At 66.6% G+C, this 57140-nt stretch carries 48 protein-coding genes (2 of these 48 only partly in view); 25 read left to right on the top strand and 23 right to left on the bottom strand.

All coding sequences use genetic code 11. From position 1 onward, the window contains the following. The 5 genes in view from HAV22_RS15280 to HAV22_RS15260 are tightly spaced (at most 45 nt apart) and all read left to right on the top strand, a layout consistent with a single transcriptional unit that may run on beyond the window. Positions 1-931 carry the 3' portion of a CheR family methyltransferase gene (locus HAV22_RS15280; RefSeq protein WP_166859953.1) on the top strand. The gene continues 251 nt to the left of window position 1, outside the view, so 931 of the gene's 1182 nt are visible here — the last part of the coding sequence; the start codon falls outside the window, past its left edge; the stop codon is at positions 929-931. Continuing rightward, positions 928-1608, top strand: coding sequence for a chemotaxis protein CheW (locus HAV22_RS15275; RefSeq protein ID WP_166859951.1), 681 nt, complete (start codon positions 928-930; stop codon positions 1606-1608). Before HAV22_RS15280 ends, HAV22_RS15275 begins: the two co-directional genes overlap by 4 nt. Beyond that, entirely contained in the window at positions 1605-3908 is a 2304-nt protein-coding gene (locus tag HAV22_RS15270; protein ID WP_166859949.1) for a hybrid sensor histidine kinase/response regulator, read from the top strand. The genes HAV22_RS15275 and HAV22_RS15270 overlap by 4 nt, the downstream gene beginning before the upstream one ends. Continuing rightward, positions 3905-4894 (top strand): chemotaxis-specific protein-glutamate methyltransferase CheB, encoded by a 990-nt coding sequence (cheB, locus tag HAV22_RS15265; RefSeq protein WP_166859947.1) that lies wholly within the window; start codon positions 3905-3907, stop codon positions 4892-4894. The genes HAV22_RS15270 and cheB overlap by 4 nt, the downstream gene beginning before the upstream one ends. 45 nt (positions 4895-4939) lie before the next feature. After that, the gene (locus HAV22_RS15260; protein WP_208296204.1) at positions 4940-5947 is read left to right on the top strand and encodes a GGDEF domain-containing response regulator; all 1008 of its coding nucleotides are present in this window, start codon (positions 4940-4942) and stop codon (positions 5945-5947) included. 1 nt (position 5948) lies between these two features. On the opposite strand, the gene murB is transcribed toward HAV22_RS15260, so the two are convergent. Beyond that, positions 5949-6980, bottom strand: a complete 1032-nt coding sequence (gene murB / locus HAV22_RS15255; RefSeq protein WP_166859944.1) for a UDP-N-acetylmuramate dehydrogenase — start codon at positions 6978-6980, stop codon at positions 5949-5951. Positions 6981-7202: 222 nt separating this feature from the next. On the opposite strand from murB, the gene HAV22_RS15250 reads away from it, so the two are divergent. From HAV22_RS15250 to HAV22_RS15240, 3 genes are all read left to right on the top strand, one after another. Beyond that, on the top strand, positions 7203-7688 hold the full coding sequence (locus HAV22_RS15250) for a YajQ family cyclic di-GMP-binding protein (protein WP_166859942.1): 486 nt from the start codon (positions 7203-7205) through the stop codon (positions 7686-7688). A 172-nt stretch (positions 7689-7860) separates the two neighbouring features. Next, positions 7861-9126 (top strand): nitronate monooxygenase, encoded by a 1266-nt coding sequence (locus HAV22_RS15245; protein WP_166859940.1) that lies wholly within the window; start codon positions 7861-7863, stop codon positions 9124-9126. Between the two features lie 138 nt (positions 9127-9264). After that, positions 9265-11658, top strand: a complete 2394-nt coding sequence (locus HAV22_RS15240) for a sensor domain-containing protein (RefSeq protein WP_166859939.1) — start codon at positions 9265-9267, stop codon at positions 11656-11658. A gap of 1 nt (position 11659) precedes the next feature. Here HAV22_RS15240 and HAV22_RS15235 read toward each other — a convergent pair whose 3' ends face one another. After that, positions 11660-12613, bottom strand: a complete 954-nt coding sequence (locus tag HAV22_RS15235) for an exopolyphosphatase (protein ID WP_166859937.1) — start codon at positions 12611-12613, stop codon at positions 11660-11662. Between the two features lie 262 nt (positions 12614-12875). Here HAV22_RS15235 and HAV22_RS15230 point away from each other — a divergent pair, with 262 nt between their 5' ends. The 4 genes from HAV22_RS15230 to HAV22_RS15215 all read left to right on the top strand — a co-directional run bounded on the left by HAV22_RS15230 (position 12876) and on the right by HAV22_RS15215 (position 17512). Next, a complete protein-coding gene (locus tag HAV22_RS15230; RefSeq protein WP_166859935.1) occupies positions 12876-14288 on the top strand; it encodes a sensor histidine kinase in 1413 nt (470 codons plus the stop codon). Positions 14289-14358: 70 nt separating this feature from the next. After that, on the top strand, positions 14359-15138 hold the full coding sequence (locus HAV22_RS15225; RefSeq protein ID WP_166859933.1) for a LytR/AlgR family response regulator transcription factor: 780 nt from the start codon (positions 14359-14361) through the stop codon (positions 15136-15138). 145 nt (positions 15139-15283) lie between these two features. Beyond that, the gene (locus HAV22_RS15220) at positions 15284-16336 is read left to right on the top strand and encodes a PAS domain-containing sensor histidine kinase (RefSeq protein WP_371869658.1); all 1053 of its coding nucleotides are present in this window, start codon (positions 15284-15286) and stop codon (positions 16334-16336) included. 153 nt (positions 16337-16489) lie between these two features. Further along, the gene (locus tag HAV22_RS15215; protein WP_166859931.1) at positions 16490-17512 is read left to right on the top strand and encodes a porin; all 1023 of its coding nucleotides are present in this window, start codon (positions 16490-16492) and stop codon (positions 17510-17512) included. A gap of 467 nt (positions 17513-17979) precedes the next feature. Here HAV22_RS15215 and HAV22_RS15210 read toward each other — a convergent pair whose 3' ends face one another. Continuing rightward, positions 17980-18636: a class I SAM-dependent methyltransferase gene (locus HAV22_RS15210; RefSeq protein ID WP_166859925.1), complete on the bottom strand. Its 657-nt coding sequence runs from the start codon at positions 18634-18636 to the stop codon at positions 17980-17982. Position 18637: 1 nt separating this feature from the next. After that, on the bottom strand, positions 18638-19579 hold the full coding sequence (locus HAV22_RS15205) for a CysB family HTH-type transcriptional regulator (RefSeq protein WP_166859923.1): 942 nt from the start codon (positions 19577-19579) through the stop codon (positions 18638-18640). A gap of 160 nt (positions 19580-19739) precedes the next feature. Here HAV22_RS15205 and HAV22_RS15200 point away from each other — a divergent pair, with 160 nt between their 5' ends. The 6 genes from HAV22_RS15200 to cobA are packed head-to-tail and all read left to right on the top strand — an operon-like array spanning position 19740 to position 25804. Next, complete coding sequence (locus HAV22_RS15200; RefSeq protein ID WP_166859920.1) at positions 19740-21428, top strand: nitrite/sulfite reductase; 1689 nt, start codon at positions 19740-19742, stop codon at positions 21426-21428. Beyond that, a complete protein-coding gene (locus tag HAV22_RS15195; RefSeq protein WP_166859918.1) occupies positions 21421-21999 on the top strand; it encodes a DUF934 domain-containing protein in 579 nt (192 codons plus the stop codon). Before HAV22_RS15200 ends, HAV22_RS15195 begins: the two co-directional genes overlap by 8 nt. Before the next feature lie 19 nt (positions 22000-22018). Next, positions 22019-22738 carry a phosphoadenylyl-sulfate reductase gene (locus HAV22_RS15190; RefSeq protein ID WP_229421249.1) on the top strand — a complete coding sequence of 240 codons (720 nt, stop codon included), beginning with the start codon at positions 22019-22021 and terminating at the stop codon, positions 22736-22738. Positions 22739-22784: 46 nt separating this feature from the next. After that, the gene (cysD, locus tag HAV22_RS15185) at positions 22785-23723 is read left to right on the top strand and encodes a sulfate adenylyltransferase subunit CysD (RefSeq protein WP_166859914.1); all 939 of its coding nucleotides are present in this window, start codon (positions 22785-22787) and stop codon (positions 23721-23723) included. After that, positions 23723-25063 (top strand): sulfate adenylyltransferase subunit 1, encoded by a 1341-nt coding sequence (locus HAV22_RS15180; protein WP_166859913.1) that lies wholly within the window; start codon positions 23723-23725, stop codon positions 25061-25063. Before cysD ends, HAV22_RS15180 begins: the two co-directional genes overlap by 1 nt. A 21-nt stretch (positions 25064-25084) precedes the next feature. Continuing rightward, on the top strand, positions 25085-25804 hold the full coding sequence (cobA, locus tag HAV22_RS15175) for a uroporphyrinogen-III C-methyltransferase (RefSeq protein ID WP_166859912.1): 720 nt from the start codon (positions 25085-25087) through the stop codon (positions 25802-25804). 76 nt (positions 25805-25880) lie between these two features. On the opposite strand, the gene HAV22_RS15170 is transcribed toward cobA, so the two are convergent. The 4 genes from HAV22_RS15170 to lptF all read right to left on the bottom strand — a co-directional run bounded on the left by HAV22_RS15170 (position 25881) and on the right by lptF (position 29093). Further along, positions 25881-26300: a hypothetical protein gene (locus tag HAV22_RS15170; protein ID WP_166859911.1), complete on the bottom strand. Its 420-nt coding sequence runs from the start codon at positions 26298-26300 to the stop codon at positions 25881-25883. Positions 26301-26389: 89 nt separating this feature from the next. Next, on the bottom strand, positions 26390-26752 hold the full coding sequence (locus HAV22_RS15165) for a sirohydrochlorin chelatase (RefSeq protein WP_166859910.1): 363 nt from the start codon (positions 26750-26752) through the stop codon (positions 26390-26392). Then, entirely contained in the window at positions 26752-27936 is a 1185-nt protein-coding gene (gene lptG, locus HAV22_RS15160; protein ID WP_166859909.1) for an LPS export ABC transporter permease LptG, read from the bottom strand. The genes HAV22_RS15165 and lptG overlap by 1 nt, the downstream gene beginning before the upstream one ends. After that, positions 27933-29093: an LPS export ABC transporter permease LptF gene (lptF, locus tag HAV22_RS15155; protein WP_166859908.1), complete on the bottom strand. Its 1161-nt coding sequence runs from the start codon at positions 29091-29093 to the stop codon at positions 27933-27935. The genes lptG and lptF overlap by 4 nt, the downstream gene beginning before the upstream one ends. A 112-nt stretch (positions 29094-29205) precedes the next feature. Here lptF and HAV22_RS15150 point away from each other — a divergent pair, with 112 nt between their 5' ends. Further along, a complete protein-coding gene (locus HAV22_RS15150; protein ID WP_166859907.1) occupies positions 29206-30702 on the top strand; it encodes a leucyl aminopeptidase in 1497 nt (498 codons plus the stop codon). A 134-nt stretch (positions 30703-30836) separates the two neighbouring features. Here HAV22_RS15150 and HAV22_RS15145 read toward each other — a convergent pair whose 3' ends face one another. The 3 genes from HAV22_RS15145 to HAV22_RS15135 form a co-directional block, all read right to left on the bottom strand. Continuing rightward, on the bottom strand, positions 30837-31310 hold the full coding sequence (locus tag HAV22_RS15145; RefSeq protein WP_166859906.1) for a hypothetical protein: 474 nt from the start codon (positions 31308-31310) through the stop codon (positions 30837-30839). A 61-nt stretch (positions 31311-31371) separates the two neighbouring features. Further along, positions 31372-31575, bottom strand: a complete 204-nt coding sequence (locus HAV22_RS15140; RefSeq protein ID WP_166859905.1) for a DUF1653 domain-containing protein — start codon at positions 31573-31575, stop codon at positions 31372-31374. After that, positions 31575-31925, bottom strand: coding sequence for a phiTE_015 family protein (locus tag HAV22_RS15135; protein ID WP_166859904.1), 351 nt, complete (start codon positions 31923-31925; stop codon positions 31575-31577). The genes HAV22_RS15140 and HAV22_RS15135 overlap by 1 nt, the downstream gene beginning before the upstream one ends. 430 nt (positions 31926-32355) lie before the next feature. Here HAV22_RS15135 and xth point away from each other — a divergent pair, with 430 nt between their 5' ends. Continuing rightward, positions 32356-33120, top strand: coding sequence for an exodeoxyribonuclease III (gene xth / locus HAV22_RS15130; RefSeq protein ID WP_166859903.1), 765 nt, complete (start codon positions 32356-32358; stop codon positions 33118-33120). Here xth and HAV22_RS15125 read toward each other — a convergent pair. The 6 genes from HAV22_RS15125 to prpB all read right to left on the bottom strand — a co-directional run bounded on the left by HAV22_RS15125 (position 33117) and on the right by prpB (position 42630). After that, a complete protein-coding gene (locus HAV22_RS15125) occupies positions 33117-35981 on the bottom strand; it encodes an EAL domain-containing protein (RefSeq protein ID WP_166859902.1) in 2865 nt (954 codons plus the stop codon). The two genes, xth and HAV22_RS15125, sit on opposite strands and share 4 nt — an antisense overlap. Positions 35982-36106: 125 nt before the next feature. Then, entirely contained in the window at positions 36107-37297 is a 1191-nt protein-coding gene (gene prpF, locus HAV22_RS15120) for a 2-methylaconitate cis-trans isomerase PrpF (RefSeq protein WP_166859901.1), read from the bottom strand. A 139-nt stretch (positions 37298-37436) separates the two neighbouring features. Continuing rightward, positions 37437-40037 carry a Fe/S-dependent 2-methylisocitrate dehydratase AcnD gene (acnD, locus tag HAV22_RS15115; protein WP_166859900.1) on the bottom strand — a complete coding sequence of 867 codons (2601 nt, stop codon included), beginning with the start codon at positions 40035-40037 and terminating at the stop codon, positions 37437-37439. Beyond that, positions 40034-40570, bottom strand: coding sequence for a GNAT family N-acetyltransferase (locus tag HAV22_RS15110; protein ID WP_166859899.1), 537 nt, complete (start codon positions 40568-40570; stop codon positions 40034-40036). The genes acnD and HAV22_RS15110 overlap by 4 nt, the downstream gene beginning before the upstream one ends. Next, positions 40567-41727, bottom strand: a complete 1161-nt coding sequence (gene prpC / locus HAV22_RS15105) for a bifunctional 2-methylcitrate synthase/citrate synthase (RefSeq protein ID WP_166859898.1) — start codon at positions 41725-41727, stop codon at positions 40567-40569. Before prpC ends, HAV22_RS15110 begins: the two co-directional genes overlap by 4 nt. 12 nt (positions 41728-41739) lie before the next feature. Further along, positions 41740-42630 (bottom strand): methylisocitrate lyase, encoded by an 891-nt coding sequence (gene prpB / locus HAV22_RS15100; protein ID WP_166859897.1) that lies wholly within the window; start codon positions 42628-42630, stop codon positions 41740-41742. Positions 42631-42880: 250 nt separating this feature from the next. Between prpB and HAV22_RS15095 the strand changes: the two genes are divergently transcribed. After that, a complete protein-coding gene (locus tag HAV22_RS15095) occupies positions 42881-43999 on the top strand; it encodes an alpha/beta hydrolase (RefSeq protein WP_166859896.1) in 1119 nt (372 codons plus the stop codon). Between the two features lie 87 nt (positions 44000-44086). Here HAV22_RS15095 and HAV22_RS15090 read toward each other — a convergent pair whose 3' ends face one another. Together HAV22_RS15090 and HAV22_RS15085 are read right to left on the bottom strand one after the other, a co-directional pair. Beyond that, positions 44087-45754 carry a cation acetate symporter gene (locus tag HAV22_RS15090; RefSeq protein ID WP_371869657.1) on the bottom strand — a complete coding sequence of 556 codons (1668 nt, stop codon included), beginning with the start codon at positions 45752-45754 and terminating at the stop codon, positions 44087-44089. Then, positions 45751-46092: a DUF485 domain-containing protein gene (locus HAV22_RS15085; protein WP_208296203.1), complete on the bottom strand. Its 342-nt coding sequence runs from the start codon at positions 46090-46092 to the stop codon at positions 45751-45753. Before HAV22_RS15085 ends, HAV22_RS15090 begins: the two co-directional genes overlap by 4 nt. A 152-nt stretch (positions 46093-46244) precedes the next feature. On the opposite strand from HAV22_RS15085, the gene prpR reads away from it, so the two are divergent. The 3 genes from prpR (at position 46245) to HAV22_RS15070 (ending at position 50697) form a co-directional block, all read left to right on the top strand. After that, the gene (gene prpR / locus HAV22_RS15080; protein ID WP_166859895.1) at positions 46245-47873 is read left to right on the top strand and encodes a propionate catabolism operon regulatory protein PrpR; all 1629 of its coding nucleotides are present in this window, start codon (positions 46245-46247) and stop codon (positions 47871-47873) included. 266 nt (positions 47874-48139) lie between these two features. Beyond that, the gene (locus HAV22_RS15075) at positions 48140-49516 is read left to right on the top strand and encodes a pyridoxal-phosphate dependent enzyme (protein ID WP_166859894.1); all 1377 of its coding nucleotides are present in this window, start codon (positions 48140-48142) and stop codon (positions 49514-49516) included. Further along, entirely contained in the window at positions 49513-50697 is a 1185-nt protein-coding gene (locus HAV22_RS15070) for a trans-sulfuration enzyme family protein (protein WP_166859893.1), read from the top strand. The genes HAV22_RS15075 and HAV22_RS15070 overlap by 4 nt, the downstream gene beginning before the upstream one ends. A gap of 287 nt (positions 50698-50984) precedes the next feature. Here the strand turns inward: HAV22_RS15070 and HAV22_RS15065 are convergent, their stop codons facing one another. From HAV22_RS15065 to clpS, 3 genes are all read right to left on the bottom strand, one after another. Beyond that, positions 50985-52610 (bottom strand): methyl-accepting chemotaxis protein, encoded by a 1626-nt coding sequence (locus tag HAV22_RS15065; RefSeq protein ID WP_166859892.1) that lies wholly within the window; start codon positions 52608-52610, stop codon positions 50985-50987. A 158-nt stretch (positions 52611-52768) separates the two neighbouring features. Further along, a complete protein-coding gene (gene clpA, locus HAV22_RS15060; protein ID WP_166859891.1) occupies positions 52769-55069 on the bottom strand; it encodes an ATP-dependent Clp protease ATP-binding subunit ClpA in 2301 nt (766 codons plus the stop codon). Further along, positions 55066-55368: an ATP-dependent Clp protease adapter ClpS gene (clpS, locus tag HAV22_RS15055; RefSeq protein WP_027864722.1), complete on the bottom strand. Its 303-nt coding sequence runs from the start codon at positions 55366-55368 to the stop codon at positions 55066-55068. Before clpS ends, clpA begins: the two co-directional genes overlap by 4 nt. A gap of 325 nt (positions 55369-55693) precedes the next feature. On the opposite strand from clpS, the gene cspE reads away from it, so the two are divergent. After that, positions 55694-55897, top strand: a complete 204-nt coding sequence (cspE, locus tag HAV22_RS15050) for a transcription antiterminator/RNA stability regulator CspE (RefSeq protein WP_036165387.1) — start codon at positions 55694-55696, stop codon at positions 55895-55897. A gap of 307 nt (positions 55898-56204) precedes the next feature. Here the strand turns inward: cspE and icd are convergent, their stop codons facing one another. After that, positions 56205-57140 carry the 3' portion of an NADP-dependent isocitrate dehydrogenase gene (icd, locus tag HAV22_RS15045; protein ID WP_166859890.1) on the bottom strand. It continues 318 nt past the right edge of the window, so 936 of the gene's 1254 nt are visible here — the last part of the coding sequence; the start codon falls outside the window, past its right edge; it ends in the stop codon at positions 56205-56207.

Below are 57140 nucleotides of genomic sequence, written 5' to 3'. Positions count from 1 at the left end.
GCTGTCGCTGCCCTGCGCGGGCGGCGAGGAACCGTACACGCTGGCGATGCTGCTCGCGCGCGCCGGCATCGGGCCGGACGCGTGCCGCATCGACGCGTTCGACCTGTCGCACGACGCCATCGCGCGCGCCCGCGCCGGACGCTACACGCGCAACGCGTTCCGCGGCGACGACCGCGGCCTGCGCGAACGCTTCTTCACGGACGACGGCGACGGCTGCGTGATCGGCGCCGAGCCGCGCGCCTACGTCGCGTTCGGGCAAGCGAACCTGTTCGACCTCGACCCGCGCCAGGCGGGCCCCTACGACCTCGTATTCTGCCGCAACCTGCTGATCTATTTCGACGCGGCCCGGCAGGCGCGCGCGGCCGCATGCCTGTTCGCGCTGCTGGCCGACGACGGCCTGCTGCTCGCGGGCCATGCCGAGGCGCCCGCGCTGTGCCGCCACGGGTTCGGCCCCGCGACGCCGCGCGCCACGTCGGTGCTGCGCAAGCAGGGCCGGCGCCGCGCGCGCATCTTACCCGCTGCGGAGCCCGCGGCCGTGCACGCCCGGCCCGCCACGCCGCGCCCTGCTGCAGCGCCACCCGTTGCGAAGCCGACGGCCGCCCCGCCACCGCGCGACCTGCTGGCCGACGCGCGGCGCCACGCGAACGCGGGCCGCCTGGCCGAGGCGGAGCAAAGCTGCCGCGCCGCGCTGGCGCTGCGCGGGGACGATGCCGAGGCGTGGTTCCTGCTGGGGCTCACGGCCGAATGCGCGGGCCGGCCGCAAGAGGCCGACCGCAACTGGCGGCGCTGCGTATACCTCGATCCGGACCACTACGAAGCCTTGTGCGCCCTGGCCCTGCTGCTCGAGCAGCGGGGCGACGCGGACGCCGGCGCCGTCTTCAAGCGGCGCGCGGCGCGCGTACACGCGCGGCGCGGGAGCACGACGGCATGAAGCATCTGCCCGTGCGCCCATGGAAGGACGACGCCTGCTGGCGCCGCATCGGCGTGGCCGGCGACCGCAGTTGCCCCGAGCTCGCGCAATACGTCCATTGCCGCAACTGCCCCGTGTACGCGGGCGCCGCGCAGCACAACCTGCAGCGGCCCGTCGAAGCCGACTACCGCGACGCCTGGGCCCGCGAGCTGGCCCGTCCCCTGCCCCCGCCCGCGCGCACGGATGCCGCCGCGATGGCGTTCCGCGTCGGCACCGAATGGCTGGCCGTGCCGCTGGCGCTCGCGGCCGAAGTGGCGCCGCTGGCGCCCGTGCACCGCCTGCCGCACCGCGACGGCGGCGCACTGCTGGGCATCGTCAACGTGGGCGGCCGCCTGCTGCCCGCCGTGTCGCTTGCGCGCCTGATGGGCGTCGACACGGACGCGGCCCCGCCGCCAGCCGGCCGCCACGCGTTCGCGCGCCTGCTCGTGCTGGCCCCCGGCGGCCAGCGCATCGCGCTTCCGGTGGACGAGGTCCACGGGGTGCTGCGCCACGCGCACGACGCCCTGCGGCCGCCCGCCGCCAACGTGGGACGCGCGCCGTCGCCCCTCATCGCGGGCATGATCGCCGACGGCGCGCTGGAAGCGGCGCTGCTCGACACGGCACGGCTGGCTGCGCAACTGGAGGGCGTGCTGCGATGAGCATGGACGACGAGGACCTGAGCGGCTATTCGATGCTGGACCTGTTCCGCATGGAGACGCGCGAACAGATGCGCGTGCTGACGGACGGCCTGCTGCAGCTCGAACAGGGCGCGGCCGACGCCGCGATGCTCGAGGCGATGATGCGGGCGGCCCATTCCGTCAAGGGCGCGGCCGTGATCGTCGGGCTCGACCCGGCGGTGCGCCTCGCGCACGCGATGGAGGACGTGCTCGTCGCCGCGCAAGATGGCCGGGCGCGGCTGGACGCGGACGGGGTCGACGTGCTGCTCGGCGCCGTCGACCTGCTGCAGGAACTGGCGCTGACGTCCGAGCCAGGCAAGCGCACGCCGCACGCGAACCGCCTGGCGCGGATGCTGACGATGCTGCGGGCGCTGCTCGAACAGGACGCGGCGGCGCCCGAAGGGGCGCCCACGGCGGAACCTGCCCTCGCACCGGAACCCGAGCCTGTACCGGAACCCGCCCCTGCGCCCGAACCCGCACCGGCACCAGCACCGCTGACGCCTGCCCCGGCAGCGCCCGCGCCGGCACCGGCCCCCGCGGCACCCGACTCCGGCGGCGACCTGCTGACCCTGGCCGGCCAGGCACGCCTGCAAGCGGGCCAGCTGCGGCCATGGATCGCGGGGCTGCAACGCTACAAGCGCTACCAGCACGGCGTGTTCGACGCGCTGGAGCGGCTGCAGGACGCCATCCGCGCGACGGGCGATCCGCACCTTGCCGAACTGGTGCAGCGCGTCGCGGACCGGGCCACCCCGCTGCGCGACACCCTGCTGCAGACGATCGAGGGCGCCGAGCACTACGAGCGCCGGGCACTGGCCGTGTCCGCGCGCCTCGCGGACGAAGTGCTGGCGCTGTCGATGTGCCGCTTCGCCGACGGCGTGCGCGGCCTGCCCCGAATGGTGCGCGACCTGGCACGCGGCCTCGGCAAGGACGTGCGCGTGGAAATCGACGGGGACGCCACGCTCGTCGACCGCGCCGTGCTGGCGCGCATGGACGCGCCGCTGAACCAGCTGCTGCGCAACGCCGTCGACCACGGCATCGAGATGCCTGCCGAGCGCACGGCCGCCGGCAAGCCCCCGCACGGCACGATCAGGCTGGAAGCGCGCCACCGCGGCGGCATGCTGTCGCTCGTCGTGGAAGACGACGGGCGCGGCGTCGATCCGGAGCGCATCCGCGCGGCCGCCGTGCGGCGCCAGATAGCGGCGCCCGCGTTCGCGCCCGCGCTGTCGCAGGCGGAGCTGATGGAATTCCTGTTCCTGCCCGGCTTTTCGCTGAAGGACAGCGCCACCGAATTGTCCGGCCGTGGCGTCGGCCTGGACGTCGTGCACGACACGGTGCGCGCGATGAACGGCACGGTACGCGCGGAGTCGGCGCCGGGCGCAGGCTTCCGCACCGTGATCACGCTGCCGCTCACGCAATCGATCGTGCGCGCCCTGGTCGTGGACGTGGCCGGCGAAGCGTATGCGCTGCCGATCGCGCGCGTGGAACGGGTGCTGCGGGTGCCGGCGACGGCCGTGCTCACGCTGCAGGGCCGGCAGTACGTCAAGACGGGCGCGGATGGCGAGAATGCCGAGGAACTGGGCGTCGTCGCCGCCAGCCAGGTGCTGGGCCTGGGCGAAGCCGTCGCCGGCATCGACCTGGCCCTCGTCGCGATCGGCACGGGACGCGAGCGCTACGGCCTTGCCGTCGACGCCGTGCACGGCGAACAAAGCCTGACGGTGCAGCCGCTCGAGCCCACGTTCGGCAAGCTGCGCGACGTGGCCGCCGGGGCGCTGCTCGACGACGGCACGCCGGTGCTGATCCTGGACGTGCCCGACCTGCTGCAGTCCATCGCGCGCCTGCTCGGCACGGGGGCCGCGTTGCGCCTGGCGCCCGGTGCGCCGGCGGCCGCGAGCGCGCGCCGCGTGCTCGTCGTCGACGACTCGCTCACCGTGCGCGAGATGCAGCGCAAGCTGCTGGCGGGGCGCGGCTACCGCGTCGACGTGGCGCTCGACGGCGAGGACGGCTGGAACCAGTTGCGCGCGGCCGACTACGACCTCGTGATCACGGACATCGACATGCCGCGGCTGGACGGCATCGGCCTGCTGGAACGCATCCGGCACGACCCGCGCCTGCACCGGCTCCCGGTGATGATCGTGTCGTACAAGGACCGTCCGGAAGACCGCGCGCGCGGCCTGGAAGCGGGTGCCGACTACTATCTCGCCAAGGGCGCCTTCCACGACGCCACGCTGCTCGACGCCGTGCGCGACCTGGTCGGCGCGGCCCATGGGGAAGGCGCGCCATGAGAATCGGCATCGCCAACGACAGTCCGACCGCCTCCGAGGCGCTGCGGCGCGCGCTGGCCGGCAGCGAGCACCAGGTCGCGTGGACGGCGCGCACGGGCGCCGACGCCGTGCGCCTGTGCCGCGACCTGCCGCCCGACCTCGTGCTGATGGACCTCGCCATGCCCGTGATGGACGGCGTCGAGGCCACGCGCCGCATCATGCGCGAGGCGCCGTGCGCAATCCTCGTCGTCACCGCGGCGCCGCAGGACAACGTCGGGCAGGTGTTCCGCGCGCTCGGCGCCGGCGCCCTCGACGTGACGGCGACGCCCGTGCTGCTCGGGCAACCGGGTGGCGAGGCCGCGCTGCTCGACAAGATCCGCACGATCGCCAAGCTGATCGCGGCGACACCCGCCGCCCCCGCCGCCGCGCCGGGTGCGCCGGCCGGCAACGGGTCCGGCGTCGCGCGCCTCGTCGCGATCGGCGCGTCCACCGGCGGTCCCAACGCGCTGGCGCGGCTGTTCGCGCGCTGGCGGCCGCCGCCCGACACGGCGGCCGTCGTCGTCCAGCACATCGACCCCGCGTTCGCCGTCCAGCTGGCGCGCTGGCTGAACGAACAGGCCGGCGTGCCCGTGCGGACGATCGCCAGCGGCGACGCGGTCGAGGGCGGCATCGTGCAGGTGGCCGCCAGCGACGACCACCTGCGCCTCACCCCGCGCCACCGGCTCGTCTACGATGCGCATCCCCGCGACGAGGTGTACCGGCCGTCGATCGACATATTCTTCCACTCGGTGGCCCGGCACTGGGAACGCGCCGCCACCGGCATCCTCCTGACGGGCATGGGCCGCGACGGCGCGGCCGGGCTGCTCGCCATGCGCGGCGCGGGGCACGCCACGATCGCCCAGGACGAGGCCAGCAGCGCCGTGTACGGCATGCCGCGCGCGGCGGCGGAACTGGGCGCGGCCGAGAAGATTTTACCCATTGATAATATCGCGGACGCCTTGCGGTAGAATGACGACCTTCATCGCCATGCCTTCCGCCAACGCTCCAATCCGATGTCCGCAGCCAGCCAGATCCCCGCCGTCGCACGGGACGCCGACGACACGATGCGCGTCCTGCTGGTCGACGACCAGCTCATCATCGTCGAAGCCGTCCGCCGCATGCTGGCCGGCTATCCCGACATCGAATTCCACTACGTCACCGACCCGCGTGCCGCGCGCGCGGCCGCCCTGCGCCTGCGGCCGACGGTGATCCTGCAGGACCTCGTCATGCAGGGCGGCGACGGCTTCGGCCTGATCCGTTCCTACATGGAAGACGAGGTCTTGCGCGACGTGCCCGTGATCGTCTTGTCGACCAAGGAAGAAGCGAAGCTGAAGGCGCATGCGTTCGCCATCGGCGCGCACGACTACCTCGTCAAGCTGCCGGACGAACTGGAACTGGTGGCGCGCATCCGCCATCAGTCGGACGCCTACATCAGCCGCCTGCAGCGCGATGCCGCCTGGCGCGAGCTGCGCGCGAGCCAGGACGAACTGGCGCGGGCCAACGAGGAATTGCGCCGGCTGGCCGCGCTGGACGGGCTGACGGGCATCGCCAACCGCCGCCGCTTCGACGAAGCGCTGCAGGCGGAATGGCAGCGGGGCCGGCGCAACGGGTCGCCGCTCGCGCTGCTGCTGTGCGACGTCGACCATTTCAAGCTGTACAACGACGGTCTCGGCCACCCGGCCGGCGACCTGTGCCTCAAGAAGACAGCCGCCGTGCTGACGGGCCAGCTGAAGCGCCCGGCCGACCTCGCGGCCCGCTACGGCGGCGAGGAATTCGCGCTGCTGTTGCCGGACACCGACCTCGCGGGCGCCGTGCGCGTGGCCGAAGCGTGCCGCGCCGGCCTCGCGCAGCTGGCGCTGCCGCATCCGGGGGCGCAGTCCGGCATTGTCACGATGTCGCTGGGCGTGGCCTGCATGGTGCCGGGCGGAGACGCCCCCGGCGACGTGCTCGTCGCCCGCGCCGACGCCGCGCTGTACGCGGCCAAGCGTGGCGGCCGCGACCGCGTCAGCCCGGACACCTGAGTCACACCAGCACGGGTTCCGGCTCCAGCCGCACGCCGAAGCGAGCCTCGACGTCGTCCTGGATGGCGCGCGCCAGCGCCAGGATCTCGGCGCCGGTCGCGCCGCCGTTGTTGACCAGCACGAGCGCCTGCTTCGGATACACACCGGCGCGGCCGAGGTGCCTTCCTTTCCAGCCGCAGCGGTCGATCAGCCAGCCGGCCGCGAGCTTTTCGCTGCCGTCCGGCTGGGCGTGGTGCACGAGGTCGGGCCACGTTTCCAGCAGGCGCACGCACTGTTCGCGCGGCACGACGGGATTCTTGAAGAAGCTGCCCGCGTTGCCGATCTCGGCGGGATCGGGCAGCTTGCGCCGGCGGATCGCGATCACGGCGTCCGCCACCTGGCGCGGGGTCGGCGTGGCGCTGCCCTGCGCCGCGAGCGCCTGCGCCAGTTCCGCGTAGCGCAGGTTCGGCGTCCACGCACGCGGCAGCGCGAACGTCACGTCCAGCACGACGAGCGAAGCGCCCTCCGCGTGCTTGAACACGCTGTCGCGGTAGCCGAAACGGCAGGCGCCTGCATCCATCGTGCGCGTGGTGCCGTCGGCGAAATCGAATACGGTCAGCGAATGAAAACGATCCTTCACCTCGGCCCCGTACGCGCCGATGTTCTGGATCGGCGACGCGCCCACCGTGCCCGGGATCAGCGCCATGCTCTCCAGGCCGCCGAGGCCTTGCGCCAGGGTCCATTCGACGAACGCATGCCAGTTCTCGCCCGCGCGTGCGCGCACGAGGACGGCGTCGTCCGTCGTGCCGACGATCTCCTTGCCGGCCAGCGCCATGTGCAGCACGAGCGCTTCCACGTCGTCGTGCGCGATCAGGAGGTTGCTGCCGCCGCCCAGCACGAGCCGCGGCAGCGGCGCCAGCGCGGGGTCGGTCGCGACGGCGGCCAGGTGGCCCGGTTCCGTCACGCGCACGTAGCGCCGCGCGCGCGCGGGAATGCGGAACGTGTTGAAAGTATCGAGGGGAACGTCGTGTGAAAGAGGCAGGTCGGCGGGCATGGCTGGGACGGGTAGTGTTTGGCGCATTATAGTGGGCGGCGCGTTGTTGGGGGGCATCTCGAAAAACCGTCGCGAGCGGCCGCAATGCAGTTCGAGAAGCGCAACTGTACGAGACGTACAGTGAGCATCGCAGGACTGCAGTGCAACGCGCAGCAGGTTTTTCGACGTGCCCTCCGTTACAATATCGGCATTCACTACCGTGCAAGACAAAGGAAAAAGAAAATGCCATCGTTTGATGTGGTCTGCGAAGCAGACATGGTCGAAGTCAAGAACGCCGTCGAGCAATCCAACAAGGAAATCGGCACCCGCTTCGACTTCAAGGGCAGCTCGGCCAAGGTCGAGCAGAAGGAACGCGAGATCACCGTCTTCGGCGATTCCGACTTCCAGCTCGGCCAGGTGCGTGACGTGCTGTTGAACAAGATGACCAAGCGTAAGGTCGACGTGCGCTTCCTCGACGAGGGCAAGATCGAGAAGATCGGCGGCGACAAGGTCAAGCAGGTGCTCAAGGTGCGCAACGGCATCGAGACGGAAGACGCGAAGAAGATCACCAAGCTCATCAAGGAAAGCAAGATGAAGGTGCAGGCGTCGATCCAGGGCGAAACCGTGCGCGTGACCGGCAAGGACCGCGACACCCTGCAGGAAGCCATCGCGCTGCTGCGCAAGGACGTCAAGGACCTGCCGCTGGAATTCAACAACTTCCGCGACTGAGCCCGCGGCCACTGTCGCGTTGCCGCACGACCGTGCGGCAAATGGTGCTCTCGGTGCGTCCCCGCCTGCGGTAAAATGCGGGGGCGCAGACACGCCGGCCAACCGGCGGGGTCGCACGACAGAGAGAGAACAAGATCGTCCAGGGGCGTGCCCCCGGTAGTTAAGGATAACAATGAAACGTGTTGATGATTTCCGCTTGCGTTTGGGTCACAAGGAATACGTGCCCATCATGATCGGCGGAATGGGTGTGGACATTTCCACGTCGGAACTGGCACTGGAAGCGGCCCGGCTGGGCGGCATCGGGCACATTTCCGACGCGATGGTGCCGGACGTGTCGGACCGCAAGTTCGACACCAGCTTCGTCAAGGAAAAGACCAAGCTCTACAAGTTCAACATCAACAACATGGACAAGTCCGTCGTCCAGTTCGACCTCGAGCGGCTGGCCGAGGCGACGCGCCTGCACGTGGGCGCGACGATGGCGGCGAAGAAAGGCGATGGCCTGATCTTCGTGAACTGCATGGAAAAGCTGACGATGAATGCGCCGAAGGAAACGCTGCGCACCCGTCTGTCGGCGGCGCTGGACGCGGGCATCGACGGCATCACGATGTCGGCCGGCCTGCACCTGGGCTCGTTCGAACTCATCAAGGACCATCCCCGCTTCCGTGAGGCCAAGCTGGGCATCATCGTGTCGTCCGTGCGCGCGCTGCAACTGTTCCTGCGCAAGGTTTCGCGCCTGAACCGCAACCCCGACTACGTGATCGTCGAAGGCCCGCTGGCCGGCGGCCACCTGGGCTTCGGCATGGAAGACTGGAAGGACTACGACCTGCACACGATCATGGACGAGATCCATGCGTACCTGAAGGCCGAGCAGCTCGACATCCCGCTGATCGCCGCGGGCGGCATCTTCACGGGCAGCGATGCCGTGGGCTTCCTGGAAAAAGGCGCGGGCGGCGTGCAGGTGGCGACCCGCTTCACGGTGACGCACGAATGTGGCCTGCCGGATGCCGTCAAGCAGGAATACTTCCGCGCCAGCGAAGAGGACATCATCGTCAACGGCGTGTCGCCGACGGGCTATCCGATGCGGATGCTGAAGCAGACGCCCGCGATCGGCTCCGGCATCCGTCCCGGCTGCGAATCGTACGGCTACCTGCTGGACGCGACGGGCAACTGCGCCTACATCAACTCGTACAACCGCGAGGTGCAGGCGAACCCGGGCCAGAAGAACATTCAAGTATTCGACAAGACGTGTCTGTGCACGCACATGCGCAATTTCAATTGCTGGACGTGCGGCTCGACGACGTACCGCCTGAAGGACACGACGCACAAGCTGTCCGACGGGACTTACCAGATCCTGTCCGCCGAACATGTGTTCAAGGATTACCAGTTCAGCGTGAACAACCAGGTCGCACTCCCGCCGCGCCAGGAGGCGGCGGCCTGACGGGCCAACGGCTTCGTCTCCATACGGCGTGCTTCGGCGCGCCGTTTTCGTTTCGCGCTGTCGTTTCGGTATGACATGCGGAACGGAAGCCACGCTCGCCGGTCCAATACGTGTCGACCGCGAAAGCAGGAGCGCAGCATGTCCGATTCCGAACCGCCGAGCCGCTGCATTTTTCTCACGGACGAGACCGGCACCGTCCGGGCCTGGAACGAGCCTTGCGCGGCCCTGTTCGCCATGTCGGCGGAACAGATCCTTGGCCGTCCCGTCACGACCTTGTTCACGCCGGCCGGACGCGACGTCTGGGGCGCCGGCTGGGGTGCCCTCACCTGCCGACCCGACGGGGCCGAGCTGCACGTCGACCTCCATTGCGCGGGCGGGCGCGTGCGCGAAGGCACGCTGACCCTCGCGCCCCTGCTCGACGCCGACGGCACGCAACACGGCTGCGCCGTCGCCGTCGCCACCGGGCGCGACCGCGGCGGGACGGAAGCCGAGCGCGTGGCGCGCACGCCGCTGGCGGCGATCGTCGACATGCTGCCCGGCACGTTCTACGCGATCAACCGCGACGGGCGGTTCGTGCTGTGGAACCGCAACCTGGAGCGGGTCACGGAACTGACGCCCGACGAGCTGGGCGCCACCCGCGCGCTCGACCTGATTGAGCTGGACGCGCGCCCGGCCGTCGCCGCGGCGATGGACGACATCTTCTCGCGCGGCCAGGAAACGCGGCTCGAAGTGGACTACGTCTCGCGCAGCGGGCGCGAGATCCCCATGCTGTTGTGCGGCACGCGGCTGCGCTGCGACGGCGGCGAGTACCTGTTCGGCATGGGCGTCGACATCAGCGACCGGCGCGACAGCGAGCAGCGGCTGCGCCTGCGCGAGCGCGCGCTGCACGCCGCAAGCAACGGCATCGTCATCGCCCGGCTGGAGCTCGAGCACAGCGTCATCGAATACGTGAATCCGGCCTTCGAGCGCATCACGGGCTATGCGGAAGAAGAAGTGCTCGGCAAGGAACCGGGCTTCATGGCCGCACCCGGCATGGACCTCGTCGAACGGGCGCAGCTGCGGGAAGCGGTCGCCGCGCGCATGGGCTGCAGTGTCGTGCTGCGCAACCTGCGCAAGAACGGCGAACTGTTCTGGAACGACCTCGCCATCACACCCGTGCAGGACGAGCACGGCAACGTCACGCACTACATCGGCGTCATCACCGACGTCACGGCCACCAAGCTGCGCACGGCGCACCTGGAACACGAGGTCAACCACGACCCGCTGACGGGCCTGGCCAACCGCAATCTCCTGTGGGACCGGCTCGAGCAGGCGCTGCACCTCGCGCAGCGCCACAAGGCCCTCGTGGCCACCGTGCTCATCGACCTCGACAACTTCAAGACCATCAACGACACCTTCGGCCACGAAGCGGGCGACGTCGTGCTGAAGGTCGTCGCGCGCCGCCTGCAGGCATCCGTGCGCGACAGCGACACGGTGGCGCGCATGTCCGGCGACGAATTCGTGCTCGTCCTGGCCAACCAGCCGTCGCTGCGCTTCACGTTGCGCATGGTGGAGCGCCTGCGCGAGAGCTTCGCGATTCCCGTCGCGTTCAACAGCCGCGAAATTCCCGTCGGCGCCAGCGTCGGCGTGTCGCTGTATCCGCACGACGGCGCCACGGCGGCGGAGCTCGTGCGCGCGGCCGATCTCGCGATGTACCACGGCAAGGGCAGCGGCCGCAACGACGTGCACTTCTTCTCGGCCGACATGAAGTCGACGACGGAAGCCAAGCACCGCATCGAACTGGCGCTGCGCGACGCGCTCGACCGGGACGAATTGTTCCTGCTGTACCAGCCCCGCGTCACGTTCCGCGACAACCGCGTCGCCGGCTTCGAGGCCCTGTTGCGCTGGCGTCATCCCGAACAGGGCGTGCTGGTCCCGGCCCGCTTCCTCGCGGAGGCCGAGGAAAGCGGCGTGATCGTCCCGATCGGCCAGCGCGTGCTCGACCATGCTTGCGCGTTCGCCGCCCAGTTGCGCGCGGCGGGCTTCGGCAACGTGCCTGTCACCGTCAACGTATCGCACCGCGAATACACCCAGCCAGGCTTCCTCGCCTGCCTGGCCGACCGCCTCACGCGCTACCGGCTGCCGCCGCGCAGCCTCCAGCTCGACCTGCGCATCGACGGCCTGATCCGCAATCCATCGCTCGGGCAGGAATTGGCCGGCCAGCTACGCACGCTGGGCGTCGACCTGTCCGTCGACGACTTCGGCGCCGGCCTGTGCGACCTCGGCTTCCTGCAGCAGCTGGCAGCGAGCCAGGTCAAGCTGGCGTCCGGGACCGTGCGGGCGCTGGACGACGGCGGCCAGGGCGTGGCCAAGAGCCTGATCGACATCGGTCACAACCTGAACATGGCCGTGGTGGCCGAGGCCGTCGAGACGCAGCCCCAGCTGGACTTCCTCGCATCGAACGGTTGCGACCAGTTCCAGGGGGCGTGGTTCAGCGAGCCGCTGGCCGCGGAGGCGGCGCAGCGTATGCTGGAAGAACAATTACCGGCGTGACTCAGCCCTCGCTCGTGATGCGCTTGATGAGCGCGCCCAGCACGTCCTCCGCCATGTCGTTGGACACCTGGCAGGTGCCCGCATTCTCATGCCCGCCCCCGCCGTATTCCAGCATCAGTGCGCCGATATTCGTGTTCGACGTGCGGTTGAGGATCGACTTGCCCGTCGCGAACACCGTGTTCTGGTTCTTGAGGCCCCACAGCACGTGGATCGAGATGTTCGTCTCGGGGAACAGCGCGTAGATGATGAAGCGGTTGCCCGCATAGATCACGGGTTCGTCGCGCAGGTCGAGGACGACGAGGTTGCCGTGCTTCTGCGCGCAGCGCCGGATCTGCGCCTTGCACAACTCGCTGTGCTCGAAGTACAGCCGGGTGCGTTCCTGCACGTCGGGCAGCGCCATGATCTGGTCGATGGAGTGGTTCCGGCAGTAATCGATCAAGTCCATCATGAGCTGGTAGTTCGAAATGCGGAAATCGTGGAAGCGCCCCAGCCCTGTGCGCGCATCCATCAGGAAATTCAGCAGGTTCCACCCGGTCGGATCGAGCACTTCCTCGCGCGTAAAGCGGGCCGCGTCACCCTTGTCGACGGCGTCCATCATGTCGCGCCACGCGGCCGGGAACGAGCGGGTCACGCCAGACCGGGTCGCGCCGTAGTGCTCGTACACGACGCGCGCGGCGGACGGTGCCTTCGCGTCGATGACGTGGTTGTCGCGCTGCCCGGTATTGCGGATCGTTTCCGACGAGTGATGGTCGAACGCGAGGTGCGCGCCGGCGACGTACGGCAGGTTCGTCGTGATGTCGCGCGCGGTGATGGCGATCTTGCCATCCTGCATATCCTTCGGGTGGACGAACAGGATCTCGTCGATCAAGTCCAGGTGCTTCAGCAGGACAGCGCAGACGAGGCCGTCGAAATCGCTGCGGGTGACGAGGCGGTAACGCTTGGGAACGGCAGACATCGGCAAACCCCTTTCATATCGCGAAGGATGGGCTGGCGCAGCCAGGACGGCATTCATCATACCGCGCAATATTGCCGATTAACAGTTTTTCTACATGTCATTATGGCGTCATCAACCTGTGCATTCCAGGGCGGGAATCCTGCAGGCTGTCGCAAAACGATGGCGGCGCGCGCCTGGGGAAACTAAGCTTTCATCATTCCAACAGTGGCCGGCCACTGTGCCAGCGGTTACACTCGCCGCATCTTTGATAAAGACGAGTTTCATGCAAACACGGCGTTCTACCCATCAAGCTTTTTCGACCACCCTGTCGTCGCTGCATCGCGGCTTCGACGCCGTCGCGACGTGGGTGACGCATTTGTCGTGGTGGAAGTTTTTCCTGTTCGCCGCGTTGATGCTCGTCGCCGGCCAGATTTTGCAGGACGAATTGTTTTCCGGCGGCGAGGAAGAGATCGCGCGCACGGAACACAAGCCGCGCAAGCCCGAGCCCACCGTCACGATCGACGACAGCGGCATCCACATCAATCCGGGCAAGAACAGCCGCCACGGCGCGATCACGATCAATCCCGAGGTCGAGGCCGCCAAGGCCGAGGCGGCGGCGAACGCGGCGGCCGGCAAGGTCGACGCCGCACGAGCGAAGGCCGACGCCGCGGCGGCCGCGGCCGACGAAGCGGCGGCCGCCGGAGCGGAAAAATCGGCCGACGCCGACGATGCCCCCGTCGCGCCGCCGGCACCGCCTGCCCCGCCCGCGCCGGCGGCCGGCAAAGGCGCCCATCCCGTCACGAAGACGATCCGCGGCGCGAACGGCGAGGAAGTCCACATCGACCTGCCGCCGCAAATCGGCGAGGAATTGTCCAACGCCATCGAAGCGGCCGTCGACGACGCGGCCGAAGCGAAGGCGCGCAGCTACCACAAGCAGGCGTCGACGTGGTTCACGAGCTTCGTCTGGCTGTTGATCCTCGCGCTGTTCGGCACGAAGGCCCTCGTGGGCGGCAAGAAGCGCGCCGAAGCCGAGATGCAATCGGCCACGGCCGCCGCGGAACGCGAGTCGATGCAGCGCCAGCTGTCCGAAGCGAAGATGCAGGCCATGCAGGCGCAAGTCGAGCCGCACTTCCTGTTCAACACGCTCGCTTCCGTCGAACATTTGATCGAGACGAATCCCCCGCGCGCCTCGGCGATGCAGCGCACCTTGATCCAGTACCTGCGCGCCGTGCTGCCGCAAATGCGCGACAACAACCTCGTCACGAACCTGGGGCGCGAGGTCGACATGGTCAAGTCCTACCTCGACCTGCTCAAGATGCGCATGGAAGAACGGCTGACCGTCGATCTGCACGTGCCGGAAGGCCTGCGCAGCGCCGCGTTTCCCCCGATGATGCTGCAGTCGATGGTCGAGAACGCGATCAAGCACGGCCTCGAATGCAAGCCGGAGGGCGGCCACCTGGCCGTCACGGCGGAAGTGGTCGACAGCAAGCTGCGGGTGACCGTCGCGGACGACGGCGTCGGCTTCGGCGTCATGCCCAGCAAGGGGACGGGGCTCGGCCTGTCGAACATCCGCGAACGGCTGAAACTGCTGCACGGCGACGCGGGCCAGTTGCACATCGCGGCCAACAGCCCTTGCGGTGTCATCGCTACCATCGAAGTACCTTATCAGCTCGCCCCGCAGCTCGCGCCAAAGTAGGCATGCCGGGTATTGCTTGTCCCGACAATTCGTTGAATAATCGACATTCCTTGACTGCCCCGACCCGACCATGCCAACCGCTATCATTGCCGATGACGAAAGACTGATGCGCGACCTGCTGCGCACCCGATTGTCCCAGGTGTGGCCGGACCTCACGATTGTCGGCGAGGCGAAGAATGGCGACGAGGCCGTGCAACTGGTCGACGAACTGAAGCCCGACCTCACGTTCCTCGACATCCGCATGCCGGGCAAGACGGGCATGGAAGCGGCGCGCGACATCGGCGACGCGACCCAGGTCGTGTTCGTCACCGCGTACGACCAGTACGCCGTGGAAGCGTTCGAGCGCGGCGCCATCGACTACGTGCTGAAACCGCCCGAGCCGGAGCGCCTGAAGATCACCGTCGAGCGCCTGAAGGAACGCCTGGCGACGCCGGCGCAGGCGGCCACCGCGGCCGTCAACGTCAGCGACACGGTCACGGCGATGCTGTCGCAGCTCGCCGAGAAGATCGCTGCGCCGAAGCCGAAGTACCTGCAATGGATCCAGGCCAGCATCGGCCAGGACCTGCGCATGATCCCCGTCGAGGAAATCCTGTTCTTCCGGTCGGACGAAAAATACACGTGCGTCCAGACCGAGAAGTTCGAAGCGCTGATCCGCAAGCCCGTGCGCGACCTCGCGGATGAACTCGATCCGTCGCTGTTCTGGCAGATCCACCGCGCCACGCTCGTCAACGTCAACGCCATCGAAGGCGTGACGCGCGACATCCGCGGCCGTCACCTCGTCCTGATCAAGGGCCGTCCGGAAAAACTCGAAGTCAGCCGCAGCTTCCTGCACCTCTTCAAGCAGATGTAAGTCAAGCCGGCGGTTTGCATGGCGGGTAAGGTAGGCGAAACGACCGCGCCGCCCCCGCGTTTCCGGCCGGGCCGCAGCCTGCTTCCTGGCCGGGCTTGCGGTCGGCCATAGTCTGGGCAGGCGCACATCAGGGGAGCCCGATACCGTGCCGGCCAGCCGCCAGATCGTCAACCACGTCAGCGAAGCCATCATCTCCGCCGACCGCGCAAACACCATCGTCATGGCCAATCCCGCGGCGGCGGCACTGTTCGGCACGAGTGTCGAGCAGATGGTCGGGAGTCCGCTGGGCCGCTACCTCGAGGAACCGGCCGGCCGGGCCGACCGCGCGGGCGAGCCCGTCGATTATTTCCGGCCCGGCAGCGGGCGCGCGGGCCGCCGCGCGACCGATTACACGGTCGTCGGCTTGCGCAACGACGGCGAGCGCTTCCCCATCGAAGGCTCGATCTCGCGCGCGAACGCGGGCGCCCCCTTCTATACGGTGGTCATGCGCGACGTCAGCGAACGCCGCCACGTGCAGGAAAAACTGACCCGCTCGCACGACCAGCTGCGCCAGCTGTCCGCCGCCCTGCAGACCATCCGCGAGGAAGAGCGCACGCACATCGCGCGCGAACTGCACGACGACCTCGGCCAGCTGCTCGCATCGCTGCGCATGGACCTTACCCTGCTGCAGCAGGCCGACGGCACGCCATCCGACAGCCTGCGCCTGATGCGCGGCATGGAAGACAACCTGCTGACCGCGATCACGTCGCTGCGCCGCATCGCCACCAACCTGCGCCCGCGCGCGCTCGACGAAGGCGGCCTGTATTTCGCGCTGCAGGGCCTGCGCGACGATTTCGTGGAACGCTACGGCATCCCCACCACCCTCCTCGCCGACGAAGCGGAGCTGCGGCTGGACGACGCGGCCAGCACGGCCATCTTCCGCATCGTGCAGGAAGCGCTGACCAACATCGCCCGTCATGCGCAAGCGACGCGCGTCATGATGAATCTGTTCCGGCTGGATGGCGAACTGCTCGTCACGATCCGCGACGATGGCCGCGGTATCCGGCCGGAAGACATGGAAAAGGCGGAATCGCTGGGCCTCATCGGCATGCGCGAACGGGTCTGGGCCATGAAAGGCGACATCACGATCGGCGCGGACGAGCCACAAGGCACGCGCATCGACATCGTGCTGCCGCTGGGCGGCCACGTCGTGTCATGACGGCGTCACGCATTGATGGCCGCGCGTTGTGGCAACTGTGCAACATTGCGCTCTGTCATCAAATCGACATATCGCTTCGATAAGATTCGTGCCGATCAAGCAAGTGATTACGACATCGCTTGAGTCGAACGATATCTTATTGGAGAAACCTGAATGCAAGTCAAACGCCTGGCCGCCGCCCTGGTGGCGTCCGCCCCGCTGTTCGCCGTAGCCCAGACCAACGTGACGCTGTACGGTGTCGTCGATGCCGCCATCGAGTCCGCCGACGCCGGCGGTCCGGACGGCCGCCACACCAACGTCCAGTCGGGCGACCAGTCGGGCAGCCGCTTCGGCTTCCGTGGTTCGGAAGACCTGGGCAACGGCCTGAAGGCCATCTTCAACCTGGAAGCCGGCGTCGCCGTCGACACGGGCGTGCAGGATTCCGCCGGCCTGTTCCAGCGTCGCGCCGTCGTGGGCCTGGAAGGTGAATTCGGCACCGTGACCCTGGGTCGCGAATATTCGCCGATCGCCACCGTGGCCGGCGCCACCGACGAATTCGGCCAGGGCTTCTACGGCAGCAACCTGTCGGCATTCGGTTCGGGCAAGGTGACCCGCCGCCTGGCCAACTCGATCAACTACAAGAGCGCGTCGTTTGGCGGCTTCGACCTGCTGGCCGCCTACTCGGCCGGCGAGAAGACGACGGGCCCGTCGGGCGACCTGAAGGGCATCGGCGCCGAATACAAGCTGGGTGGCCTGTACCTGGGCGCCGCCTACCACACGTTCAAGCGCGTCTCGACGGGCAACGACAAGGAATACGGCATCGGCGCCGCCTACACGTTCGCGGACGTCGGCGGCCTGGAGATCAAGGCCAACTACCTGTCGGCTGATCCGGATGGCGCGAACAACAAGTTCAAGCAGTACAACCTGGGTGCCGGCTATCCGTTCGGCCAGGGCAAGTTCTACGCCAACGTGCAGCAGAACAAGCTCGAGAACGGCGCCAAGGGCAATGCCTGGGCACTGGCCTACAGCTACTCGCTGTCGAAGCGCACGAACCTGTACGCGTCGTACGCCAGCCTGAACAACAACGGCCTGGCCACGTTCGGCCTGAACTCCGGTTCGAACAACATCACGCCGGCAGCGACGGCGCTGGGTGGCGACCCGTCGGCGTTCACCCTCGGCATTCGTCACACGTTCTAATTACCCGGTGACGAACCGTCGGCACTCACCCCCGGCATCCGTCACACGTTCTTATTACTCGGACATCCGCGTGGGCACGGGGTGCCCACCCTACATGCTTGATTTACCGTTGGATCGGTGGGCACGGGGTGCCCACGCTACATGCCTGATTCACCGTTGGATCGGTGGGCACGGGTTGCCCACCCTACATGCTTGATTTACCGTTGGATCGGTGGGCACGGGGTGCCCACCCTACATGCCTGATTCACCATTGGATCGGTGGGCACGTGGTGCCCACCCTACATGCCTGATTCACCGTTGGATCGGTGGGCACGGGGTGCCCACCCTACATGCCTGATTCACCGTTGGATCGGTGGGCACGGGGTGCCCACCCTACATGCCTGATTCACCGTTGGATCGGTGGGCACGGGGTGCCCACCCTACGCCAGCATCAATTCGTAGGGTGGGCTCCCCGAGCCCACCATGCGTTATTTGAGGCGACAGGTGAGCATCCAGTAATAGGTCAACCGCTCGATCCTGATCTCGCGCACGTCCCCACCCAGCCGCTTGCGCAATGCACTGTCGGCCGGATAATTTTTCGGCAGCTCGAACCGCTCCCCATCCGGCGTCGCGACGATTTCATACGTATTGCCCTGCGCGTCCGTGCGCGCGATCGTCGTGCTGCTGCCCTCGACATAGGCGTCGTCCAGCAGGATCAGCGTGACGTCGTGGCCGAGCCGCGCCCGCAGCAGGGCCAGCAGCGCATCCTGCTCGTCGCGCTTGAGGTGCGACCACCAGAAACCGATGAACACACAGGAAAACGTGCCGAGGTCGTCCGGCAGGTCGAGGCCGTCCACGCGCCGGAACGCGACCTTGCCTTCCGGGAAGCGGCGGGTCTGCGCCCGCTCCAGCATGGCGTCGAGGACGTCGGTCGCCAGCACCTTATCGGCGTTGGCGGCGATCACTTCCGTCCAGTAGCCGGTGCCGCACGCGAGTTCCAGCACGGTCTGCCCGCGTACCAGCTGGGCGAGACGTTCGCGCACGCGCGCGAGGTCGTTGGCGCGTTCGGCACGGGACAGCGCCGCGTCCGCGGCCTGCGTGCTGCTGGCGTAGTAGCGCGCGACCGGATCATTGTTGCGATTCATATCAAAGCTCGTAGTTCTCGCTGGTGCCGCGCATGGCCGATTCGACCATCTTGCGATTGAGCGTCGGCGCCAGCAATTCGATGAAAGTATAGATGTAGCTGCGCAGATAGGCGCCCTGCTTCACGGCCACGCGCGACACGTTCATGCCGAACAGATGGCCCACGGGGATCGCGCGCAGGTTGCGGTCGCGGTCGTGGTCGAAGGCCATGCCGGCGATGATGCCGATGCCCATGCCCAGTTCAACGTACGTCTTGATGACGTCGGCGTCGATGGCTTCCAGCAGCACGTCCGGCTTGAGGTTGCGCAATTCGAACGCGTGGTCGATCTTGCTGCGGCCCGCGAACGCGGCATCGTACGTGATCAAGGGATAGCCGGCGATCTCTTCCAGCGAAATGGCCTTCGATTTCGTCAGCGGATGCTCGGGCGGCAGGACGAGGACGTGCTCCCACTGGTAGCACGGCAAGGTGATGAGGCCGTCGACGGCCGCGATGGATTCCGTCGCGATGGCGAGGTCGGCCTGGTCGTTCTTGACCATGTCGGCGATCTGGCGCGGATTGCCTTGCAATAAAGACAATCGAACCTTCGGGAAGCGCTGCATGAACGCCTGCACGACCTTGGGCAGCATGTAGCGCGCCTGGGTGTGCGTCGTCGCGATCGTGAAGCTGCCGCTGTCCTGGGCCGCGTATTCCTTGCCAATGCGCTTGAGGCTGTCGATCTCCTGCATGATCAGCTCGACCGAATGCAGGACGAGGCGGCCGGGCTCCGTCAGGCCCCGGATGCGCTTGCCGTGGCGGGTGAAGATGTCGACGCCGAGCTCTTCCTCCAGTTCGATGATCGCTTTCGACACCCCGGGTTGCGACGTGAACAAGGCCTTGGCGGCGTCGGTCAGGTTGTAGTTTTGGCGAACCGCTTCGCGCACGAAACGTAGTTGGTGTAGGTTCATTGCCCTTATCTTGTCAATCCGATCCCGCATTTTACAAGGATGCTTATACCGCAGGCTCATATAAGCAAATAAATTCTCCGTCGTTTGGAATATAGCTGGTTTTTATTAATATTCGGGATAGTTTGGGTCAGGATTGGCCCGCCCCTAAGGAATCTTGCCCATGTACCGTTACGACCAATACGACCATCTCATCGTACGTGAACGCATCGCCCAGTACCGCGACCAGGTACGGCGCCGTCTCGCCGACGAGCTGACCGAAGAAGAATTCCTGCCGCTGCGCTTGCAGAATGGCCTGTACATGCAGCGCCATGCCTACATGCTGCGCATCGCCGTGCCGTACGGCCTGCTGTCGACGGCGCAGATGCGCATGTTCGCGCACATCGCGCGCAAGTACGACCGCGGCTACGGCCACTTCACGACGCGCCAGAACATCCAGTTCAACTGGATCGAACTGGAGCAGACGCCGGACATCCTGACGGACCTGGCTTCCGTCGAGATGCACGCGATCCAGACGTCGGGCAATTGCATTCGTAACACCACGACGGACGAGTACGCCGGCGTCGCCGCGGACGAGATCGTCGATGTGCGCCCTTACGCCGAGATCATCCGCCAGTGGAGCACGTTCCACCCCGAATTCATCGCCCTGCCCCGCAAGTTCAAGATCGCGATCAACGGCGCCGTGGAAGACCGCGCCGCCATCGCCGTGCACGACATCGGCCTGACCGCGGTGCTCAACGACGCCGGCGAAGTGGGCTTCAAGTTCATGGTCGGTGGCGGCCTGGGCCGTACCCCGATCATCGGCAGCGTGATCAACGACTTCGTGCCCTGGCAGCACCTGCTGACGTACACGGAAGCGATCATGCGCGTGTACAACCAGTTCGGCCGCCGCGACAACAAGTACAAGGCCCGCATCAAGATCCTCGTGAAAGCCGTGGGCGCCGAGGAATTCGCGCGCATGGTCGAGGCGGAATTCGCCGACCTGAAGGACGGCCCGGAAACGCTGACCCGCGAGGAAGTCGAACGCGTGGCCCAGTGGTTCAATCCGAAGCCCTACCTCACCTTGCCGAACATCGACCCGCGCGCCGAGCACGCGGGCGACAAGGCATTCGCCAACTGGCTGCAGCGCAACGTCAAGCCGCACAAGGTGCCGGGCTATGCGTCCGTCGTGCTGTCGCTGAAGAAGACGGGCGTGCCGCCGGGCGACGCGACCGCGGAGCAGATGGACTTCGTGGCCGACCTGGCCGACAAGTACAGCTTCAACGAACTGCGCGTGACGCACGAACAGAACCTCGTGCTGGCCGACGTCGAGCAAGCCAAACTGTTCGAAGTGTGGCAGCAGGCCAAGGCGCGCGGTCTCGCGACGCCGAACATCGGCCTGTTGACGGACATGATCTCGTGCCCGGGCGGCGATTACTGCTCGCTGGCGAACGCGAAGTCGATCCCGATCGCGGCCGCCATCGCGGAGCGTTTCGACAACCTCGACTTCCAGCACGACATCGGCGACATCGAACTGAACATCTCGGGCTGCATCAACGCCTGCGGCCACCACCACGTGGGCCATATCGGCGTGCTGGGCGTGGACAAGGACGGCGCCGAGTGGTACCAGGTGTCGATCGGCGGTGCCCAGGGCAACGAGTCCGCCATCGGCAAGATCATCGGCCCGTCGTTCTCGGCACCGCAGATGCCGGAAGTCATCGGCCGCCTGCTGGAGGTCTATGTGAAGAACCGCGTCGACGGCGAACGCTTCGTCGACGTGGCGCAGCGCCTCGGCGTCGCGCCGTTCAAGGAACATGTTTATGCCACGCCGATCCCGGCCGGCGCACTGGTTGGGGAAGACGAATATGCCTAATTTCGAATTGCACGCGCACAAGCAGATCATCAAGCACCGCGAAGTGGTGGCTGACGACTGGAGCGTCCTGAAAGTCGTCGAAGACGGCACCCCGGAAACCGTCGAGGTCCCGGCCGGCAAAATCATCGTCCCCGTGAAAGTGTGGCTGGCGCAGCGCGAGCAGCTGCTGGCCCGCGCCGCGCGCCGCGAACTGGGCATCTGGTTCGCGTCGGACGAGCTGGCGCACACCGTGAAGGACGACCTCGACAAGTTCGCCGTCGTCGCCGTCGACTTCCCGAAGTTTTCCGATGGCCGCGGCTATTCGATCGCGTACAACCTGCGCAAGCGCCTCGGCTACCAGGGCGAGCTGCGCGCCATCGGCGACGTGCTGCGCGACCAGCTGTTCCAGATGGTCCGTTGCGGCTTCAACGCCTATGCGACGCGCGAAGACCGCAACATCCACGATGCGCTGAAAGGCCTGACGGTGTTCTCGGAAACGTACCAGGCATCCGTCGACAACGAACTGCCGCTGTTCCGCCGCCATGCGCGCGGCGCGCTGCCCGAGCACAGCGACGTCGGCGCCGGCATCTGACGAGCACACAAGGAAACCCATGAGCGACCTGAACGCGCGGGTGAATGAAACCCGCGGCATCCTGGAGCGCATCGCGCGCGATTTTTCACCCGCCGTGTTCGCGTCCAGCCTGGCGGCCGAGGACATGGTCCTCACCGACCTGATCCTCAAGGCCGGCCTGCCGATCACGATCTTCTCGCTGGAGACGGGGCGCCTGCACAAGGAAACGCTGGCCATGTTCGACAAGGTCAAGGCCCACTACGGCTACGACATCGTCGTGATGCGCCCGAAGCAGGAACTCGTCGACGAGTACGTCGCGAAGAACGGCCTGAACGCGTTCTACGACAGCGTCGAGATGCGCAAGGGCTGCTGCTACGTGCGCAAGGTCGAGCCGCTGGGCCGCGCCCTCGCCGGCAACAAGGCCTGGATCACCGGACAGCGCCGCGCGCAGTCGACGACGCGCCTAGAGCTGCCCGTGCAGGAAGACGATGCGGCGCACGGCATGGCCAAGTTCAATCCGCTGGCCGACTGGAGCGAGGACGACGTCTGGACGTATATCCGCGACAACAACGTGCCGTACAATGACCTGCACGATCGCGGCTACCCGTCGATCGGCTGCGAACCCTGCACCCGTGCGATCCAGCCGGGCGAGGACGTGCGCGCCGGCCGCTGGTGGTGGGAAAACGCCGACTCCAAGGAATGCGGCCTGCATCTCGTCGACGGCAAGCTCATCCGAATCAAATCCGTGGCCCCGGCCTAATGACCGAACACCGGCCCCATCAAGACATCGACAGGCAAAGTTAAACATGACGATTTTTTCCGATACGCCGCTCGCCCTCAGTGACGTGAACGCGCGCCACCTGGACGCACTCGAATCCGAAGCCATCCACATCCTGCGCGAGGTCGCGGCGGAGTGCTCGAACCCTGCCCTGCTGTTCTCCGGCGGCAAAGACTCCGTGGTGCTGCTGCGCCTGGCCGAGAAGGCGTTCCGCCCGGGCAAATTCCCGTTCCCCCTCGTGCACATCGACACGGGCCACAACTTCGATGAAGTGATCGCCTTCCGCGACGCGCGCGTGGCCGAACTCGGCGAGCGCCTGATCGTCGGCTCCGTCGAGGACTCGATCAAGAAGGGCACCGTCCGCCTGCGCAATCCGCAGACGGATTCGCGCAACGCCGCGCAAGCCGTCACCCTGCTGGAAACGATCGCCGAATACGGCTTCGACGCCTGCATCGGCGGCGCCCGCCGCGACGAGGAAAAGGCACGCGCGAAAGAGCGCATCTTCTCGTTCCGCGACGAATTCGGCCAGTGGGACCCGAAAGCCCAGCGTCCGGAACTGTGGGACCTGTATAACACCCGCGTGCATCCGGGCGAAAACATGCGCGTGTTCCCGATCTCGAACTGGACCGAACTCGACGTCTGGCAATACATCGCCCGCGAAAAACTCGCGCTGCCGCCGATCTATTTCGCGCACGAGCGCCAGGTGATCCCGCGCAATGGCCTGCTCGTGCCGCTGACGCCGCTGACGCCGGCCCGCGACGGCGAGGAAGTCGAGACCCGCGTCGTCCGCTTCCGTACCGTCGGCGACATCTCGTGCACGTGCCCCGTCGCATCGGATGCATCGACTGTCGACGCCATCATCGCCGAGACGGCGATCACCCAGATCACCGAGCGCGGCGCGACCCGCATGGACGACCAGACGTCGGAAGCCTCGATGGAAAAGCGCAAGAAACAAGGATATTTCTGATGAACGCCCTGAACGAACAACTCAACCACGACAACGACCAGAGCGGCCAGGCCGGCCTGCTGCGCTTCATCACCGCCGGCTCCGTCGACGACGGCAAGAGCACCCTGATCGGCCGCCTGCTGTTCGACAGCAAGGGCATCTTCGCCGACCAGCTCGCGGCCGTGTCGCGTTCGAAGCACAAGCGTACCGTGGGCGACACGATCGATCTGTCGCTGCTGACGGACGGCCTGGAAGCGGAGCGCGAGCAAGGCATCACGATCGACGTCGCGTACCGCTATTTCGCCACGCCGAAACGCAAGTTCATCATCGCCGACACCCCGGGCCACGAGCAGTACACCCGCAACATGGTGACGGGCGCGTCGACCGCGGACGCCGTCATCATTCTCGTCGACGTGTCGAAGGTGAAGCTCGGTGACGACGGCAGCGTCGAACTGCTGGTGCAGACGAAGCGCCACTCGACCATCGCCAAGCTGCTGCAGATCGAGCACGTGATCGTCGCCGTCAACAAGATGGACCTCGTGAACTACGACCGCACCGTGTACGACCGCATCGTCGCGGAATACACGAAGTTCGCGGACACGCTGGGCCTGAAGGACATCACGGCGATCCCGCTGTCGGCACTCGCGGGCGACAACGTCGTCGAGCGCGGCGACAACATGCCGTGGTACGAAGGCCCCACGTTGATCGAGCTGCTCGAAGGTTTGAGCGTCTACGACGAGACCCACGCCGCCCCGTTCCGCTTCCCCGTGCAGCTGGTCGCGCGCCACAACGGCCACGAGGCGAACGACTTCCGCGGCTACATGGGGCGCATCGAGTCGGGCAAGGTCGCCGTCGGCGACAAGCTCGTCGTGCAGCCGTCCGGCCACAGCGCGACCGTGAAGGACATCCTCACGTTCGACGGCCCCCTGCAGCAGGCCGTCGCCGGCCAGTCCGTCACGATCACGTTGAACGAATACGTGGACATCTCGCGCGGCGACGTGCTGGCCCCGGCCGAGCAGCCAGCCACCTTGCTGAAGCAGGTGAAGGCGGACGTCTGCTGGATGGCCGACGAGCCCCTGGACGTGCGCCACAAGTACTGGATCAAGCACGGCACGCGCCAGACGATGGCCAAGGTGAAAGCGATCGAGTCCATCCTGGACGTCAACACGCAGCAGCGTCGCACCGTCGACAACCCGGCCGAAGGCCTGAAGTTGAACGACATCGCCCGGATCGAACTGGCCGTGCAACAACCGCTGGCGGCCGACGCCTACGATGCGATCCGCGCAACGGGCGCCTTCATCCTGATCGATGAAGTTACCCATCAAACGGTCGCTGCGGGTATGATCCGTATTGACGCGTAACGAACGATAGAAAGGGATCGCATGGCTGTACTGGGGAAGGTTTATTTGATTGGAGCCGGACCCGGCGCTGCAGATCTCATCACCGTTCGCGGAGCGCGCCTGCTCGGGGAGGCGGAGGCCGTGCTGTACGACGCCCTCGTCACCCCGGAGATGCTCGCGCTGTGCGAGCAGGCCGAGTTGATCCCTGTCGGCAAGCGCTCCGGCCAGCGGTCGACGGCGCAAACCGTCATCAATGAAAAACTCGTCGATGCCGCGCGCCGCTACCAGCGCGTCGTGCGGTTGAAAGGCGGCGACCCGATGCTGTTCGGGCGCGCCGACGAGGAACTCCGCGCGCTCGAGGAAGCGGGTATCGAGGTCGAAGTCGTCCCCGGCATCACGACGGCCGTCGCCGCGGCGGCTGCCACCTTGCAGCCGCTGACGAAGCGCGGCGTCGCGCGCAGCGTCGCCTTCTTCACGTCCAGTACCGCCCCTGACCAGCCGGACCATCCCGCGCTGCCGGAAACCGATACGTTGGTGCAGTACATGGGGGGCCGCGAAGCGGCGGCCACCGCGGAACGCCTGCTGGCCGAAGGCCGCCGGCCCGACCTGCCCGTCGTCGTCGTGGAAAACTGCAGCCGCGCCGACCAGCGCGTGCGCCGCCTCACGCTGGCCGACCTCGCGCATGGACTCGACGTCGCGCACGGCCCCGTGCTCGTCATGATCGGCGAGGCGATGGCGCATCGCCCGCACCAATCGGTCTGACGTAGGGTGGGCACCCCTGTGCCCACGCGAACGTCAATGTGACGCGAACGTTACGCGTGGGCACGGGGTGCCCACCCTACCGCTCCGCCTCCAGCTCGGCCTCCAGGCGCTGCGCTGCGGCGTGCGTGTCGACGGCGATGCGGTTCAGGCGCGCCAGCGCCATCGCCAGCCGCTCGCCGCTCTCTCCGCCGCATTCCTCCGCATACCACAGCGCGAGATCGCAGCGCATCTGCGACAGTTCGCCACGCAAGCCCACGAGCATGCGGCGCAGGCTGCCGTCGGCGTCGGGCCTGGGCGGCGCCCCCTCGCCCAGCAGATGGTCGCGCATGGACGCGATGCGCGCCTGCATGTGCTGCATGCGGCGCGCCAGCCGGTCGAGGCGGCGCGCGCAGCGCCACTCCACGAACGGACGGGGCCCCGGCACCAGGCGCAGGGGATCGAGCGCGCGCAGGCACGCGCGCAGGCGGACGGACAACGGTACGGGTTTGCTGGACATGGCTGGATCGTAAGCGTCAGTAACGGACATCCGACCAGTCTCGGCGCCGCGGGCATCCGCGGGCCTGATGTACAACAAACTCAGGTCACTCAGGCGCCCGCGCAATAGGCGGCCATGGCGGCCAGCACGCCCGGATCTTCGCCGACGGCCGGCACCGTGGCGAACGTCACGTGCGGATGGCTCGCGCGCAGTTGGTCGAGCAGCAGCGGCAGGTCGCGCAGCAGATGGCCGCCCTGCCCCAGGAACACGGGGACGATGGTGACGTCGCGCGCGCCCAGCGCCACGAGGGCGTTCACTTCGTCGGGCAGGCTGGGCGTCATCAGTTCGAGGAACGCCAGCGACACGGTGCAATCGGGGCGGCGCGCCGCCGTGAGGTCGCGCAGGCGCTGGAACGGCGCGGCCCAGCTGGCAGCGCGCGCGCCGTGCGCGAACAGGACGAGTGCTTTTTCCATCAATGTCTCTCCACCCAGCGCAGGGCGACGATTGCCAGCAGCAGGAACAGCAGGCTGGGCGCGGCCGCCGTCAGGAACGCGGGCCAGGTCGACAACATGCCCACGTGCGAGAACAGCGAGTTAATCAAGAGGAAGCTCACGCCGATCATGATGCCGATGAAGATCTTCAGGCTCACGCCGCCGCTGCGCGTGTGCAGGTAGCCGAACGGCAGCGCGAGCGCCATCAGCACGAAGATCGACAGCGGGTCGATCAGCTTCTTCCAGAACGCGATCTTGAAGCGCTCCGTCTCCTGGCGGTTCTCGGCCAGGTGGCGCGTGTACACGGCCAGTTCGTTGGCCGACATCTGGGCCGGGTCGGAGCGCGACACGGACAGGATCTTCGGCGTGATCTCGGAGACGAGGTCGAGGCTCGCGACCTTGCGCGTGGAGACGGACGCCGTGTCCTGGCCGAAGCGGCTCTGGATGGTCTGACCGGCCGCCAGGGGCGTGTCCGGCGCGGGCAGTTCGCGGCTGTTCGTGAACAGCGTCTCGGTCACGTCGTTCAGGCGCCACGTGCCGTTGCCGCTGAACGTGGCGTTGGCCGCGGTGATCAGCGAGCGCATGCGCATGCTGTTGTCGAACTCGTACAGCCGCACGTCGATCAGCTGGCCGTCCGGACGGATCTGGCGCGCGTTGAAGAAGCGCGAGCCCGTCACGGGGCCTTTCGCGCCGCCCGCGTGCACGGTGTCCTTCGTCCACATGCCAGACCGGAATTCGGCCGACACCGTCGCGCCCTTCGCGGACAGGCGCACGCGCTCCGCGATGGGCGCCGTGCGCGGCGTGATCACTTCGCCGAACAGGAACGTGAGCGCGACGAACACGAGACCGATCTTCGCGAGGATCAGGGCGGCCTGCTGCGTGGACATCGACGACGCCCGCATGATGGTGAATTCCGAGCTTTGCGCGAACTGCGCCATCGTGTAGATGGTGCCGATCAGCGCCGCCACCGGCATCACTTCGTACACGTGGCCGGGGACGAGCAGCAGCACGTACAGGATCGCGTGCTGGATCATGTAGCCGCCCTTGCCGACCGACGGAAGCTCCTGGGTCAGGTCCATGAACGCGATCAGGCCGAGCAGGCCCACGAGGACGAAGACGACCGCCTGCGCGATGTTGACGAGGAAGTAGCGCTGCAGGATCTTCATTGCGCGCCCTCCTGCGTGGCGGCGGCGGTTGCGCCGCTGCGCAGCAGCCGGCGGCGCTTGAATGCGCCCAGCAGCGCGAGCGGATGCCAGCGGTGGTTCACGTTCAGGCGCCACGCGAACAAGCCGGCGACGACGAGCAGCGCGAACACGTGCAGCGGCCACCAGGCCACGCCGAAGTTCATCTTGCCCTGCTTGACGCTGGCCTCGAACAGTTTCGACAGATTGCTGTACGTGAAAAAGATCAGCAGCGCGAGGATCAGGTTCGCGGAACTGCCCGCGCGCGGGTTGACGAAGCCGAGCGGAATCGCCAGCAGCATCAGCACGACGCAGGTGATCGGCGCGGAAATCCGGTACAGCAGTTCCGCGTTCGTGTAGCGGTTGTCGGGCAGCGCCAGCAGCGCGGGCGTGGACAGCGCGTCGGCCGGCGTCTCGGACCCCATCACGGGCACCGAGCTGGAGACGCGCATGCGGTAGCGATCGAACTCCATCGACTGGAAATCGGCGCGCCCGGGCTGCCCCTGGTAGCGCCGGCCGTTCTTCAGCACGAGATATTGCCCCCCCTTGCCGTCCGGCTCGATCACGCCTTCCTTGGCGACGACGATCGAGTTGCCGTCCTTGTCGACGGTATTCACGAACACGTTCTGCACGACGGTCGATCCGCCCGTGCTGCCTTCGACGAAGAACACGCGGTTGGTCGACGTCGATTCGCGGAACTGGCCGGGCGACACGCGCTTCAAGTCTTCGCGCTTCTCGAAGCGCTCGACGAATTCCGCGCTCTTCATCTTGGCCCACGGCGTCGCGACGAACGACAGCACGGCCACGAGCGCGACGAGCGGCAACCCGAACACGAGCACGGGGCTTACCCAGCGCAGCAGCGACTGGCCGGACGCGAACCAGACGACCATCTCGGAATCGCGGTAGCTGCGCGTGACGGTGACGATGACGGCGATAAAGCTGGTAAGGATGAGGATTGTTGGCAGATAATTCAGCACCGAAAAGCCGATCAGCGCCAACACGTCGCTCGAGGCGACCTTGCCTCCCGCGGCCTTGCCGAGGATGGAGATCAGGGTCCAGGTAACGAAGATCGTAAACAGGACCGTGAAGGTGGCGCCGGCCACGCTGGCCAATTCACGCTGTAGGGCGCGTTTGAAAATCATTCGATCGTTATAATTGCAGGTTTGAAGGAACCCCAGGGAACCGTCACGAGCGGGTGCCGTGTGGGAGGTTCCTCGGACAGCACGCGCGTCAAAACTCGAAACGGAGAATCAAATGGACTTTAGCATAAAAGCATTCGACACAAAAAACACGCTGGCCGCAGCCAAATCGGGCTGTGTGGCAGTCGCGGTGTTCGAAAACAAGAAACTGTCGGAGGCGGCGAAAGCCCTCGATCTGAACGGCGACATCGGCGCCGCCGTCAAGTCGGGTGACATCTCCGGCAAGCCCGGCTCCACCCTGCTGCTGCGCGGCGTGGGCGGCGTGGCCGCGGCCCGCGTGCTGCTGGTCGGCATGGGTGCGGACGAAGCCATTACCGAGAAAAGTTTTGCCGGCGCCGTCTCCGCTGCCCTGAAAACCTTCGCTTCGCTGGGCGCGCAAGATGCCATTATCGCATTCCCGCTGGAGAATGTGAAAGCGCGCGACTTGAACTGGGCCCTGCGCAGCATCGTCCTCGCCGCCAACGAAGGCGAGTTCCGCACCGATGCGCAAAAGAGCAAGAAGGACCCCGCCCCGACTGGTGTGCGCAAGCTCGCGATCGCCGTACCCGCGGCCACGCCGCAACTGAAGGCGACGCTGGCCCAGGCCCAGGCCATCGCCAACGGCATGAACCTGACGAAGGAACTGGGCAACCTCTCGCCGAACGTCTGCACGCCGACCTATCTCGCGAACACGGCGAGGAAGCTCGCGGGCGACTTCGGCTTCGACGTCGAAGTCCTGGACCGCAAGCAGCTGGAAGCCCTCAAGATGGGCAGCTTCCTGTCCGTCACGCGCGGCAGCGAGGAGCCGCCGAAGTTCATCGTCCTGAAGCACAACGGCGGCAAGAAGAACGACGCGCCCGTCGTCCTCGTCGGCAAGGGCATCACGTTCGACACGGGCGGCATCTCGCTGAAGCCGGGCGCGAACATGGACGAGATGAAGTACGACATGTGCGGCGCAGGTTCCGTGCTGGGCACCTTCCGCGCCATCGGCGAGATGGGCCTCAAGCTGAACGTCGTCGGCATCGTCGCCGCCTGCGAGAACATGCCGTCGGGCCGCGCCACCAAGCCGGGCGACATCGTCACGGCGATGAACGGCACCACGATCGAGATCCTGAATACGGACGCGGAAGGCCGCCTGATCCTGGCCGACGCGCTGACGTACGCCGAGCGCTTCAAGCCGGCCGCCGTCGTCGACATCGCGACCTTGACGGGCGCCTGCATCGTCGCCCTGGGCCACCACACGTCGGGCCTGTTCACGCGCCACGACGACGCGCACGACGCGCTCGCCGACGAACTGCTCGACGCGGGCAAGCAGGCAGGCGACGTGGCCTGGCGCTTCCCCATCGGCGAGAACTACAGCGAGCAGCTGAAGTCGAACTTCGCCGACCTGGCCAATATCGGCACGCCGGGCGGCGCGTCGATCACGGCCGCATGCTTCCTGGAGAACTTCACGCGCAACTACACGTGGGCCCACCTGGACATCGCGGGTACGGCGTGGAAATCGGGTGCCGCCAAGGGTGCCACCGGACGTCCGGTGCCCCTGCTGACGACGTTCCTGTTGAACCGCGTATAAGACCCGTAGGGTGGGCGCCCTGTGCCCACGCGGACGCGGGCGCACTGCAAACGTTCGCGTGGGCACAGGGGTGCCCACCCTACCTCGCGCACATGTGCTAACGGATGCCTCGGCATCCGTTTTTTATTGTGCGCTCAGAAGACGACGTTGCCGTTCTCGCCGGACGCCCCCGGCGTCCCCGCCGCGGCGGGCGCCGGATGCATCAGCACCGTCAACGTGGACTGGTAGGCGACCCCGGACCCGTCGTTCGCGTTGATGTAGGGCGCGCCGCCGGCGCTGACGATGATGTTGCCGATCAGCCGGTCGCTGTCGAAAAACGACGTGGCATGCGCGACGGCGACCTCGCGTGCGTCGCCCGTGCCCGCGCGCGCGCAATCGATCGTCAGCGGGCTGCGGCTGCGCTCGACCGTGACCCGTCCCGGCGCCACGACGAACCAGCGCCCCGCCGCGTTGGACAGCACGCAGCCCACGCCCGCCACTTCGCGGTGGTCGAGGATCGTGTGGACTTCCAGCTGCTGGGTGGGCGTCTCGCCCATCGTCGTCACGCAGCCGCTCGTGGCGGCCGCCAGCGCGACGGCGCAGGCGGTACGGAAATAAGGATTGGACATGTCTTCACCGATAAAGCATACCTGTCCGTTTACGGCGGCAATCGGCAAGACATGAGTGACACTAGGCGGGTTCGGCCGACACGAGGGGCGCGAAGCGCGGCAGGCATGCGCCGCCCACGTCGACGAACCCGAAAAACGCGTCGCGCGGGCGGACCCAGGTCTTGCCGTCCTCCCCGCGATACACGACGACGGCCGTGTGGTCCGCCTCGAGGACGGCCTCGCAGACCACCTCGTACACCCCGCCCTTGTAGTGGCGGTAGCGCATCAAGCCTTTTCTTCGGCTGCCGCGCGGTTCTTCTTCTTGAGGCTCTGGATGACCTTGACGATGCCTTCGACGCCGGCGTTGTCGTCGAGTTCGCTGAACGCATCCAGCACCTCGTTGAGTACGCGATTGCGCACGCTCGCCTCGTCGGCCTGCATCTTCTGCGGCTGGTTCTCCGACGGCGCGAATTTCTGCGGCGCCTCGGCCGCGGCTTTCTGTCCGTGGGCCAGCGCGGCCTGCCAGATCAACCAGCGGCGCTGGGTTTCGTACACGAGGTACTCTTCCGGCTTGTCTTCACGACGCCGGACAATGTGGCCATCGCGTTGGGCCCATGCTTCAAATGCTTGGCGCATTGTTGTCCTTTACAAAGCTGTGTGCAAATCCTGCTCTCGGGATCCGCGATCGTTACACACCTGCCAAAGGCCGGCCGCTCGACCGACCACGGCAACCCTCTCTCAATGCAACGGATTGCTGTTGAATTCTTGGTTCCTGAGCAATATGCTAATAGTACAACCAAAGTTGGCCTACTGCAATTTTTTTCTTTTGAGAAGGAGACGATACGGAAATGTCCCCTGTCTTGCTGTGATTGTTACATCTTGTCACAGTTACGCGAAACTTTCCAGCGTCGTTACGAATTTTTACTCCACGGACAATAATTTTACGACATGTTTGTTGCAACTAGCACAAATAATTCCAATTGTGTGATGGCTTAGCGAGCCAAGACGTGTTGCAAGAATGGCTCACAGCCACGATACTGCCCGGATTGTGTAACCAGACATCCTCATGAAAATCGCAACCTGGAACGTCAACTCGCTGAAAGTACGCCTGCCGCACCTGCTCCAGTGGCTCGCCGCCAACCCCGTCGACGTACTGTGCCTCCAGGAGACCAAACTCACGGACGACAAGTTCCCCGTGGCCGAGATCAACGCGGCCGGCTACGAGGTCGTGTTCAGCGGCCAGAAGACGTATAACGGCGTGGCGATCCTGTCGCGCCTGCCGCTCGCGGACGTCGTGCGCAACAATCCGTACTACCAGGACGAGCAGCAGCGCCTGATCGCAGCGACGGTCGACGGCGTGCGCATCATCTGCGCCTACGTGCCGAACGGCCAGGCCGTCGGCTCCGACAAGTATGCGTACAAGCTGGGGTGGTTCGACGCGCTGCGCAAGTGGGTCGGCGAGGAATTGAATATCCACGAGCAGTTCGCGATCCTGGGCGACTACAACATCGCCCCTGAGGACCGCGACGTGCACGATCCGGAACTGTGGGCCGGCCAGATCCACTGCTCCGATCTCGAGCGCGAGGCGCTGCGCGAACTGTGCGGCCTGGGCCTCGTCGACGCGTTCCGCCTGTTCGAGCAGCCCGAGAAGCAGTACAGCTGGTGGGACTATCGCCAGATGGCGTTCCGCCGCAACCGCGGCCTGCGCATCGACCACATCCTGCTGTCGCAGGCGCTGGCCAAGCGCTGCGAGGCGTGCGTCATCGACCGCGAACCGCGCAAGTGGGAGCAGCCGTCGGACCACACGCCGGTGATCGCGACGATCGTTTAATCCGGTTTTTGCAGCAGGGCCGGGATGGCCTCTGCATCCACCGGCCGCGCGAACAGATAGCCCTGCGCAAACTCGCACCCGGCGCGCCGCAGCAGCGCCAGCTGGGCCTCGTTCTCGACGCCCTCGGCCACGACGGCCATCTGCAGGCTCCCGGCCAGTGCCATGACCGCGGCGACGATGGCCTGGTCTTCGCTGCTCGTCTCCAGGTCGCGCACGAACGCGCGGTCGATCTTGATCTTGCGGACCGGGAAGCGCTTCAGGTACGCGAGGCTCGAATATCCGGTGCCGAAGTCGTCGATCGACAGGCGGATGCCCATGCTGTATATCTGGCCCAGCGTCTCCAGCGTCTGGCCGCCATGCTGCATCAGTGCCGTCTCCGTGATCTCGAATTCCAGGAGGCCGGGGTCGATGCCCGTGTCGTCGACGATCGTGCGGATGGCCTGCATCAGGCCCCGGTGCACGAACTGGCGCGCCGACAAGTTGACGGCGAGCGGCAGCGCCGGCAGGCCCGCGCGCTGCCACGCCATCGACTGCTCGCACGCGCGCCGGATCACCCATTCGCCCACCGGCACGATCAACCCGTTCTCTTCCAGGATCGGAATGAAGTCGTCCGGCGCGACGAGGCCCTGCTCCGGATGGCGCCAGCGCAGCAGCACTTCGAGGCCCTGCACGCGGCCGTCCTGCGTGCCGACGATGGGCTGGTAGAACAGCACGAATTCCTCGCGCTGCAGCGCGCCGCGCAAATGCGTCTCCAGCTCGAAATGGCGCGCGGCCGCCGCGTTCATCGGCTCGGCGTAGAACTGGTAGTTGTTGCGGCCGGCCGCCTTCGCGTAATACATGGCGGCGTCGGCCTTGCGCATCAGGCTCGCGACGTCCTGGCCGTCGTCCGGGTACAGGCAGATGCCGATCGACGGCGAGATGTGCAGGTCGCGGCCCTCGAAGTCGACGGGCGCCGCCAGCGCCTCGATGATCTTGTCGCCCACGGCGCCGCACTCCTCGGCCGCGTGCACGCCCGGCACCAGCACGACGAATTCGTCGCCGCCGAGACGCGCGACGGTGTCGCTCGCGCGCACGACGCGGCACAGGCGCCACGCCACTTCCTTCAGCAGGTGGTCGCCGGCCGCGTGGCCCAGCGAATCGTTGATCGTCTTGAAGCGGTCCAGGTCGATGAACAGCAGCGCGAGCTTGAGGCGTTCGCGCCGCGCCGCCAGCAACGCGCGATCGAGGCGGTCGGACAGCAGCGCGCGGTTCGGCAGGCCCGTGAGCGCGTCGTGGTACGCCATGTGGTGCACGCGCGCCTCGGCCTGGCGCCGCTCGACGATCTCGGCCTGCAGCTCCGCCGTGCGTTCCTGCACGCGCACTTCGAGCTCGTCGCGCGCGCGCCGCAACGCGTCCGCGGCCTCGCGCTGCGCCGTCACGTCGTCGATCAGCCAGACGCTGCGCCCGCCCCGGTCCGCCATGTCGAACGGCCGGCCCGACAGACGCGCCCAGAAACGCGTGCCGTCGCGCCGCGCGAGTTCATACTCCGCCATGTGCACGTGCCCCGCCTCGAAGTCGCGCCGGGTCTCGTCGCGCGCGCGCTGCCAGCCCGCGTCATCGGGATACAGGTCGCGCACGGGCAGGCCCTCGATGGTGCCGTTATGGTGGCCGAACAGCTCTTCCATCTTGCGGTTGCAATGGAGTGTTCGGCCGTTCTCGACGACGGCGATGCCCAGCACCGCGTTGTCGAGGATCGCCTGGTTTTCCAGCAGCGCGTTGCGCAGCGATTCCTCGGCCGCCTTCTCGCCCGTGCGGTCCTCGATCATCCAGACCATCGTGCCCGTGCCCAGCTCCTCCGGATTGACGGCATAGCCGATCAGGTTCACCCACATCGGCGTGCCGTTCCTGTGCACCATCGTCGTCTCGGTCTTGAACGAGCCGCCCGTGCGCAGCACGCCGTATGCCCTGCGGCCCATGTCGACGAACGCGTCGTCGTCCGCGTACAGCACGCGCGTCGGCTGGCCCAGCACCTCGCCGGGCCCGTAGCCGAACATCGCGCCGAAGCAGTCGTTGTAGCGCGTGATGATGCGCTCGCGCGTGAAGAAGATGCCGATCGACGCATTCGTCATGATCGCCTGGATTTCCGTCAGCGCCTGGCGCGCCTCCGTGACGTCTTCCACGATCCACACGGTGCCGGCCTCGCGCGCGCTCATGTCGACGGCCTTGGCGCGGATGCGGCACCAGATCGTGCTGCCGTCGCGACGGCGCAGCGGCACCTCGTTCTTCTCGAACAGGCTGCCCGTCGTCAGCACGAGGACGGCTTCGCCGATGAACGCCTCATACAGGGCGTGCGTGGCGAAGACCTTGGCCGGGCTGTGGTTGACCAGTTCTTCCGGCGTGTAGCCGAGCATCCCGGCCATGCGTGGATTGCAGGACTTGACGAGGTCGGGCAACGTGACGGCGATGCCCACCGGCGCATGCTCCACGACGGCGGCCTGTTCCAGCAGGCGTCCGCGCAACGCGGCCTGGCCGTCGCCGAACGTGACCACGTCGCCGAACACGAAGATTGCGCCCGCGCCAGCGGCCGCGGGCAGCGGCTTCGCGCGCACTTCGACGGGGCGGCCGCGCAGGCCACGGTCGACAAGGCCGTCCCAGCGCCGCTCGCCGGCCAGCGACAGGCGGATCTCGACCGCCATCGCGGCCGCCGTGTGTGCGCAAAACAGCGACACCAGCGGGCGCCCGTCGACGGCGCAGCCGGCCAGCTCGACGAGCGCCGCGTTCGCGGCCCAGATCCTGCCTTCGCCGTCGCAGGCGCAGGCCGGCGCCGCGATCAATGCCAGTGCCTCGGCCACCAAGGCCGGTGTGTTCGTTCCCCGATCCATCCCTCTTCCCGGCTAGCCTGTTGACAAGGCTCTTTGTCGATTTTTGGGTGGATCATAGCTGAAAATGTTCGTAATTTATCGTTCGGAAACACTAAATTCAGCGGATGACGCTAGGCAACAACGGTTCAGAACGCGTCGCCCGGCACGCGTACCCATCCTTCCATCAAGACTCTGCTGCTCCGGCTCATCACTGCCTTCGTGACGACCCAGTCGCCGCCCTCCTGACGCGCCTCGGCACCCACGCGCAGCACGCCGGACGGATGCCCGAAGCGCACGGCCTCGTGCGCGCGCCCGCCTGCGGCGAGGCTCACGAGCGTGCCCGGAATCGCGGCCGCCGTGCCGATGGCGACGGCCGCCGTCCCCATCATCGCGTGGTGCAGCTTGCCCATCGACAGGGCGCGCACGAGCAGGTCGGTGTCGTCCGCCTCCACGCGCTTGCCGCTCGACGCGACGTAGCCCGCGGGTGGCGCGACGAACGCGACTTTCGGCGTGTGCTGGCGCCGCGCCGCCTCCTCCACGTGGGCGATGAGGCCCATGCGCATGGCGCCGTACGCGCGGATCGTCTCGAACATCGCCAGCGCCTTCGGGTCGCCGTTGATGGCGTCCTGCAGCTCCGCGCCCGTGTAGCCGATGTCGGCCGCATTGACGAAGACGGTCGGGATGCCCGCGTTGATCAGCGTCGCTTTGAGCGTCCCGACACCGGGCACCTCGAGGTCGTCGACCAGGTTCCCGGTCGGGAACATCGCACCGCCGCCGTCGCCCTCCTCGGCCGCCGGGTCCATGAATTCCAGTTGCACTTCGGCGGCGGGGAACGTGACGCCGTCCAGCTCGAAGTCGCCGGTCTCCTGCACCTGGCCGTTCGTGACGGGCACGTGGGCGACGATCGTCTTGTTGATGTTGGCCTGCCAGATGCGCACGGTGACGATGCCGTTGTCCGGGATGCGCGCGGGATCGATGAAGCCGTTGGCGATGGCGTACGGCCCCACCGCGGCCGACAGGTTGCCGCAGTTGCCGCTCCAGTCGACGAACGGCTTGTCGATGCCGACCTGGCCGAACAGGTAGTCGACGTCATGGCCGGGCCGCGTGCCGGGCGCCACGATGACGGTCTTGCTCGTGCTGGACGTGGCGCCGCCCATGCCGTCGATGTGCTTGGCGTACGGGTCGGGGCTGCCGATCACGCGCAGCAGCAGCTTGTCGCGCGCCTCGCCGGGGACTTGCGCCGCTTGCGGCAGGTCCTGCAGGCGGAAGAAGACGCCTTTGCTCGTCCCGCCGCGCATGTAGACGGCGGGGATCTTGATTTGGGGTGCGTGGGCCATTGTATTAACCTGAATCTGTCATGGAATGACGTAGGGTGGGCTCCCCGAGCCCACGCGAAAGTTGGCTCAGAGCTGCCGTCACGCGTGGGCACAGGGTGCCCACCCTACGGTATCAACCTCGATCGTAAAAATCACGTCGTTATGCGGCGACCTTCGAGGAGGCGAGGAAGTCCTGCGCGAATCGCTGTAGAACCCCACCCGCCTCGTAGATCGACACTTCCTCGGCCGTATCGAGACGGCACGTCACGGGCACCTCGACGGTGTCGCCATCGCGCCGATGGATCACGAGCGTCAAAGTCGCGCGCGGCGTGCGCTCGCCCACCACGTCGAACGTCTCCGTGCCGTCGAGCCCCAGGGTGAGGCGCGTGGTGCCCGGCTGGAATTCCAGCGGCAGCACGCCCATGCCGACGAGGTTCGTGCGGTGGATGCGCTCGAACCCTTCGGCCACGATCGCTTCCACCCCCGCGAGGCGCACGCCTTTCGCGGCCCAGTCGCGCGACGAGCCCTGGCCGTAGTCGGCACCCGCGATCACGATCAGCGGCTGCTTGCGCTCCATGTACGTCTCGATCGCTTCCCACATGCGCGTGACCGTGCCGTCCGGCTCGATGCGCGCGAGCGAACCGGCGCGCACGCTGCCGTCCGCATTGCGCACCATCTCGTTCTTCAGCGTCGGATTCGCGAACGTGGCGCGCTGCGCCGTCAGGTGGTCACCGCGGTGCGTCGCATACGAATTGAAGTCTTCTTCCGGCAGGCCCATCTTCGCGAGGTATTCGCCCGCGGCGCTGTCGGCCATGATCGCGTTCGACGGCGACAAATGGTCCGTCGTGATGTTGTCGCCCAACACCGCCAGCGGCCGCATGCCCGTCAACGCACGCTCCCCGGCGAGCGCGCCTTCCCAGTACGGCGGGCGGCGGATGTAGGTGCTCATGGGGCGCCAGTCGTACAGCGGCGAGACCGCGTCGCCACCCCCGTCGCGGCGCGCGAACATGATGTCGTAGACCTTGCGGAACTGCTGCGGCTTCACGGCGCGCTCGACGACGGCATCGATCTCCGCGTCGCTCGGCCAGATGTCGGCCAGGCGCACAGGCTTGCCATCGGCATCGACACCCAGCACGTCCTTCTCGATGTCGAAGCGGATCGTGCCCGCGATCGCGTACGCGACGACGAGCGCCGGCGACGCGAGGAACGCCTGCTTCGCGTACGGGTGGATGCGGCCGTCGAAATTGCGGTTGCCCGACAGGACCGCCGTCGCGTACAGGTCGCGGTCGATGATCTCCTGCTGGATCGCCGGGTCCAATGCGCCAGACATGCCGTTGCAGGTCGTGCAGGCGAAGGCGACGACGCCGAAGCCCAGTTTCTCCAGCTCCGGCAGCAGCCCCGCTTCGTCCAGGTACAGCGGCACGGCCTTGGAACCCGGCGCGAACGACGACTTCACCCACGGCTTGCGCGCGAGCCCGCGCGCGTTCGCGTTGCGCGCGAGGAGGCCCGCCGCGACCACGTTGCGCGGGTTGTTCGTGTTCGTGCAGCTCGTGATCGCGGCGATGATGACGGCGCCGTCGGGCATCTTGCCCGGCTCGTTCTCCACGACGCCCGTGATGCCGTGCTGCGCCAGTTCCGACGTGGCCACGCGCTTGTGCGGATTCGACGGACCGGCGATGTTGCGCACGACGGAGGACAGGTCGAAGCGGAGCGTGCGTTCATACTGCACGTTCGAAAGCGTGTCGGCCCACAGGCCCGTTTCCTTCGCATACAGCTCGACCAGTTTCACGAGCTCGTCGTCGCGTCCGGTCAACTTCAGGTACTTGATGGTCTGTTCGTCGATGGCGAACATCGCGGCGGTGGCACCGTATTCGGGCGCCATGTTGGAGATCGTCGCGCGGTCGCCCAACGTGAGGTTCGCGGCGCCTTCTCCGAAGAACTCGAGGTAGGCGGACACCACTTTCGACTTGCGCAGGAATTCCGTCAGCGCCAGCACGATGTCGGTCGCGGTGATGCCCGGTTGCGGCTTTCCCGTCAGTTCGACGCCGACGATGTCCGGCAGGCGCATGTACGAGGCGCGGCCCAGCATCACGCTTTCCGCTTCCAGGCCGCCGACGCCAATCGCGATGACGCCGAGCGCATCGACCATCGGCGTGTGCGAATCGGTGCCGACGAGCGTATCCGGAAACGCAACGCCGTCCTTCACCTGCACGACGGGGCTCATGCGCTCCAGGTTGATCTGGTGGAGAATGCCGTTCCCCGGCGGGATCACGTCGACGTTCTCGAATGCCTTCTTCGTCCATTCGATGAAGTGGAAGCGGTCTTCGTTGCGGCGGTCCTCGATGGCGCGGTTCTTCGCGAAGGCGTCCGGATCGAAGCCGCCGCATTCGACGGCGAGCGAGTGGTCGACGACGAGCTGCGTCGGCACGACCGGATTCACGAGTGCCGGGTTGCCGCCCTCCTTGGCGATGGCGTCGCGCAGGCCGGCCAGGTCGACGAGCGCCGTCTGGCCAAGGATGTCGTGGCACACGACGCGCGCGGGGTACCACGGGAAATCGAGGTCGCGGCGACGTTCGATGAGCTGCTTCAGCGACGGCACGAGCGCGACGGGGTCGCAGCGGCGCACGAGGTTTTCGGCCAGCACGCGCGACGTGTAGGGGAGCCCGTCCCAGGCGCCCGGCTGGATGTCGTCGACGGCGGCGCGCGCGTCGAAGTAATGCAGATCCGTCCCGTGCAGGGGTTTGCGATATTGACTATTCATGGCGTTGCCTGTGAAACGAGAGAGAGGTGCAGGTGGTGCAGCGCACGGTACCCGCCCTCGTGGTAAATGGCGTCCGGCTCGACGCCGAAGGATTGGAAGCCGAAAGCGTCGTACAGCCGCCGCGCGGGCACGTTGCCGTCGATGAGCTTCAACGTGAGCCGGCGCACGTGGCCGAGCGAGCGTGCGTGTTCGATCAGGTGGGCCGTCAGCAGGCGCCCCACGCCGGCGCGCTGGTGGCTGCGCGCCACCATCAGGCTGCTCAGCATCGCCGAATGGTGCAGCCGGCTGCCCTTCTTCGCGCACAGGCAGATGACGCCGGCGAGCACGTCGCCGTCGAACGCGCCGAACCACGTGTAGTCCGGTCGCGCCAGCCGGTCGGCATGCCAGGCTTCCGATTGCGCGAGCGCGTCTTCGTAGGCGGGGCCATGCGCGAACTGGAAGTCGCGCAGGTTTTCCAGGCGCAGGGCGCGGTACGCCGCGGTGTCCGCGGCGCCGAGGGGACGGATGTGGATGCCGCCGGCGTCCATCTTCATTTGCGGTCGGCCAGCGGTACGAACTGCAGGTCTTCCGGGCCGACGTAGTTTGCGCTCGGGCGGATGATCTTGTTGTCGATGCGCTGTTCGATGACGTGCGCCGACCAGCCGGACGTGCGCGAGATGACGAACAGCGGCGTGAACATCGCGGTCGGCACGCCCATCATGTGGTACGAGACGGCCGAGAACCAGTCGAGGTTCGGGAACATCTTCTTGACTTCCCACATGACGGATTCGAGGCGCTCGGCGATGTCGAACATCTTCATCGAGCCTGCTTCTTGCGACAGCGTGCGCGCCACTTCCTTGATCACCTTGTTGCGCGGATCGGAGATCGTGTAGACGGGGTGGCCGAAGCCGATCACGACTTCCTTGTTCGCCACGCGGTTGCGGATGTCCGCCTCCGCCTCGTCCGCGTTCTCGTAGCGCTTCTGGATGTCGAATGCCGCTTCGTTGGCGCCGCCGTGCTTCGGACCGCGCAGCGCGCCGATCGCGCCCGTGATGGCGGAATAGATGTCGGAACCCGTGCCGGCGATGACGCGGCCCGTGAAGGTGGACGCGTTGAACTCGTGTTCCGCGTACAGGATCAGCGACGTGTGCATCGCTTTCACCCACTCTTCGGACGGCTTCACGCCGTGCAGCAGGTGCAGGAAGTGGCCGCCGATCGAATCGTCGTCCGTCTCGACGTCGATGCGCTTCCCGTTATGGCTGTAGTGGTACCAGTACAGCAGCATCGAACCGAACGACGCCATCAGGCGGTCGGCGATGTCGCGCGCACCCGCGATGTTGTGGTCGTCCTTTTCCGGCAGCACGCAGCCCAGTACCGAGACGCCCGTGCGCATCACGTCCATCGGATGCGCACCGGCCGGCAGCGCTTCCAGCGCGGCCTTCACCGCGTGCGGCAGGCCGCGCAGCGATTTCAGCTTCGCCTTGTAGCCGCGCAGCTCCGCGTCGTTCGGCAGCTTGCCGTGCACGAGCAGGTAGGCGATTTCCTCGAACTCGCTGTTGTCGGCGACGTCCAGGATGTCGTAGCCGCGGTAATGCAGGTCGTTGCCGGAGCGGCCCACGGAGCACAGCGCCGTGTTGCCGGCGGCGACGCCGGACAGGGCGACGGATTTCTTCGGTTTGAACGCAGGCGTGTCGGTCTTCACATCGGTCATCTTGGTCTCCTTTTATTTGGCTTTATTCTGGGCGAACAGCGCGTCGAGCTTCTGTTCATAGCTGTGGTAATCGATGCGCTCGTACAGCTCGGCGCGGGTCTGCATCGTGTCGACGACGTTCTTCTGCGTCCCATCGCGGCGGATGGCTTCGTACACGTTTTCCGCGGCCTTGTTCATCGCGCGGAACGCCGAGAGCGGGTACAGCACGATGTCGACGTCGGCGCCGCGCAGCTCGTCCACGGTGAACAGCGGCGTCGCGCCGAATTCCGTGATGTTGGCGAGGATCGGTACCTTGACCGCCTTCTTGAACCGCGCGTACATCTCCAGGCTCGTGATGGCTTCCGGGAAGATCATGTCGGCGCCCGCCTCCACGCAGGCGACGGCGCGCTCGACGGCCTTGTCCAGGCCCTCGACCGCGAGCGCATCGGTGCGTGCCATGATGACGAAGTTGTCGTCGGTGCGCGCATCGACGGCCGCTTTCACGCGGTCGACCATCTCGCCCTGGCTGACGATCTCCTTGCCCGGACGGTGACCGCACCGCTTGGCGCCGACCTGGTCTTCGATGTGGCAGGCGGCCGCGCCGGCCTTGATCAGCGAACGGACAGTCCTCGCCACGTTGAACGCGGACGAACCGAATCCGGTGTCGACGTCGACGAGCAGCGGCAGGTCGCACACGTCCGTGATGCGACGCACGTCGATCAGCACGTCCTCGAGGCCCGAGATGCCGAGGTCCGGCAGGCCCAGCGACCCGGCCGCGACGCCGCCGCCGGACAGGTAGATGGCGCGGTAGCCGGCGCGCTTCGCGAGCAGCGCATGGTTGGCGTTGATGGCGCCGATGACCTGCAGCGGATGTTCGTCCTGGACGGCCTGGCGGAATGCGGCGCCGGCGGATTGTTGGCTCATGTCCTTACCTTTCTTGAAGCAAATCGGAGGGTGTGCCACAAGGTTTTGCAAGGACCGTGCCAGTGGGCTTGCGAGGCGGACAACCCCGATTTTCAAGGACTTGGGCGCGCGGGGCAAGCGCGCACGGCCGTCTGATGTTGCACAGCGTTTCAATCTGAAACGCCGGACGAAACAGCGAACCGCGATTGACAGGCCTGCAGAATTTGAACAGACTCCGCGCCACCACCCACCCACGAGCGAGGGAATCACCATGCCCCAACGTTCATCCCGGCTGTGCGCCCTGCTGCTGGCCACATTGACCATCGCGGCACCCGCCGGCGCGGCCGGCCCGGACAGCCGTGCGGACGCCGTGAAAATCATCGCGGAGATGCGCCGCATCGTCACCCCGCAAGGCATCGAAGAGACGCGTGCCGTGCGCATCGGCGGGATCGACCAGTGGATCAATGTGCGCGGGACGGACCGGCGCAATCCGGTGCTGCTGTTCCTGCACGGCGGCCCCGGCTACGTCGCGATGCCGACGAGCTGGTACTTCCAGCGCGGCTGGGAAGAGTATTTCACGGTCGTGCAATGGGACCAGCGCGGTGCGGGCAAGACGTATGCCGCGAACGACCCTGCGACGATCGCGCCCACGCTGAGGCGCGCGCGCATGCTGCAGGATGCCGAGGAAATGGTGGCCTTCCTGCGCAAGGAATTCGGCAAGGACCGCATCTTCGTGCTGGGCCATTCATGGGGCTCGTCGCTGGGCATCCAGCTGGCACGGCGCCACCCCGACTGGCTGCACGCGTACATCGGCGTCGGCCAGATCACGGACGGGATGGAGAGCGAGCGGCGCGGCTGGCGCTTCGCGCTGGACGCGGCGCGGCGCGAGGGCAACGAGGATGCCATCCACGACCTGGAATCGATCGCGCCGTATGCCGCACCGGGCAAGCCGCTGGCGCTGAAGGACTTGTACCTGCAGCGCAAATGGCTCGGCCACTACGGCGGCGCCGTGTACGGCAGGACCGGGTTCGACGCGGAAACGGCCGCCGCCAAGCTGGCGCCGGAATACACGGACGCGGACCTGCGCACGATGTGGGACGCGACGGCGTTCTCGTCGAGCCGCATGCTGGCGGACGTCCTCGCGCAGGACTTCAGCACCTACACGACGTTCGACTGCCCCATCGTCATCTTCAACGGGCGGCACGACTACAACGTGTCGTCATCAAGCACGGCGGAATGGTTCGAAAAAGTGAAGGCGCCGGCGAAGCAGCTCGTGTGGTTCGAGAACTCGGCGCACGAAATCTTCAACGAGGAGCCGGGCAAGACGCTCGTGGCGCTCGTGAAGTACGCGCGGCCGTTCGCGGAGAAAGCCGGGGATGTGGCGCCATAAAAGAAAAAACCCGCACGCGCGAACGTGCGGGTTTCCCGGATAGACGTAGGGTGGGCACACCGTGCCCACCTTGGCGTCGCCAACCGATCAGTGTGCCGATGCGCCAGCGGCACCGATACCGGTTTCCGCACGCACTTCCTGCGCTTCGAAACCGGCCTTGTCGATCGCGGCGCGCGGGCTGTTGTCGGTGATCGAGAACAGCCAGATGCCGACGAAGCCGACGGTCATCGAGAACAGTGCCGGCGACGTGTACGGGAAGATCTCGTGCGCATTGTGGAACACGTCGACCCACACGGACTTCGACAGCACGGTCAGCAGGACCGCGGTGGCCAGGCCCAGGAAGCCGCCCACGGTCGCTCCGCGAGTGGTGCACTTGCTCCACAGGACCGACATGAACAGCACCGGGAAGTTGGCCGACGCCGCGATCGCGAAGGCCAGCGAGACCATGAACGCGACATTGACCTTCTCGAACACGATACCCAGCAGCACGGCGGCGATGCCCAGGCAGACCGTCGTGATCTTCGAGACGCGCAGTTCGCTGCCCGGGGCCGGCTGGCCCTTCTTGATGACGGAGGCGTACAGGTCGTGCGACACGGCCGAGGCGCCGGACAGCGTCAGGCCGGCCACGACGGCCAGGATCGTTGCGAAGGCCACGGCCGAGATGAAGCCGAGGAACACGTCGCCGCCGACGGCTTTCGCGAGGTGCACGGCCGGCATGTTGGGGCCGCCCAGCAGCTTGCCGGCCGCGTCCTTGAAGGCCGGGTTGGTGCTCACCAGCACGATCGCACCGAAGCCGATGATGAAGGTCAGGATGTAGAAGTAGCCGATCCAGGTGGTCGCCCACAGCACCGATTTACGGGCTTCCTTGGCGCTCGGGACCGTGAAGAAGCGCATCAGGATGTGCGGCAGGCCGGCCGTACCGAACATCAGCGCCATGCCGAACGAGATACCGGAGATCGGGTCCTTGATGAAGCCGCCCGGGCCCATGATCGCATCCTTCTTGCTGTGCACTTCGACCGCCTTGGCGAACAGCGCTTCCGGGCTGAAGTTGTACATCGCGAGCACGGAGAACGCCATGAACGTGGCGCCGCCCAGCAGCATCACGGCCTTGATGATCTGCACCCACGTCGTCGCGGTCATGCCGCCGAACAGCACGTAGATCATCATCAGCGCGCCGACGATGACGACGGCGATCCAGTAGTCCAGGCCGAACAGCAGCTTGATCAGCTGGCCGGCGCCGACCATCTGCGCGATCAGGTAGAACAGCACGGTGACGAGCGTGCCCGACGCGGCGAACGAGCGCACCGGCTTCTGCGCGAAGCGGTAGGCGGCCACGTCGGCGAAGGTGAAGCGGCCCAGGTTACGCAGGCGCTCGGCCATCAGGAACGTGATGACGGGCCAGCCGACGAGGAAGCCGATCGCATAGATCAGGCCGTCGAAGCCGTTCGCGAACACGGCGGCAGAAATGCCCAGGAACGAGGCGGCCGACATGTAGTCGCCCGCGATCGCCAGGCCGTTCTGGAAGCCGGTGATGCCGCCGCCGGCCGTGTAGAAGTCGGACGCGGAACGGGTGCGCTTGGCGGCCCACTTGGTGATGAACAGGGTGAAGACGACGAACACGACGAACATCGAGATCGCGGTCCAGTTCGTGGCCTGCTTTTGCGCCTGGCCCAGGTCCGGGGCGGCGAGGACGGCGCCGGTGGCGGCCAGCAGCGCCGCGGCGGCGGCGCTCTTCATCAGGGTGGAATTCTTCATGCGCGCACCTTCTCTTTGCCGGACGCGGCGTTGCGTTGGATGGCGTCGGTCAGCGCGTCGAATTCGTTGTTGGCACGACGCACGTAGATGCCGGTGACGACGATCGTGAACAGGATCACGAACAGGCCGAGGGGCACGCCCCAGGACATGACGCCGGAACCGATCTTCGACGCCATGAACTGCTTGTCGAACGCATTCAGCAGCGTGAAGCCGTAGTACGCGATCATGACGAGCCACGTCAACGTCCAGCCGTAGCGGGAACGCGTTTTGACGAGCTTGTGGTAGTTCGGGTCTGCTTTGACCCGCTGGACGATTTCATCTTCCACTTTTGTCTCCATTTTAATAATCTCCGTTCAGGTGGACGGCCTGGCAACGATCCTAAGTGGGCCGCCTTACCCGATTCTTACGGCTGGCGGAAATGTTCGCGCCCAACCGTTTCAGCATGAAATCGGACTGAAACATCGGTTGCACGTTGCGGTACACTTGCAACATGAGTTACCCGAACCGACCCGCGCCCGCGCCGGCGCCGGACCAGGGCGCCGGCAAGCCCGTCATCTGGACGGTGTCCGTGTCGCGCCTGTCCGACCTGTTCCGCCACATCACGCCCGAATACGACCACCTGGCCCAGATCGAACCGCTGCACCTGGGCTTCGACGAAGCCGCCCGCCACATCCGCGAACGCATGGCGACGGAGCATTGCGACGTCGTGATCGCGGCCGGCTCGCAGGCGGCCTACCTGAAGGGCCGCGTGTCCGTGCCGGTCGTCGTGGCGACCGCGAGCGGATTCGACGTCATGCAGGCGCTGTCGCGCGCGCGCCGGCTGTCCACGCGCATCGGCCTCGTGCACTACCAGCGTCCCGTGGCCGAGCTGGCCGAGTTCGCGGCCACGTTCGGCCTCGCCATCGAGCAGCGCACCTATGTGACGGAAGACGATGCCCGCGCCAGCATCGCCGAGCTGAAGGCGGCCGGCGTGGAAGTCGTCGTCGGCGCGGGCCTGATCACGGACCTGGCCGAGGAAGCGGGACTCAAGACCGTGTTCGTGTACTCGCTCGATTCGATCCGGCGCGCGTTCGACGACGCCCTCGAGATGGCGCGCCTGACGCGGCTCGAGAGCGGGCGCGGACGGCGCGTGGCCGCGCCCGACAGCCGGCGCGCGCGCCGCGGCCTCGCCGACCTGCGGGGAGATTCCCCCGCGATGGAACGCCTGCGCCAGACCGTCGTGCTGTACGGGCGCTCGCCTGCGACGGTGCTCATCCAGGGCGAGACGGGCACCGGCAAGGAACTCGTCGCGCAGGCCATCCACCGCGAGAGTCCTCGGCGGGGCGCGAACCGGCCGTTCGTCGCCGTCAACTGCGGCGCGATCGCGGAGTCGCTGCTGGAATCGGAATTGTTCGGCCACGAGGAAGGCGCGTTCACGGGCGCGCGCCGGGGCGGCCATGCCGGCCTGTTCGAGGCGGCCGACGGCGGCACCCTGTTCCTCGACGAGATCGGCGAGATGCCGCTCGCCCTGCAGACGCGACTGCTGCGCGTGCTCGAGGAGCGCGAAGTGATGCGCGTGGGCGGCACGCGCCCCGTACCCATCGACGTACGCGTGATCAGCGCCACGCATTGCGACCTGGAGGCGCGCGTGCGCGAGGGCCGGTTCCGCGCCGACCTGTTCTACCGCCTCGCGGTGCTGCGCCTCGCCCTGCCCCCGCTGCGCGAGCGCCGCATGGACATTCCCGCGCTCGCCGACTGGGCGCTGAAGAACGCCCTCGCCGCGCTGAGCGCGCGGCCGCACCCGAATCTCGCCGCGGAAATCGCTGCGTGCGGCCCGCAGCTAGCGGCGTATGCGTGGCCGGGCAATGTGCGCGAACTGCGCAACGTGATGGAACGCCTCGCGCTGTTCCTCGCGGCCGAACCGTTGCAGGCGCTGACACCCGCGTTCCTGTTGTCGGTGGCGCCGGAACTGGGCGCGGCGCCCGTGCTCCCGGCCGTCGCCGCGCCGATACATCCCGCCCCGGCGCAGGAAACGGTGGCCGACGTGCTGGCGCGCTTCAACGGCCAGCGCGACGCCGCGGCGCGGCACCTGGGCATCAGCCGCACGACGTTGTGGCGCAGATTAAAAGCGGGCAACTGACGCCTCCGAGGCACGAACCCGGCGCTTCTTCGTAGGGTGGGCACCCCTGTGTCCACGCGGACGTATGCGGCCCGTTAGCGTTACGCGTGGGCACGGGGTGCCCACCCTACAATCTACGCACGCCTGCCCGTCTTAATTCGCCCCAACGCACGCGCGCGGCAAAAGCCGTAGTATTATTTTTTTACTACGGCCTGGCGCCCGATCGGCGCCAGCTTTCCGCACGCGGCGCCCACGAGGCCCGCGCCGCCCGTCCGCACGGAGGCAATATGCAAGACTTGTCGCAAGCTGCACTGTTTTCCCTGATCGGCAACACCCCCATGGTGGAAGTCACCCGCATGGACACGGGGCCCTGCCGCCTGTTCCTGAAGCTCGAATCGCAGAATCCGGGCGGCTCCATCAAGGACCGCGTGGGCCGCGCCATGATCGAGGCGGCGGAACGCGACGGCCGCCTGCAGCCGGGCGGCACCGTCGTCGAGGCCACGGCCGGCAACACGGGCCTGGGCCTCGCCCTCGTCGCGCGCATCAAGGGCTACCGCGTCGTGCTCGTCGTGCCCGACAAGATGGCGTCCGAAAAAATCCTGCACCTGAAAGCCCTCGGCGCCGAGATCCACCTGACCCGCTCCGACGTCGGCAAGGGCCATCCCGAGTACTACCAGGACTACGCGGCGCGGCTCGCGCGCGAGATCCCCGGCGCCTGGTTCGCCGACCAGTTCAACAATCCCGCGAACCCGACCGCCCACGAGACCACCACCGCCCCCGAAATCTGGGACCAGATGCGCCACGAGCTGGACGCGATCGTCGTCGGTGTCGGCTCGTCCGGCACCCTGACAGGCCTGTCGCGCTTCTTCGCGCGCGTGCAGCCCGACCTGGAATTCGTGCTGGCCGATCCGCAGGGCTCGATCCTCGCCGAGTACGTCGAGACGGGCAAAGTCAGCGACGTCTCCGGCTCCTGGGCCGTGGAAGGCATCGGCGAGGACTTCATCCCCTCGATCGCCGACATGTCGCGCGTGAAGACGGCGTATTCGATCAGCGACGAGGAGAGCTTCAACACGGCGCGCGAACTGCTGCGCCAGGAAGGCATCCTCGCCGGTTCGTCGACGGGCACCCTGCTCGCGGCCGCGCTGCGCTATTGCCGGGCGCAGACGACGCCGAAGCGCGTCGTGACCTTCGTCTGCGACACAGGCACGCGCTATCTCACCAAGGTGTACAGCGACGGCTGGATGGTCGACCAGGGCCTGCTGCACCGCCCCAGCACGGGCGACCTGCGCGACCTGATCGGGCGCCGCTTCGACGACGGCGAAGTCATCACGGTGTCTCCGACCGACACCCTGCTGACCGCCTTCAACCGCATGCGCAGCGCCGACCTCGCGCAGCTCCCCGTCATCGACAAGGGCAAGCTCGTGGGCCTGATCGACGAGTCCGACCTGCTGTTGCACGTCACCAGCGAACGCGAGCGCTTCAAGGCCCCGGTCTCCGGTACGATGACGTCCGACCTGCAGACCCTGGCGCCCTCCGCCGGCATGCAGCAGCTGCGCGACATCCTCGACCGCGGGCTGACCGCCGTCATCGCCGAGGGCGACCATTTCTATGGCCTCATCACCCGCTTCGACCTTCTCAACCACCTGCGCAGGACACTGACGTGACCCATCCAGACGACACGAACAAACGCCACATCGCCACGCGCGTCATCCACGGCGGCCAGGCGCCCGACCCGGCCACGGGCGCCGTGATGCCGCCCATTTACGCGACGTCGACCTTTGCCCAGGAAAGCCCCGGCGTGCACAAGGGCCTGGACTACGGCCGCTCGCACAACCCCACGCGCTGGGCGCTGGAGCGCTGCGTGGCCGACCTCGAGAGCGGTGGTGCGGCGTACGCGTTCGCGTCCGGCCTCGCCGCCATCGCGGCCGTGCTGGAACTGCTGCCGGCCGGCTCGCACATCGTCGCCGGCGACGACATGTACGGCGGCACCTATCGCCTGTTCGAGCGCGTGCGCCGCGCGAGCGCCGGCCACGAGTTCACGTACGTCGACCTGACGGACCCGCTGGCGCTCGCGAACGCGCTGCGACCGGAAACGAAGATGGTGTGGGTGGAGACGCCGACGAACCCGATGCTCAAGCTGGCCGACCTGCACGCGATCGCGCAGCTGTGCCGCGAGCGCGGCGTCATGACCGTGTGCGACAACACGTTCGCGAGTCCCATCAACCAGCGCCCGCTGGAACTGGGCATCGACGTCGTCGTGCACTCGACCACGAAGTACATGAACGGCCACTCGGACGTCATCGGCGGCGTCGCCGTCGTGGGCGGCCAGCCGCACCAGCAGGCGTGGCGCGAACGCCTCGGCTTCATCCAGAACGCCGTCGGCGCCATCCAGGGACCGTTCGACAGCTTCCTCGTCCTCCGCGGGATCAAGACGCTGGCGCTGCGCGTCGAGCGCAGCAACGCCAGCGCGCTGGACCTGGCGCAGTGGCTGTCGAGCCAGGCCAAGGTACGGCATGTGTATTACCCGGGCCTCGTGTCGCACCCACAGCATGAGCTGGCGCGGCGGCAGATGCACGGCTACGGCGGCATCATCTCCATCGACCTCGACACCGACCTCGCCGGCGCGCGCCGCTTCCTCGAACAGTGCGAGATCTTCACCCTGGCGGAAAGCCTGGGCGGCGTCGAGAGCCTGATCGAGCACCCGGCCATCATGACGCATGCGACGATTCCCGCGGACCAGCGTGCGCGGCTCGGGATCGGCGATGGGTTGATCCGGCTGTCGGTCGGGATCGAGCACGTGGACGATCAGCGCGCCGACCTGGCAAGGGCGCTGGCCGCGATCTGAAAATCCGTTTCTGTTGGATGGGGCATTTCAAGCCGGGGGCTTGAAATGCGTGCCCGCACGGACGCCGGCGGACCGCAAACGTTCGCGTGGGCGGAGGCCGCCCACCCTACTGCTGGCTCGGTAGGGTGGGCACCTCGTGCCCACGCGGACGCCGGCGGACCGCAAACATTCGCGTGGGCGGAGGCCGCCCACCCTACTGCTGGCTCGGTAGGGTGGGCACCTCGTGCCCACGCGGACGCCGGCGGACCGCAAACCCTCGCGTGGGCACAGGGGTGCCCACCCTACGATCAGGCCGGCGCTAGCAGCGCCAGGTCGTGCACGTACGCGTCCTCGTCGTCCGCGGCGAGCGCATGGCGCGCCGGCGCGTCGCCCTGCACACGGAACGTCGACACGACGTCCGTCAGCTCCTCCGCCTGCGCGCGCAACGTGGCCGCCGCGGCGGCCGCCTGCTCGACCATCGCCGCATTCTGCTGCGTCGCCTCGTCCATGTCGGCGATGACGCGGCGCACGCGCGCAATGCCGGCCGCCTGCTCCGAGCTGGCGCCGTCGATCGCATGGAGCAGATCGGCCACCTGCCGCACGCGGCCGAGGATCTCGCGCATCGTGCCGCCCGCGGCGCTGGCGATGCCCGCGCCGGATTCGATGGCGCCCGTCGATTCGCCGATGAGGTTCTTGATCTCCTTGGCCGCTGCCGCCGAATGCTGGGCCAGGCTGCGCACCTCGCCCGCGACGACGGCGAAGCCGCGTCCCTGCTCCCCGGCGCGCGCCGCCTCGACGGCCGCGTTCAAGGCCAGGATATTGGTCTGGAACGCGATCCCGTCGATCATCGCCGTGATGTCGCCGATGCGCGCGGCGGACTGGCGGATCGTCTCCATGCGCTCGACCATCTGCTCGACGGCGCCCGCGCCCTCCTGCGCGACGCTCGAGGCCGCGAGCGCGAGCGCGTTGGCGTCGTGCGCGTTGACGTGGTTCTGTCCGACCGCTTCGGTCAGGTCGGTCATCGCCTGCACGGTCGCATGCAGGCTGCGCGCCTGCTCTTCCGTCCGGTGCGACAGGTCGCGGTTGCCGGCCGCGATCTCGGCCGATGCATCATCGATCATCCGGGCACTGTCGAGCACTTGCACGACGGTGGCCGACACGCCGCCCGTCATATGGTTCAGCGCATCGAACAGGCGGCCGATCTCGTCGCCGCGGTCATGCGCGATGGTGGCGGAGAGATCGCCCGTGGCGACACGCTCGGCCAGCACGACGGCATCCTGCAGCGGCGTGACGATGCTGCGCGTGAGCAGCCAGCCGGCCGCGCAACCGATCAGCAACGCGGCCAGGCCGAACGCGGGCAGCAGCACGCGGCTGAGGGCGAACGCCTGCGCGGACGTGGCGGCCAGCGCGTGCGCCTCGCGCGTCTGCCACGCGAGCAGCGCGTCGAGGGCGTGCGTGTACGCGTCGAACGTGGTGGCCAAGTCGCCCGCCGTCATTTGTTCGACGTCCTGCGTTTTGCCGAGGTCCTTGGCCTGGAACACTTGCTGCCGCACTTTCAGGTAAGCGGCCTTGCGCTGCGCGGCGGCGTCGATCAACGCGCGTTCGTCGAGCCCGGACGGCAGCACACCCAGTTTCGATGCCAGGGCGGCCGCGTTCTTGTCGCCCTGCGTGAGCATGGCCTGGAAGTAGTCGGCCGCTTCGAGACTGTCGCTGCGGGCAATGGCCACGGCGCGCGTACCGTTCAGACGCGTCAGGCCCAGCAGCTCGGCCGTCATCTGCTGGCGGGCGAGCTTGTTGTTGACGAGATCGTTCGTGATCGCGTCGGCGGCGTGCATGCGCCACAACGCGACGATGGAAATGATGACGATGGCGAGAGACACCACGGCAAAGGCGCCGAGGATCTTGGTGCCGGTTTGAAGGTGGGCGAGTCGCATGGGTCACTGTCCGGAAGAGAGGGATGCGACCGATTATAGAAATGCCATGTGACAACAAAATGAATCAATGTGACAGCCATGCACTCTTTTGTGACGCGCCCATGACAAAAAAGAAAGCCCGCGCGAGGCGGGCTTTCGTCAAGCGATTCTGGGATCGCTTATTCGATTTCGACGGTCTCGACGGGCTCCGGCGGCGGCGGGACGTCGCCCTCCGGGAACTCGAGGAACACCTCGTCCTTCTCGTTCAGCTCGACCGTGACACGGCCGCCGTTCACGAGACGGCCGAACAACAGCTCGTCGGCCAGCGCCTTGCGGATCATGTCCTGGATGAGGCGCGACATCGGCCGTGCGCCCATCTGCGGGTCGAAACCTTTCTTCGCGAGGAACTTGCGCAGTTTCTCGGTGAAGATGGCTTCCACCTTCTTCTCGTGCAACTGCTCTTCCAGCTGCATCAGGAACTTGTCGACGACGCGCAGGATGATGTCCTCGTCGAGCGCGCGGAAGCTGATGATCGCATCCAGGCGGTTGCGGAACTCCGGCGTGAACATGCGCTTGATGTCGGCCATCTCGTCGCCCTGCGCCTTCGAATCCACGAAGCCGACGGAACGCTTGGTCAGGCTTTCGGCACCCGCGTTCGTGGTCATGATGATGATCACGTTGCGGAAGTCCGCCTTGCGGCCGTTGTTGTCGGTCAAGGTGCCATGGTCCATCACCTGCAACAGGATGTTGAAGATGTCCGGATGGGCCTTCTCGATCTCGTCCAGCAGCAGCACGGCATGCGGCTTCTTCGTGATGGCCTCGGTCAGCAGGCCGCCCTGGTCGAAGCCGACGTAGCCCGGCGGCGCACCGATCAGGCGCGACACGGCGTGACGCTCCATGTATTCCGACATGTCGAAACGCACCAGCTCGATGCCGAGGATGAACGCCAGCTGTTTCGCGACTTCCGTCTTGCCGACGCCGGTCGGACCGGAGAACAGGAACGAACCGATCGGCTTGTCCTGCTTGCCGAGGCCGGCGCGCGCCATCTTGATCGCGGACGCCAGCGCATCGATGGCCGGGTCTTGCCCGAACACGACGTTGCGCAGGTCGCGGTCGATGGTCTGCAGCTTGCTGCGGTCGTCCTGGTTGACGGTCTGCGGAGGAATCCGCGCGATCTTCGCGATGATGTCCTCGATCTCGGTCTTGCCGATGGTCTTCTTCTGCTTCGACTTCGGCAGCACGCGCTGCGCGGCACCCGCTTCGTCGATCACGTCGATCGCCTTGTCCGGCAGGTGACGGTCATTGATGAAGCGCGCAGCGAGCTCGGCCGCGGTCGACAGCGCCGACGCCGAATACTTCACGCCGTGGTGCTCTTCGAAGCGCGACTTGAGGCCGCGCAAGATCTGCACGGTCTGCTCGACCGACGGCTCGTTCACGTCCACTTTCTGGAAGCGGCGGCTCAAGGCGTGATCCTTCTCGAACACGCCGCGGAATTCCGTGAACGTGGTCGCGCCGATGCACTTCAGCTGGCCGTTCGCGAGGGCCGGCTTCAGCAGGTTCGATGCGTCGAGCGTGCCGCCCGATGCGGAACCGGCGCCGATGATCGTGTGGATCTCGTCAATGAACAGGATGCCGTTCGGCGTGTCCTTGAGCTGCTTCAACACCGCCTTCAGGCGTTGCTCGAAGTCGCCGCGGTACTTGGTGCCGGCCAGCAGCGCACCCATGTCCAGCGAATACACGACGGCATTCTGCAGGATCTCGGGCACGTCTTCCTGGACGATGCGCCATGCCAGGCCTTCCGCGATCGCGGTCTTGCCGACACCGGCCTCGCCCACGAGCAGCGGATTGTTCTTGCGGCGGCGGCACAGGATCTGGATCACGCGGTCCACTTCCTCTTCGCGCCCGATCAGCGGATCGATGCGGCCGTCGGCGGCAGCCTTGTTCAGGTTCTGGGTGAACTGATCCAGCGGGCTTTCCTTGGCCTGGCCTTCGACCTGCGCCTCTTCCACGCCTTCCGACGCCTTCTGGCTGTCGATCTGCTGGTCCTTGCGAACGCCGTGCGAGATGAAGTTGACCACGTCGAGACGGGTCACGCCCTGCTGGTGCAGGTAGTAAACGGCGTGCGAGTCCTTCTCGCCGAAGATCGCCACGAGCACGTTCGCGCCCGTCACTTCCTTCTTGCCGTTGGACGCGGACTGGACATGCATGATCGCGCGCTGGATCACGCGCTGGAAGCCCAGCGTCGGTTGAGTGTCGACTTCGCCCGTGCCGGGCACGGTCGGCGTGTTGTCGCCGATGAAATTCGTCAAGGTCTTGCGCAGATCTTCGATGTTGACCGCGCACGCACGCAGGACTTCAGCGGCCGACGGATTGTCGAGCAGCGCCAGCAGCAGGTGTTCGACCGTGATGAACTCGTGCCGAGCCTGCCGCGCTTCGACAAAGGCCATATGTAGAGATACTTCCAGTTCCTGCGCAATCATACTTCCTCCATCACGCACTGCAGGGGGTGGCCTGCCTTGCGCGCATGCGTTAATACAAACTCCACTTTGGTACACGCTATATCTTTGGAAAACACGCCGCACACGCCCTTGCCATGGCGGTGTACGGAAAGCATGATCTGCGTGGCCGTTTCGCGATCCTTGTTGAAGTACTCCTGGATGATGGCGACCACGAACTCCATCGGCGTGTAGTCGTCATTGAGCAACGCCACCTGATACAACGGGGGTGGCTTGACGGTCTGCCGCTCCAGCAGCTGTTCGGTATCGTGCTTGGTTGCCATAGGGGTATTCTAAATTGCTTTCGATCTTCGTGTGTGCGGAAACTAACCCTCAGGGTAATCCCAGTTGCTTTCATCTTACGCGTTTTCCAGCCGGAGCACAGATGGCGGTCCGATTGCCAAAATCAAGAGGTTGTTTTTAGGCGATTGTGAAAATTTTTACAACGGTCGTTCAAAACCGCTTGACTTACAAGATTATTGCACCAACAATGCAGTTATTGACATGTACTTATGTACTTGTTGATAAGAAGTGAGCAGGCTGAGGAGGGGGCAAGAAGCTTCTTGCTTTTATGGCTCGTGTGATTTGTTTTTAATCGAAGGTTATTTTATGGCAACAGGTACTGTTAAGTGGTTCAATGATTCCAAAGGTTTTGGCTTCATCACCCCTGATGACGGCGGCGAGGATTTGTTCGCACACTTCTCCGCAATCAATATGAACGGTTTTAAGACCCTCAAAGAAGGTCAAAAAGTCCAATTCGAAGTCACGCAAGGCCCGAAAGGCAAGCAAGCTTCCAACATCGTCGGCGCGTAAGCTCCCTCTGGAAGCAGAAGACCCCGCCGCGGCGGGGTTTTTTTCTTTCTGCGCCAGGCACGGCAGTGCGCGGCGCGGATCCTCGGCGCTTGCACCGCGCCGCCCTCATCCCAGTCGTGACGCTCATTGTTGGCATATGTGCAATCGTTTGCCGTCGCGAAACGTCTGCATGTGGCAAATCAAACGTCCCAGCCTCTTATATTCTTTAGCCCGCTTATCGTCGCCGCGGTATGCGCGCTTATATAGAGTGATAAAAGAAAAAGCCCCGCTATTAACGGGGCTTTTGATTTGCATCAATCGTTTGCAATTACATATTTTCGATCATCACATCGCCGAAGCCCGAGCACGACACTTGCGTCGCGCCTTCCATCAGGCGCGCGAAGTCGTAGGTGACGCGCTTCGATGCGATCGCCCTTTCCATCGAGCTGATGATGAGGTCGGCAGCTTCCGTCCACCCCATATGGCGCAGCATCATCTCGGCCGACAGGATCAGCGAACCCGGGTTCACGTAGTCCTTGCCCGCGTACTTCGGCGCCGTGCCGTGCGTCGCTTCGAACATGGCGACGGAGTCGGACATGTTCGCGCCCGGCGCGATGCCGATGCCGCCGACCTGGGCCGCCAGCGCGTCGGAGACGTAGTCGCCGTTCAGGTTCAGTGTGGCGATCACGCTGTACTCGGCCGGGCGCAGCAGGATCTGCTGCAGGAACGCGTCCGCGATGGAATCCTTGACGACGATGTCCTTGCCCGTGTGCGGGTTCTTGAACTTGCACCACGGGCCGCCGTCGACGAGTTCGGCGCCGAATTCCCGTTGCGCCAGTGCATAGCCCCAGTCGCGGAAACCGCCTTCCGTGTACTTCATGATATTGCCCTTGTGGACCAGGGTCACGGACGGCTTGTCGTTGTCGACCGCGTACTGCAGCGCCTTGCGCACGAGGCGCTCGGTGCCTTCGCGCGACACGGGCTTGATGCCGATCGCGGACGTGCCCGGGAAGCGGATCTTGCGCACGCCCATTTCGCGGGTCAGGAACTCGATGACCTTCTTCGCCTCGGGCGACTCGGCCGCCCATTCGATACCGGCGTAGATGTCTTCCGAGTTCTCGCGGAAGATCACCATGTCGGTCTTGTGCGGCTCGCGCAGCGGCGACGGCACGCCGTTGAAGTAGCGCACGGGGCGCAGGCAGACGTACAGGTCGAGCTCCTGGCGCAGCGCGACGTTCAGCGAACGGATGCCGCCGCCGACGGG

Source organism: Telluria antibiotica (assembly GCF_011682055.1).
Lineage (GTDB): Bacteria > Pseudomonadota > Gammaproteobacteria > Burkholderiales > Burkholderiaceae_D > Telluria > Telluria antibiotica.
Note: the sequence above shows the minus strand (reverse complement) of the source record. Positions and strands in the feature narration are given on the sequence as shown.

Excerpts from the sequence above, each read along its gene's own strand:
- HAV22_RS15240 (WP_166859939.1), top strand. The coding sequence starts at position 9,265 with ATGTCCGATTCCGAACCGCCGAGCCGCTGCATTTTTCTCACGGACGAG.
- HAV22_RS15200 (WP_166859920.1), top strand. The coding sequence starts at position 19,740 with ATGTACCGTTACGACCAATACGACCATCTCATCGTACGTGAACGCATC.
- acnD (WP_166859900.1), bottom strand. The coding sequence starts at position 40,037 with ATGAATAGTCAATATCGCAAACCCCTGCACGGGACGGATCTGCATTAC.
- prpB (WP_166859897.1), bottom strand. The coding sequence starts at position 42,630 with ATGAGCCAACAATCCGCCGGCGCCGCATTCCGCCAGGCCGTCCAGGAC.
- murB (WP_166859944.1), bottom strand. The coding sequence starts at position 6,980 with ATGCCCGCCGACCTGCCTCTTTCACACGACGTTCCCCTCGATACTTTC.
- HAV22_RS15245 (WP_166859940.1), top strand. The coding sequence starts at position 7,861 with ATGAAACGTGTTGATGATTTCCGCTTGCGTTTGGGTCACAAGGAATAC.
- HAV22_RS15195 (WP_166859918.1), top strand. The coding sequence starts at position 21,421 with ATGCCTAATTTCGAATTGCACGCGCACAAGCAGATCATCAAGCACCGC.
- lptF (WP_166859908.1), bottom strand. The coding sequence starts at position 29,093 with ATGATTTTCAAACGCGCCCTACAGCGTGAATTGGCCAGCGTGGCCGGC.
- clpA (WP_166859891.1), bottom strand. The coding sequence starts at position 55,069 with ATGATTGCGCAGGAACTGGAAGTATCTCTACATATGGCCTTTGTCGAA.
- lptG (WP_166859909.1), bottom strand. The coding sequence starts at position 27,936 with ATGAAGATCCTGCAGCGCTACTTCCTCGTCAACATCGCGCAGGCGGTC.
- HAV22_RS15180 (WP_166859913.1), top strand. The coding sequence starts at position 23,723 with ATGAACGCCCTGAACGAACAACTCAACCACGACAACGACCAGAGCGGC.
- HAV22_RS15075 (WP_166859894.1), top strand. The coding sequence starts at position 48,140 with ATGCAAGACTTGTCGCAAGCTGCACTGTTTTCCCTGATCGGCAACACC.
- HAV22_RS15140 (WP_166859905.1), bottom strand. The coding sequence starts at position 31,575 with ATGCGCTACCGCCACTACAAGGGCGGGGTGTACGAGGTGGTCTGCGAG.
- cysD (WP_166859914.1), top strand. The coding sequence starts at position 22,785 with ATGACGATTTTTTCCGATACGCCGCTCGCCCTCAGTGACGTGAACGCG.
- cheB (WP_166859947.1), top strand. The coding sequence starts at position 3,905 with ATGAGAATCGGCATCGCCAACGACAGTCCGACCGCCTCCGAGGCGCTG.
- HAV22_RS15135 (WP_166859904.1), bottom strand. The coding sequence starts at position 31,925 with ATGCGCCAAGCATTTGAAGCATGGGCCCAACGCGATGGCCACATTGTC.
- HAV22_RS15230 (WP_166859935.1), top strand. The coding sequence starts at position 12,876 with ATGCAAACACGGCGTTCTACCCATCAAGCTTTTTCGACCACCCTGTCG.
- HAV22_RS15095 (WP_166859896.1), top strand. The coding sequence starts at position 42,881 with ATGCCCCAACGTTCATCCCGGCTGTGCGCCCTGCTGCTGGCCACATTG.
- prpF (WP_166859901.1), bottom strand. The coding sequence starts at position 37,297 with ATGGCCCACGCACCCCAAATCAAGATCCCCGCCGTCTACATGCGCGGC.
- HAV22_RS15110 (WP_166859899.1), bottom strand. The coding sequence starts at position 40,570 with ATGAAGATGGACGCCGGCGGCATCCACATCCGTCCCCTCGGCGCCGCG.
- HAV22_RS15190 (WP_229421249.1), top strand. The coding sequence starts at position 22,019 with ATGAGCGACCTGAACGCGCGGGTGAATGAAACCCGCGGCATCCTGGAG.
- HAV22_RS15210 (WP_166859925.1), bottom strand. The coding sequence starts at position 18,636 with ATGAATCGCAACAATGATCCGGTCGCGCGCTACTACGCCAGCAGCACG.
- HAV22_RS15275 (WP_166859951.1), top strand. The coding sequence starts at position 928 with ATGAAGCATCTGCCCGTGCGCCCATGGAAGGACGACGCCTGCTGGCGC.
- xth (WP_166859903.1), top strand. The coding sequence starts at position 32,356 with ATGAAAATCGCAACCTGGAACGTCAACTCGCTGAAAGTACGCCTGCCG.
- prpR (WP_166859895.1), top strand. The coding sequence starts at position 46,245 with ATGAGTTACCCGAACCGACCCGCGCCCGCGCCGGCGCCGGACCAGGGC.
- HAV22_RS15125 (WP_166859902.1), bottom strand. The coding sequence starts at position 35,981 with ATGGATCGGGGAACGAACACACCGGCCTTGGTGGCCGAGGCACTGGCA.
- HAV22_RS15170 (WP_166859911.1), bottom strand. The coding sequence starts at position 26,300 with ATGTCCAGCAAACCCGTACCGTTGTCCGTCCGCCTGCGCGCGTGCCTG.
- HAV22_RS15090 (WP_371869657.1), bottom strand. The coding sequence starts at position 45,754 with ATGAAGAATTCCACCCTGATGAAGAGCGCCGCCGCCGCGGCGCTGCTG.
- clpS (WP_027864722.1), bottom strand. The coding sequence starts at position 55,368 with ATGGCAACCAAGCACGATACCGAACAGCTGCTGGAGCGGCAGACCGTC.
- HAV22_RS15165 (WP_166859910.1), bottom strand. The coding sequence starts at position 26,752 with ATGGAAAAAGCACTCGTCCTGTTCGCGCACGGCGCGCGCGCTGCCAGC.
- HAV22_RS15085 (WP_208296203.1), bottom strand. The coding sequence starts at position 46,092 with ATGGAGACAAAAGTGGAAGATGAAATCGTCCAGCGGGTCAAAGCAGAC.
- HAV22_RS15250 (WP_166859942.1), top strand. The coding sequence starts at position 7,203 with ATGCCATCGTTTGATGTGGTCTGCGAAGCAGACATGGTCGAAGTCAAG.
- HAV22_RS15205 (WP_166859923.1), bottom strand. The coding sequence starts at position 19,579 with ATGAACCTACACCAACTACGTTTCGTGCGCGAAGCGGTTCGCCAAAAC.
- HAV22_RS15270 (WP_166859949.1), top strand. The coding sequence starts at position 1,605 with ATGAGCATGGACGACGAGGACCTGAGCGGCTATTCGATGCTGGACCTG.
- prpC (WP_166859898.1), bottom strand. The coding sequence starts at position 41,727 with ATGACCGATGTGAAGACCGACACGCCTGCGTTCAAACCGAAGAAATCC.
- HAV22_RS15225 (WP_166859933.1), top strand. The coding sequence starts at position 14,359 with ATGCCAACCGCTATCATTGCCGATGACGAAAGACTGATGCGCGACCTG.
- HAV22_RS15065 (WP_166859892.1), bottom strand. The coding sequence starts at position 52,610 with ATGCGACTCGCCCACCTTCAAACCGGCACCAAGATCCTCGGCGCCTTT.
- HAV22_RS15235 (WP_166859937.1), bottom strand. The coding sequence starts at position 12,613 with ATGTCTGCCGTTCCCAAGCGTTACCGCCTCGTCACCCGCAGCGATTTC.
- HAV22_RS15150 (WP_166859907.1), top strand. The coding sequence starts at position 29,206 with ATGGACTTTAGCATAAAAGCATTCGACACAAAAAACACGCTGGCCGCA.
- cobA (WP_166859912.1), top strand. The coding sequence starts at position 25,085 with ATGGCTGTACTGGGGAAGGTTTATTTGATTGGAGCCGGACCCGGCGCT.
- cspE (WP_036165387.1), top strand. The coding sequence starts at position 55,694 with ATGGCAACAGGTACTGTTAAGTGGTTCAATGATTCCAAAGGTTTTGGC.
- HAV22_RS15260 (WP_208296204.1), top strand. The coding sequence starts at position 4,940 with ATGTCCGCAGCCAGCCAGATCCCCGCCGTCGCACGGGACGCCGACGAC.
- HAV22_RS15215 (WP_166859931.1), top strand. The coding sequence starts at position 16,490 with ATGCAAGTCAAACGCCTGGCCGCCGCCCTGGTGGCGTCCGCCCCGCTG.
- HAV22_RS15145 (WP_166859906.1), bottom strand. The coding sequence starts at position 31,310 with ATGTCCAATCCTTATTTCCGTACCGCCTGCGCCGTCGCGCTGGCGGCC.